We start from the raw sequence: 57671 nt of genomic DNA on the forward strand, positions 1-57671 counted from the left end.
ATACTAATTAAAAATTCTTTTTGTGCTGCAATTAATGAAACTGAATCACCTAACGTTGAAAGAAATTCCCCTAGTATGTTTAGCTCTCCAGCTGTTCTTCCTTCAGATATGGCTACAGCTAAAAAGCTAGCAAACAATGTAAGCTGTTCTGGTTCTATATCATCAAAAAAAAGCATATAAATCACCTCTATTGTTTGATAGTTCATTATATGTTATACAATTAGACAAGTGCCAAATTAAGCTGTATTATTAAGAAAACTAAAAAAGTTAGGAAACTTACATAAGAATCCTAACTTTAAAATATACATATTAAATCTTATTGACCTTCATATTGACTATAATATAGCTTAGAATAAAATCCTTTCCTCTGCAGCAATTCTTCATGATTACCTTGTTCTACTATTTGTCCGTTATTTAGTACAAGGATTAAATCAGCTTCCTTAATAGTAGAAAGCCTATGAGCAATAATGAAGCTTGTTCTTCCCTTCATCATCTTATCAAAAGCCTTTTGAATATTAGCTTCTGTTCTTGTATCTACACTGCTTGTTGCTTCATCTAGTATCAGCATGGATGGCAGTGCAAGCATAACTCTTGCTATGGTAAGCAGCTGCTTTTGCCCTTGGGATAGATTACCTCCACCTTCAGTAATCAAAGTATCATATCCCCTATGAAGCCTTTTTATAAAACTATGAGCATTTGCTGCCTTCGCTGCCGCAATTATCTCTTCTTCTGTGGCCTCTGGCTTTCCATAGGAGATATTATCACGTATTGTACCTGAAAAAAGCCAAGTATCCTGAAGCACCATTCCAAAGGATTTTCTAACACTGTCCTTTGTAACTGTTTTTATATCTATATCATCAACAAAGATTTTTCCATTGTCCACCTCATAGAACCTCATAAGTAGATTAACAAGAGTTGTTTTACCAGCACCAGTTGGTCCAACAATGGCTATGCGGCTTCCGCTTTCCACCTTTAGATTAAAGTTTTTTATAAGAGGTCTTTCTTTAGAATAGGAAAAAGAAACATTATTAAAGCTAACCTTTCCATTAGTACTACTCAAAGTAATTAAGTCCTCACTTTCAGGCATTTCTTCCTCTTTATCTAAAATTTTAAATACCCTTTCTGCTGAAGCAATAGCAGCTTGCAGCTGCGTTGCAACACTAGTTATATTGTTTATTGGCTGAGAAAATTGAGTTGAATAAGTTAAAAAGCTAGAAATATTACCTATAGTAAGTCTTCCTGCTATGGCAGATAATCCTCCAGTTATACCAAGTAATATATAGGTTATATTGTTAACAAGCCTTGTAGATGGGTTAACTAGGGATGAATAAAATTGTGCCCATCTTCCACATTTATAAAGCCTTTGATTAATTTCATTGAATTTTTCCTGTGACCTTTCCTCGTAGCCAAAAGCTTTCACTATCTTTTGATTACCTATAATTTCTTCAATATATCCATTTAATTCTCCAATTGTTTTTGATTGCTCCTTAAATAATCTATTAGAGCTTTTCGTAATAAAAGAAGCAATTTTAAAACATACTGGTGTCATCAATACTACTACCATTGTAATAGCAGGGCTTAAAACCGCCATGAAAATAAGAGAACCAACAATAGCTACAATTCCAGATACAAATTGTGTAATTCCTTGATAAAGCCCTTCTGATACAAATTCAAGATCATTTGTAAGCCTTGTCATAATCTCACCATGAGCATTATCATCATAAAACTTTAGAGGCATTCTAGTTAGCTTTTCAAAAGCATCACTTCTAATATCCTCTATTGTTCTATTAGCTATAATACTTGTAAGTACTTGAAGTCCCCACTGAAATACAGCACTTGTAACATACAGAGCCGCAACTACAATTATTATTTTTAATACTGCATTAAAGTCAACTTGCCCTTTTCCTACAATTTTATCAATACCTTTTCCCACTATATATGGACCAATAATTACTAACACATTACCTAAGATAGCTGTAATTATAGAAAAAACAACATGCATTTTATACTTTTTTATATAGCTAAAAAGCCTCTTTAAGGTTTTATTCTTATCCATTATTCCACCTCGCCATTAAACTGTGAATTATATATTTCCCTATACACTTCACACTTTTCCAGCAGTTCATCATTGTTTCCTATGGACACAATTTCACCATCATCCATAACAATTATCTTATCAGCGTTTTTAATTGTAGCTATTCTTTGTGTAACTACAACAACAGTCATATTACTTGTACTTTCCTTTAGCTGCTTTCTAAGTGCTGCATCCGTTGCATAGTCTAGAGCACTTGAACTGTCATCTAAAATAAGTACCTTAGGTTTTTTCACTAGCGCTCTTGCTATGGTAAGTCTCTGCTTTTGGCCACCTGATAAATTAATTCCACCTTGAGAAATCAGCGTATTATATCCATCAGGCAGCCTTTTTATAAAATCATTTGACTGTGCAGTTTTAGCTGCTTCAACTATTTCTTCTATACTTGCACTTTCATTGCCCCACCTTATGTTTTCAATAACAGTACCAGTAAATAAAACAGCCTTTTGGGCTACAAGTCCTATGTTTTTTCTTAGTTCCTTCTGAGACTGCTCTCTTACATCTATGCCATTTATTAATACTGCACCTTCTGAAACATCATAAAAACGACAAATTAAATTAATTAATGTAGTTTTCCCAGAGCCTGTAGAGCCAATGATTCCAACAGTCTCTCCCTGATTTATTTTAAAGGAAATATTTCTTAAGGCATATTCAGAAGCTTCCTTATAAGAAAAGCTCACATTTTTAAATTCTATTAATGCTTCCCTTTTAATCCCATTAATAACCGCATTTTTATCTGATCTGTCTACTACAGAAGGTTCAGCAGCTAAGACTTCATTAACACGATTAGCAGAAGCTGCAGCCTTGGTAAAGGTAATTACTAAATTTGCTAACACAATTAGTGCTGATAAAATAATATTTATGTAATTTATATAAGCAATTATTTCTCCTTGAGTCATGCTTCCTGAATATACCTGTACTCCGCCAAACCATAATACTGCTGCAACGCCTAAATTTATTATTACAATTGTCACTGGGTTTAATAGTGCAGATATCCTACCCACTGCAATCGCAGTTTCTGCATATTCTCTATTTACTTTATTGAATCTTTTTCTTTCATTATCAATCCTAGCAAAGGCTCTAACCACTCTCACCCCAGATAAATTTTCCCTTACCACAGTAGAAACTCCATCAAGCCTTTTTTGAACATTTTTATATAGCGGAATAGTCTTTGACATTATCATATATAGAGTTCCTGCAAAAACAGGCATAATAACAAATAAAATTATAGACAGCTTTAAATTTATTGCCATTGCCATAATAAGTCCGCCTATACACAAAAATGGAACTCTAATTACAAGTCTTATAAGCATAGCTACTGCGAACTGAAGCTGATTTACATCACTAGTAATTCTATTAACCAAAGAAGTAGTTCCAAACATATCTATTTCATTAAAAGAAAATTCACCTATCTTTTCAAATATCCTATTTCTAAGGTCTGTTCCAAAACCTTGGGACACAATTGATGCATAGTACTGGCATACATATGCTGAACCTGCACCTATAATTGCAGTTAATATCATAAGTGCTCCTATTTTAAAAACATATCCTGAATTACCAGCCTTTACACCATAGTCAATAAGTCTAGCCATGAAGAATGGAATAAGTAATTCTAAGATTGCTTCTAGCAGTTTAAATGCCGGGCCAAGTATTACCTGCTTTTTATATGGTTTTAAAAATTTTATCAGCTTAAACACAAGCACTTCCTCCAATTCTATTTTGTATCTATAAATAATTTCCCTTGTTATCTGTATCTAAATACGTTATTATAATATCACAAATTATGACATACAAAAAATATTTAATATATATGCATTCCATACAATTTTTATATGATAGGAGGTTTAATAATTGGATATTAAGCAACTTAAATACTTTCTAACTATTGCAGAGGAGGAACAGATAACCTCAGCTGCTAAAAAGCTGAATATGTCTCAGCCGCCACTGAGCTATCAACTTAAAACTCTGGAGGATGAACTAGGTGTAAGGCTAGTAGATAGGGGGAGTAAGAAAATTCACCTCACTGACGCAGGACAAGTCTTGAGGAACCGTGCTGAGCAAATTGTTGAACTTACTGAGGTTACATATAAAGAATTAAGAGATTTAAGCAAGGGCATGCAGGGAACATTATCTATAGGCACAGTTTCCTCTTCAGGCCCTACACTATTTGATAAAAGATTAAAGATATTTCATGACGTATATCCTTTAGTTAATTTTGAAATATATGAGGGCAACACCTATAAAATAATTGAGTATCTCCATAATGGATTAATACAAATAGGAATTGTAAGGACTCCATTTAATATGGAAGGCTTTGATTACATTCTAGCTGATCCAGAACCTATGGTAGCAGTAATGAGTCAAACTCTTGACTGGGACAATAAAAATGAAAAAATTTCACTTTTGGAACTAAAAGATAAGCCATTAATTGTTTACAGGAGATTTGAAGCTCTGATAAAAGAGAGATGTGAAAGCGCTGGCTTTGAACCAAAGTTTTTCTGCAAAAATGATGATGCCAGAACTACTTTGCTATGGGCTGCATCTGGACTTGGAATCGGAATTGTACCATATTCTGCAATTAATCTTGTTCCAAATAACAATCTAAAACTTAAGATAATAGAAGATTCTTTTCTTCAATCACAAATTGCAGCAATTTGGATAAAAGATAAATATATATCTACTAGTGCCAAACACTTTTTAGATATTTTTAGAGGTTAGATTATAATGATATTTTAAAATGGTTAAATAAAACAATAAGTTACAAAACTGATGATATATAAAAACTCGGGTTCACACCCGAGTTTTATATATTTTATTAATTTTATGCTGCATTTTCTTCTTGAGACCAAACTGGCTCTGGTCCTCTCAGATAAGATATTACAGCAGCGATTATACTGAATATAAAGGATATAGTAAAAGCCATTCTTAATCCTGAAACAAATTGTCCAATGGCAATACCTTCTGAACCTACTTGAGTGCCTATAAATAAGGCCTGCATTGCATCTGGTGATATACTAGAAGATATTATTGCCATAGATATAGCTATACTTAATACATTTCCAGCATTAGTTGCCATTGTTCTAACGCCTGCAGCTACTCCTCTTTTATTGGCAGGAACCATACCCATTATGGCACTTGTATTTGGTGAGAAGAACATTCCAGAGCCTATTCCCATAATAAGCATCCATATAACAAGTTCTGCTACTGATGTTGTGGATGTTATAAACATCATACCAAGCAACCCTATTGCTGATACTAGTAGTCCTACGGAACTTAAAATTCTTGCACCATATTTGTCTGATAAATATCCGCTAATTGGAGAAATTATCATCATTGATATAGCCATAGGGGCTAATAGCATACCAGCAACTATTGGGTCAATTCCCTTAATTCCTTGAAAGAAAAATATAAGCAGGAAGGTAACTGCCCCTCTAGCCACACCATTCAAAAGATTACTTGCATAGGCAAAAGCTAATACCCTTGTTTTTAAAAGCCTTAAATCAAGCATAGGCTCCTCTGTTTTATTTTCTATTCTAACAAACCACCATAAAAGTGCTATAGAAACTGCAATAAGACCTATTACAGCAAAGTTGAACCACCCAATAAATCCGCCAAAGGATAATGCTACTAAAAGTGCTAGCATACCAGTTGAAAATGTTAATGTACCTTTTATATCAAATTTTTGTTTTTCTGATAGTACGCTTGTCTCCTTAAGCTGAAATGCAGCCCAAAGAGTTCCTATAATGCCTATTGGAATATTTATATAAAATATACTTCTCCAGCCTACATTTATCAAAAAACCACCTAATATTGGTCCTATAACTGAAGCTATACTTATAATCATGCTATTAATCCCTAAAGCCTTTCCAAGTTCTTTTTTAGGAAATGCATCTGCCACTATTGCAGTACTATTAGCCACCATTAAAGAGCCCCCAACTGCTTGGATTAATCTATATATTAAAAGCTGTACTCCTGTTTGAGATATTGCGCATAGCAAGGATGCAACAGTAAATAGCGCAAAGCCACTTACGTAAAGCTTCTTTCTACCTACCATATCGGCCATTCTTCCTATAGATGGAACTAATATAGTCATAGCAAGCATATATCCCATGATTGTCCAAGTAACAACGTTCATACTTGCATTTAAGTCTTTCATTATAACCGGAAGTGCTATCATTAATGTGCTTCCACTTAATACAGAAAATAGTGCACCTATAGTTGTACAGGAAAGTGCTATCCATTTATAATTATCTTTCTTCATTTCATGTCCTCCATTAGTATATTATTTGCTGCGATCTAATTCTTCCAACCTTTCAAGAAGTTCTTCATATTTATTCATAGCTCTATTTAGAATTTTCTGTTTCCCCTCAACAAGCTTGATTTGCTCTTTAATTATTTCCTTAGATTTGTTTACTAGTTCCACATCCTGCTTCTCCCCCCTAAATATACTCTTTAAATCCATTTCAAGCTCAAAAATATCCCTTACTTCATTTAGAGAGAAGCCTAAAGTGTCTCTTAGTTCTCTAATCCTTACAATTTTTTCTACATCTTCTTCTGTATACATTCTGTAAGAGGACTCAGTCCTAACTGGCTTTATTAGTTTAATATCCTCATAATATCTTATAGCCCTTTTAGTGAGGCCAGTTCTTGTAGCAACTTCTTCAATTCTATAATATTTACTCTCCATAATATCACCCGCCGTTAAATATTTTACTCTTCTATAACCTTAACGCCAAGGTTATAGTTTTTTTAATTCTCTTCTTACCTTTTTATATTTGTACCGTTTATCTTTTATTGCTTGATAGCTAAGGTTATTCTATATACTTATTAAAAAAAGGAATTTTGCCTTTGGGCAAAATTCCTTTTTAACCTCTTACCTCTTACCTCTTACCTCTTACCTCTTACCTCTTACCTCTTACCTCTTACCTCTTACCTCATTAAAATCCTCCAGCTCCTCCGCCACCGCCGCTGTCAAAACCTCCACTGCTGTCACTGGAGCTAAAGCTTCCGCTGTATTCTGTATTTTTAAGTGATGTTTCAAAGGAATTATAAAAGCTATCATCATCACTACTCATTACATAATACATAGCCCAAAAGCTTGAATCTGTTACCTCAATATCATTTTCTTCCTTTGGAGTTATTTTATCAAGCAGATCACTTCTTAACCCCATTGAAACTGCATATATAAGATATATTTCCCCTTGCATAGGTTCCTTTTGGAGCTCCTCAATTTCATACTTGTTCAATTTTTTAATTCTTCTCTTCATGTTATTCCACAGCGCTAACTGTAATTCACTCTCTAGTGTTCTAGTATTAATTAAAAAAACAGCTGCAAAAGTTAATGAAGAAGCAATAATACTTATAAAGCCGTACATATTTCCCAAAGAAATCAAAAATATAGCCGCTGCTATTAGTATAATCTCAAATATAATTACAAAGCTTTTCAGATTGCCGGCCTTTTTATCCCGGAGATTAAGTTTATCTGCTTCAAGCTTTACTTCGCCTCTCCAAAGTGCAAATTGCCTTCTGAGATCATTAGGCTTGTTCTTACTGTAATTTTTTATGGTGTCTAAGCTTACAGAATTTCCATCTCCTATTTCATCTATAAGCAGATGCATTAAATATGCTTCATGTTTATATGTATTATCATCTTTTTTCCTTATCCTTTTAATTTTATATTCATCAGTTTTACCCTCAATGCTTAAATACCCTCGTCTTGAAAGTTCCATAACGGCAGCCATTAAATCATTTGGCATTAATCTCTCTTTTGCATTATAAGCTAATATAGCTGGATTATAATTTGCAATATCTTTTGCTGCCAATAAATCCTCTATATTGGAATATTTTTTTCTACTAACAAAAATGTAGCCAATAATTAATAAGCTTACAACACTCATAAGAAGAGCAATAATTTTTGTATCCTCTATAAGCTTTTGTCTTTCTCTTTCCTTTTCTATTTTTTCATTAGCATATCTATTTTCTTCTGCCATTATGCTTTCAAATTTGTTTTCATTACTACTTACTTTAGCCTGTGGGATTAGTTCTTTAGGAAATAAGGTTCTAACCTCCACATATCTTCCTTTTGGTACGTTTAAAGCTGAGAAATTTATAATTCTATCGTCCTTTATTTTCCATGCTCCATCTAAAGGTCCATGCGCAAAAACCTTCATCTCTTCCTTTTTTGATCCATTAGGAAGTACTACATTAATTTGCAGATTGTCTATTTTCGTTTCATTACTGCTGCCTATGAACTTCCAATATAGCTCCCCAATATCATTATATTTTTTTACTGCTCCAGGAATTTTATAAGTTATTCTAAAGTTTTTTATCTCATCTTTTGATGGAGAATATATTTTTAATTTTACACTGTTAGACTTATTTTCTATGCTATATACTCCTTTGTCTCCATTGCTAGCTGATTTCACTTCCTTATAAGCCGCTTCACTTCCTTTAAGCTCTGAAACAGTTATATTTGAAATGCCTTCTGCTTTATCAAAAGAAATGTCCTTATATACACCATTATACTTACCTGAAATATCAAAACTGAGATCTTCAACGGCACTCATTGAGCCATCCTGATTAATTTCAGCTTTAATAATATCGCTTTTTAGCTTTATTTCCTCTGCTTGAACTTTACTGCTTAATAGCACTGTAAAAACAATAGCTATAAAAATTCCAATCCCCCATTTGTTTAATCTCAATATAATCCCCCCTTAAAGCTTGTATATTTTATCATGCATATATAAAATTTTACCATAAATTAATACAACATTTCTATATAATGTCATAATCATATACTTTTTAATCATGAAATGATTTTATGTACAAAAATTGCACAAATGAATAAGCAGCTAAAATTGAATTTTAGCTGCTTATTCATAATTATCTAAATTTATAAAGCAGGTTTTAAAAATCCTTTACCTCTTATCTCTTCAGCTTCTGAAATAGAAATTAACGCATTGCTGTCTATTTTTTCAACTAAACCTTTTATATGATTTAATTCTTTTGTAGTCAACAAGCTATAAATTATCTTTTTCTTTTCGCCTGAATATGACCCTTCTCCATAAAGATAAGTAGTTCCTCTGCCTGTTTCTTTCATTATCATATTTGACATTTCTTTTTCCTTTTCAGTAACAATCATGATAATCTTTTTTTGCTCAAACCCTGATATAACTTTATCTATCACTATTGATTTTACAAACATTAAAACCACAGTATAAAGAGTTAGTTCAAGATTTGTGAAAAATACTCCTAATAGTACAATAGCTCCATTTAATATGAAATACAAAGTGGACATCTTTGCTCCATTTTTATTTCTGATTATCACTGCTATTATATCAGTACCTCCTTGCGAAGCTCTATTTCTAAATATTAATCCCATTCCAAATCCGCTAATCACAGCACCAAATAAAGTAGAAATAAACAAATCCTTTACTACGAAAATGCTAGATATATTTTTTGTCAATACTAGAAATATGGACATTGTTACCATACCTATCATACTAAAAAATACAAAATCCTTGTCTACCTTTTTAAGTCCCAATATGAATATAGGTATATTCAATATAAAAACCCAATATCCTGATGGTACATTGGTTATATATTGCGTTAGTAGTGAAATCCCAGCTATTCCTCCGCTTAAAAGCCTATGAGGAGCTATAAAAATATTTATTGCTATCGCATATAGAAGACTCCCCAAGCTTACTAAAGCTATTCTTTTAAAAAAGTCCTTTTTTTCTTTTACCATTTAACATGCCTTCTCTCTATTAATTTTATATAGTGAGCATTGGCAGCAGTTTTCTTAAATTAGAAGAAAAGTATACATTAAATTAAAACAAAAAAGGCCTTTATGAAAAGCCTTTTACAGTATCTTAAATATCTTAATAAAATAAACATAAAGCTTTTACACTTATGCATTCTTACATATTCAATGTACACTAAATTACAGATACCACAATTTCTTTCCCTCCGAAAGCTTGCTGCAAAATCCTAGGCAGGTCTCCTGACTCTAGCTTTATCCTCCTCTTTCCTTCCCAACTTTTCAGCCAGTGGTTAACAAGATTTGTAGGCTATCACAGTAGCGGGGGCTGTTGTGGCTTTTACCACATTCCCTTTTAATTTCATATTAATAGAAAACCTAAAATTTATTATTCACTTATATCTTTATATTAATTGTATTTTAAAAGCACACATAATTCAAATTTCATATCCTGCTATTTTCACAGTTATAATGCTTTTACACTTAAAATGCTTCCTATTTTGACGGATATCCTTCATTTTTGTATGTTCTTTGTTATTTTATGACTAAAATCATTCATAAAGTTCTGAAAATCTGCTTCTCATCTCTGTCAGTTCTTTAAGTATTTTTCTTCAAATTCAGAAGCAGGTAAGGGTTTATCAAAAATATAGCCTTGTATTTCATCACATCCAAGTTCTATTAACTTGTCTAACTGTTCATGCTTCTCTACACCTTCTGCTATAGTTCTAAGCCCCATAGCCTTTGTCATCATTATTATAGCCTTAATAATCTGCTCATCGCTATAATCATCGCATATTCCATCAATCAACTGCTTTGCAATCTTTATTCGATCTATATCAAAACGTTTAATATAACTAAGTGAGGAATACCCAGTTCCAAAGTCATCTATTGATATTAGCACACCTAAACTTGCAAGTGCATTAAATAATTCTTCCATTGCTATCTCACTTTTCATGGCACTGCTTTCTGTAATCTCTACGTCTAGCCAGCATGGGCTAACCTTTTTATTCTTAATTGTATTTTCAAGGTTTTCCATAAAGTTAATACTATCAACTTGCTTTGGCGAAATGTTTATTCCAATTCTAAGCTGTCTTTTATATTTAGTATTCCAATGATAAATCTGATCTAACGCTTTATTTATAACCCAGTACCCTATATCCACAATAGCTCCACACTCTTCAGCAATAGGTATAAATTCACCTGGCGATATAAATCCCTTACGAGGGTTTTTCCACCTAAGCAGCGCTTCTGCACCTACTATTTCTTCACTAGGAATGCTAAACTGAGGTTGAAAGTAAAGCTCAAATTCCTTATCATAATCTGCCTTTCTTAGTAATAACTCTATTTCATGATTTCGCTGGATCTTCTCACTTATTAGAGAGTTAAAAAAAGCATAATGCTTGCTGTTTTCTGACTTTGCATAATACATTGCAATATCTGCATTTTTCATTAGCATGTTTCTATCTACTGCATCCTTTGGATATATTGAAATTCCTATACTAAGCATTACCTTAAACTGATATGGCTCAATAATAATAGGTTTATTGCATAACTTTATTATGTCCTCAGCCAATTTAAAAATTAGATATTTTTCAAATTGACCATCCATAGCAATGACAAATTCGTCTCCACCTAAACGAGCCAAAAGCATAGAATTATTTTTTAAACTTTTAAGCCTATTAGCTATTTCAATTAATACTTTATCTCCCATATCATGTCCAAAGGAATCATTTATAGCTTTAAACCTATCCAAATCCATATATAATAATACTACCGTATGATTTCCCTTAGCATTTTTAATCATTTTTTCTAGCTCGTCCATAAAATATCTACGATTATTGAGGCCAGTTATAGAATCTTCCCTTGAAATTCTCTCTAACTCACTATTAAGATCTATAAGTTCCTCAGTTCTTATCTTAATCTTTCCTTCAAGTGAATCGTTTAGCGATTTTTCTCTCTTTAGTAAAGACTCATTAACTGCAGTGTTTTGTACATATCCACTTAACATTTGATGAAGTACTATAATAGAAAAAAACAATAGTGTAACATTCAATTTAAAGGAACCAACTAACAATAATAATAGTGGTGCTAATAACAAGAGCCTTATCTTTGAGCTCTTGCCTATATTTTCAGGTAATGAGAACTCAATATCCTTAGGATGTTTAGTTGGCTTGTATAACTCAAGTACGCTTGCAAAAGCAAACAACATTAGTGCGAAAATAAAAATTACATCTATTAAAGAGTTTGGCTTATAGGTATTATTTAACATCTGATAAGAATTTACTAAATCTGCACCTGTGTACAAAAATACAGAGATTATAATTAACTTTAAAGTATCTGAGATTTTTCTTCTTCTAACTGATATAAACATTATAAAAATATTACTTACTGCAATGAAGTCTGTTAATATGTATAAAAAGATTGCTAAGTTCTCCGCATCAAATAATAAGGCTGTGCTAAAATTATCTTTAAAAATAATTACCCATAACAAACTGATACCAATAGTCATAGTTGCGATAAAGTCCAATCCCAATTGAATAATATTCCACTTTCGAAAATAAGTTAAAAAATAAGCTAAAACAGCTGCTGCTATAAAAATATTTGGTATCAAATAGAGATAGGAAAACATAGTTATTTCTGTAGGGTCGAGTTTCAATACAATTGCATAATAAGCCCATACAAAATCACCTATGCCATAACTTAGGCAAGCCAAAGATAAAAGCAGCCAGCTAACATGAGTTTCATATGTATTTTTATAAGCATAATAAATATAATAAGCTGAAATAAATAGCAGAATAGGGGATATTATATTGCTCAAAGTATCCATACCTAGCATACATGTTACATAATAGGCTAGCAGCCCTAAGGCTAAAATTGAACTCCTTACGATAAATTTTCTCTTTTCCATAGCAATCCCCCTCCTTTAGCCATCCAAAAATATTATCTATTAGTTATATATCGACTAAATATGTATTTTTTTTAGACCTTTATTATATTTATTTTAAGATACTAAAGCATTAAAGTAATTATTTGGGAACTTTTTCATGTTTTTTTTAAATAAATAATATAGACTATAAGAAAAAAATTCTCATAGCCTATTTTTTTATTAATATACTTTATAAAGCTCTAGATTCTTTTTCTATGTTCTGAATGTATGAGAGCATTTCTTTTGATGAAGCGAGAAGCTGCTCTATTGAGGATGAAATGCATAATATATTAGAATGACTCTTTGTGTTTTTATTACATAGCGTATCCATAGTTTCCTTAATTGCTGAAGCATATTCTTTAGAGCACTGCACCAAATAAGTAATATTATCTACACGATTTACAATGTCCTTCTGCATTTCAAGCATATTATCAAAATTAATTACTGTTTTTTCTGTCTTTTCTAGTCCTGAGGCAACAATTTTATATGTATCAGAAATTGAATATACTGCATGATTTACATTATCAGTAATACTATCTAAAAGCTTTCTTATATCTTCTGCAGCTGAGCCTGCTTGTTCTGATAGTTTTCTAACTTCCTGAGCTACAACCGCAAAACCTTTTCCAGCCTCTCCTGCCCTTGCAGCCTCAATACTTGCATTAAGCGCTAAAAGGTTAGTCTGCTGTGCAATACCAGTTATTGTATCAACTACATTTAATATTTCCTTTGCTTTATTCCATAGCTCATAAACTACTTCTTTTGACTTTTCTGTTGAAACTTCAATTTTACGCATTTCATTTAATGAATCTAGAATTTCACCCTTGCTTTTTTCCGACATAGTAGATATATCCTTTACATAAACCATTATATTTTCTGACTCCTGTACCGTAACAGCGACCTCATCTACTATTTTATTCACATTTTTATTTGTATTGAAAGCATACTCAACAATATTCCTAGAATCCACTTCTATATCTTGTATTGAACTAGAAATTTGTTTTACAGCCAAATTGGATTCATCAGTAATTTGTAAAAGCTGACTAACTGAAGTAGTAAGGTTTTTTGCTGCAATTTCATTTTCTGAAAACCGGTTTTCTAGATCTCCAAAAATCTTTGCATTAGACAAAAGCATATTATGGGTTCTTTTAGTTAAAGAAATAAAAATAGGAATTAGAATAGCAAACTGAATAATAAAGCTAACCATATGAAGAGGTATCCATTGATATTCTGCTTGCATTAAAACATGATTATGGGATGCAATAAATTCTCCAATAAGAATAGACGGTATTAATGCAAAAAAAGTAGTTTTTAGCAGCTTTGCATCAAAATATAGACATGCTATTGCAATGGGTATAAACCAGAAAAATGCACCAGTCATATATATCATTCCAAAAATAGTCGTCTGTATTATTATAACTGTAAATACTTCAACATACTTAAAATAACTCATGTTAAGTTTTAAAGCCTTATAGATCAATGGAATAGCACAAACCGGTATTCCTACAGCACAAAGAGCAATAACAAAATTCCATGGAACAGCTAGAATCTTTAACAAATTAAGAATTATACATACAGGAAACAGAATAAAAAGTGCACTATTGATTTTAATAATTATGCCATTTACCTCTTTTTCATTTTTTTCAATAATCTCTGATTTGTTCATGCTTTGCTCCATCCCCTTAATTATTCCATTTGTAATATAGGTATATGATAGTCGAACTATCATATACCTATATTATACCATGTAAATGTTTTCAGTCAATATCTTCTTAACTTTTATAACTTACCTTTTAAAAATAAACTTTCATTTCACACAATTTCACACAGTTATTTAAAATTTATACCACAAACAACTTTTATAATAAAAGTATATTAAGAATCGAGGTGATAACGTTGAAAAGAAAATTTATTTTAGGAATAGTAAGCTCACTAACTTTAATTGCCTTGCTATTAACTGGCTGTGCTAACAAGCAAAAGGTATCTAGTGCTTTGAAGGCTGAAAACACTACATATCAAAGCTCTAATACTTCAGCTAATAATACTGTATCAACAAATAAAGACAGCAAAAGCATTACAGATGATGACTTATTAAAATCTACTGGTGATGACTCCTCCACCCAATTAGATTCTGTTGATAGTCAATCTGTACAGCTAAGTTCAGACGAAATAAATGCTCTACTAAATGAAAACACTGATTTAAAAAATATATCTTCAAGCTTTAGTGTTAAATAAAAAATTAGGAGACTGAACAGTAAGTAATCTTCAGCACCCCTAAGAAATACAGTATGTGTAACAATTAATAATTATTTCGAAACTCAAATAAATACAAGGAGGATTATAAAATGAAAAAATTATTATCTGCTTTACTAACAATTTCTCTAATTTCAAGCATGTCCACAATTGCTTATGCTGAGGGCAATGATACAACTACTCCCGCTCAAACTGTCAAAGCCTCACAAAATGAAACTCTTACACCTGAGCAAAAACAAGCTAGGGACGCCTTTTTAAAGGTATACTATGACTACATGAATCAGCTTGTTGCACTTAGGCAACAAACACAAGAAGCACAAACTGCTAATAATAACTCAGCTAAACAAATAAAGGATAAGCTTAAAGCAAAAACTGCTTTGAGTTCAGACACCGTATCTAAGTTAAAGGATTTAGCAGCTCAAAGAAAGTCATTAGTGGAACAAGCTAAGCAGCTTCATCAGCAGAGACTTTCACTAAGAACTCAGTATAAAGATGCTGTTAAAGCTAAAGATGTAGATAAAATGAAGAGCATTGAACAGCAAATATTAGATCTTAATAATCAAATTAGCCAGCTTAAAGCTAAGGATGATGCAATCAAGGCTCAGATAGAACCACTAAAAGAACAGCTAAAAAATATAAAAAACGCTAACAGTCAGCTAAAAGATAATGTTAAAAATCAGCTAGAGCAAGCTAAAACAATACATGAAACAATTAAAACTCAAGAACAGGAAAAAGCACAGCTTTGGAATACTTTTAAAGAAAATATAAAGAATAAAGATTATACTGCTGCTGAAACAACATTTAAATCCATAATTGATAAAAAGTCTGCTATTCTTGCCAATATTAAACAAAGGGGTACAATACTCAACCAAATATTAGCCTCTTTAAACTAAAACCTTAATAGCTTATCTGCATATTTAATAATAATGCATGACTTTAGAATTAAATTCTAAAGTTGTGCATTTATTTCATTACTAAATGCTAAATTATAACTTAATAATTCAATAGCTTATTGTTATAATTATATTGTAAATTCTATTTGGGGGTGTTTTGCCTATATGAGTTATGAAATATATTTAGTAGAAGATGAGGAAAATCTCAATGATATATTGAAGTCTTACCTTGAAAATGAGGGATTTCAGGTTACTTCCTTCTTAAATGGTGAATCGGCTAGAAAGTACATATTCACTCCACCTGATTTATGGGTATTAGATATTATGCTGCCTGACATAGATGGATTTCAACTTCTAAAGGAAATAAAGGATAAAGATAAGGATATTCCTGTAATCTTCATATCTGCAAGAGATAAAGACATAGATAGAATTATTGGACTTGAAATGGGCAGTGATGACTACATTTCTAAACCCTTCATGCCAAGAGAGCTTGTTATTAGAGTTCAAAAGCTTCTAAAAAGAGTTTATGGCACTGAAAAAAGTAAGAATGTAATAGCAATAGACGAATACTCTATCGACATGGAAAAAAGAATTGTTAAAGACCAACTTGAGGAAGTTATGATGACCTCTAGAGAATTTGATTTACTTGCTTTGCTCATAAACAAAAAAGGTGGAGCAATTTCAAGAGAGCAGATATTATATGATCTGTGGGGAGATGACTATTTTGGCAGTGATAGAGTGGTTGATGATTTAGTAAGAAGACTTAGAAAAAAGCTGCCAAAGTTAAAGCTTGAAACTATATATGGTCATGGATACAGACTATTAAATTAGAAAGGATACATTTATGAAAAAATTAAAAAATTGGCCCCTTTCAATGCAAATATGGCTTGTATTCACCTCGGTAATCGTAATTATATTTATTTTACTATCCACGTACTTTTCTTTCACTATAAGAAAATTTTTTACTGATGAAATGTATAACACCATTGAGATAGCTCAGGAGAATACAATACAAAAGGCTCTAGGAGAAACAGGCTTAAAAGAAGAAGTTATAACCGGAGCTGCAAGTAATGATATTCGTGACGTTAAGCATATTAGGCTTAATTTTTCCAATGATGAAGCTAATCTAACAAAGATAGAAAAGTTCGTTCCTAATAAGGCAAATGCAGAACTCTTTCTTAAAAAGCTGAAAAATCAAGCTGAAGCCCAAACTGTAACTACTAAAAGGTATGTTCAAATAACCGGTTCTGGAAGAGTGCTTTATGTAATAAGGGTAAATAATGATAAGAAAAAAGGTAATTTTATAGTTTCTTATATGTGGGATACATATAGGAATTCTCTTTCAAGAAATTTGCTAAGAAAACTATTTACAACAATGATTATTGCTCTAATAATAAGTCTTATTGCTGCAAAATATTTAGCACAAAAACTAGTAGTACCACTAAGACAATTAGAGAATAAGGTAAAGAAGATTGGTATAAAGCAATGGCATGAGAGTATTGATATAGATAGGGATGATGAAATCGGAGAACTTTCAAAGTCAATTGAAGAGATGCGAAAAGAACTAGTTAAACAGGATGAATATGAGCAGACAATGCTTCAGCAGGTCTCTCATGATTTAAAAACTCCTCTAATGGTAATCAGAAGCTATGTAAGGGCTGTTGAAGACCGTATTTATCCAAAGGGTAATTTAGAAAACACTATGAAAGTTATAGATACTGAAGCAGAAAGTATGCAAAAGAGAATAAAAAATCTTCTCTACCTTACAAAAATCAGATACATGTCAAAGCATATTAGTGATTTTGGCAAGATAAATATAAACCCTTTAGTTGATAAAGTTGTTAATAGCTTTATATATAATGAGAAAAAAATAGACTTTGAGCTTAACATAAGCGATATTAAAATATTAGGCGATGAAGAACAGTGGGCCGTTGTTTTTGAAAATATTATAGATAATCAATTAAGGTATGCAAAGCATATAATTAAAATAAACGTTTATGAAGACAGCACATACCAGTATATAACTATTTACAATGATGGAGAACACATCCATCCTGAAAAGCTCCAGACTATTTTTGATACCTTTAACAAGGATAAAGGCGGTAACTTTGGCCTTGGTCTTGATATAGTAAGAAGAATTGTGAGCATGTACAATGGTACAATAAAGGCCAAAAATGATGAAATTGGTGTATCCTTTATTATTACTTTGAAAAAAGATAATTAATGTATAAAAACTAATTGACATAGTATAATTTATATCATATTATGATAAAATAAAGCTAATATTTTATTTGACAATGATGAGAAGAGTAAATAGATGTGTTTTTTTACAGAGAGCTCTGGCAGCTGAAAAAGAGCAAAAAATTATCTATTGAAACAAGCCTCTGAGTCTTACACCGATCCTTTTTAGGGGAGGCTGTGACAGGAGCTCCTGTTATAGAGCTAGGATATAAGCATTATAATGATGCCGTATCTGAAGAGGTCAATATGGAAACATATTGATGAAATGGGGTGGCACCACGTGATTAATACTCTCGTCCCCAAGGCTGAAATAGTCTTGGGGGTGAGAGTTTTTTATTTTATATAAAATAAAGTAGTAAAATTTAATAGATGATTAAGAAAATTCATGAGCCATAATAGCTAATAATTGTTGCGAACTCATAACGAAAATAGGAGGGTAATATGGATAATTTAGATTTAAATCTCACAGAAGAAAGTAATATAAATTTTCTACAAAAGGTAGTTGAAGAGGACATAGAAAATAATAACTACTCTAGAGACATTTGCACAAGGTTTCCACCTGAACCAAATGGATACCTTCACATTGGAAGCGCTTATGCTATAAATATAAGCCACTGCATTGCAAAAAAATATAATGGTAAATTTAATTTACGTTTTGATGATACCAATCCTCTAAAAGAAGATATAGAATATGTAAATTCAATTATTGAGGATATGAAGTGGGCTGGCTTTGATCCTGGTGATAGAATTTTTTATGGCTCCGACTATTCAAGACAAATATATAATTATGCGGTTGAGCTTATAAAAAAGGGCAAAGCTTATGTTTGTGACCTCTCCTCTGATGAGATAAGGGAATACAGAGGCACATTAACGGAAGGTGGTATAGATAGTCCTTACAGAAATAGAACTATAGAAGAAAATCTCGATTTATTTGAAAGAATGAGAAGTGGTGAATTTCCTAATGGTGCTAAGGTGCTTAGGGCAAAAATCGATATGTCATCCCCTAATATAAACATGAGAGATCCTGTTATATATAGAATACTCCATACTAGCCATTATAAGACTGGCAATGAATGGTGCATATATCCTATGTATGACTTCGCTCATCCTCTTCAAGATTACATTGAAGGAGTTACCCACTCACTTTGCTCTATAGAATTTAAAAATCACAGACCTCTATATGAATGGGTTTTAAATGAATTAGATATCAAGGAACCACCAAAGCAAAGAGAGTTTGGAAGACTTAATTTAACTGGAGTAGTAACAAGTAAAAGGTACTTGAGAGAATTGGTATTTGGTAATTATGTTGACGGCTGGGATGACCCAAGACTTGTTACTTTAAAAGGGCTGAGAAGAAGAGGTTTTACCCCTGAAAGTATAGTTAACTTTCTTGAGGAAATAGGAGTTGCTAAAAGCGAAACTACTGTTGATATCTCTATGCTGGAGCACAGCTTGAGGGATGATTTAAAGCTTAAAGTTCCTTGCGTTATGTCAGTTTTAAACCCTCTTAAGGTTGTGATTACTAACTATCCAGAAAATGAAAGTGAATTGCTTGAAATCGAAAATAACCCTCAAAACCCAGAGCTTGGAAAAAGAAAAGTTAAGTTCTCAAGAACACTTTATATAGAAAAAGAGGACTTTATGGAAGAGCCAATAAAAGGCTTCCACAGATTATCTCCAGGTAAAGAAGTCCGTTTAAAAGGAGCATATTTTGTAAAATGTAATGAAGTAATTAAGGATGCTTGCACAGGTGAAATTATAGAACTACACTGTAGCTACGATCCAGAGACCAAAAGTGGTTCAGGCTTTGAAGGACGTAAAGTTAAAGGAACAATACATTGGGTAGATGCTGAAACAGCAATTAATGCAGAAGTTCACCTTTACGATAAGCTATTAGAAGATGAATCTCTATTAAAAGATGAATCAAAAACTTGGGAAGATAAGCTTAATCCAAAATCTTTAGTTGTTCTTAAAAATTGCTATGTTGAACCTTGTTTAAAGGATGCTCCTATAGAAAGTAAGTACCAATTTATTAGAACTGGATACTTCTGCGTTGATAGTAAATATACTACAGCAGATAAATTGGTATTTAATAGAATTGTTTCTCTAAAGGATTCTTGGAAAAAGAATAATGGTTAACCACCGTTATATTTGAAGTGTTAATAATCTCTAGCAGCATTTTTATTACACACTTTAACTATAACCTGCTATACAAAAAGTCCGCCATATCAGTAATAAATCTCTGATATAGCGGGCTTTATTATTCATAAAAATATAAGACTATTCATTAGTTTTTTACTTTTTAATACTATAAAAATTAAATATCAATATTTTTAAGTGTAATCGTCCTGGCGTCATATTCTAATAATCCATCCCTTCTCATTTTATTTAGCTCTCTACTTAAGGATGATCTTTGTATTCCTAATCTTTCAGCCAGATCTTTTTTAGATGTATTAAGTTTAATTACATTGCTATTTTGTATATGGTATTCGTATTTAATAAAATCTATAATGCATTGTCTTATGGTTTTCATTGATATAGTCTTTATTTTATCAGTTAAAATGATAGTTTTATCTGAAATAGCAGTCATTAACTCAATCATAAAGTTTCTATTACTGCAAAGTTCAAGTATTAATTCTTTTTCCATATGAAGCATAGTAACTTTAGACGCTGCTACCACTGTCATAGGATAATAATTTCTTCTAGCAAAAATAAGGTTTACTCCTATAATATCCTTACTTGTAAAAGTGTTTATTTTCAATATATTTCCGTTTTCATCTATGTTCTGCACAGATGCTTGTCCATTCAAAATAATGTCCATGGTACTGCATAATTCATTTTGAAGATGTATAATTTGTTCTTTTCCATATTCTTTAATTTCATATTTTGAGGAACTAAACACTTTTCTAAGCTCATCTTTAGTAAAGCTGCTAAAGATATTTAGACTAGATATGGCGTTTATGTACTCATCAATATTTATTTTAATCGCCTCCAAAAAGTTACCATGGTAACTTTTTTAAATTCTAATATAAAGTATACTATAGGAAATTGGAATATGAAAGGAGCTTTATTATGGTAGAAAAAGTTTATAACTATTCAACCCATGACACAAAAAACATTGAAAAACTTATTGATGATGAACATGTATTGATAAATCATATGGTTTTACCAAAGGGTGAAGGACTTCCTGAACACTATTCAAATTCAAATGTTTATATGTTTGTCATTAGATGGAATCTCACATTAAGACTTGATGAACAAGATCCACATAAATATGCTAAGGGTAATATCATTAATATACCTTACAACACAAAAATGAATGTTAATAATTTTGATGAAGACGTACTGGAACTTTTTGTAGTAAAATCCCCAAATCCTAAAAATTATCAGGAGTAAAATCCATGAAAAGAACTTTACAAATAATAGTACAAACTGTTTTTCTTATTCTATTCATCTTGTTATTTATTAATACTAAGATTCAAATGTGGATGCTTATACTGCTACTGGGGATTTTATCTTCATTTCTATTAGGTCGCATATATTGTGGCTGGATCTGCCCCATCAATACAGTTATTAAGGTAGTTACAAGTATTAAGAAAAAACTCCATATTAAAAGTTTTAAAATACCAAAGTTTCTCTCTAAACCTTGGGTGCGCTACCTAGTTATGGGATTGTTTATTGCAGTTTTTATTTTTATAAGAATTACCGGCAGGAATTTGCCTGTTTTAATCCACTTGTTTGCTATGGGCATATTATTAACGTTATTTTTCCCAGAAGAGCTGTGGCACCGCTATTTATGTCCTTATGGTACAATAATGAGCTTTCCAGCATCAAAAGCTAGACACTCCATGAAAATTAATGCAGATAAGTGCAATAATTGTGGTGCTTGTAGACGTGTATGCCCAGCTAAAGCTGTAAATAAGAATATAAAAGGCCATGAAATTCTAAAGGCTCATTGCCTTGTTTGCATGGAATGTTCTACAAACTGCAGACAAAAGGCTATTACTTATAAATAGTGCACTAAAATTAGTGCACTATTTTAAAATTACTACAAGCTTTTACTCCAATGTGAAGGATAAATCTGACTTTTTATCTAATGAAGTTTTGATATTCTTTCTAAAGGCAATAAAATAGAAACTGCTTTTCCTTTTATATCCTTTTCAGAAATAAAAGGCTCCTTCCAAGAACGACTGTCTAAAGAATGCACTCTGTTATCACCTAAAAACAAATATTTTCCCTGTGGTATCTTGAAGGTTCCAGTCCTGCTGTCTGGATACATTATATAAGGCTCTTCTATTCTATTGCCGTTTATAAACACTGAGCCACCTTCTTTTATTTCAACTAAATCATTTGGAAGTCCAATAACTCTTTTGACCATTGTTTCTTCAAATTCATGAGAATAAAAAACCAATATTTCTCCTCTTTTTATCTTTTCGAAATTATACATTCTTGTAGTTATAATTTTATCTTTAGGTTTTATTGTAGGATACATAGATCCACTTGGTACAGAAATTAAGAAGAATAAAAATTTATTAATTGCTATGGCAATAACTATGGCAAAAATTATTGTGAGCAGCCATTCCTTTACAAAACTTCTAACAGTGTTCACAGCTCCACCTCTCTAGTTTTTTATTGACATGGTATAAAAACTTGCCCTCCTGGTATTTGAACCAATAGAGGGTAAATATATTTATTTCCTACTTTGTATGACTCTTATGATGCACAACAGCTAATACCACAGTTGTAGTGAAAAATACGCCTGCTAAACTCCATGGAATAATGGGTAGAGCTTCTGCTTTATCATTACTAGTCTCATACTTAGCAGCTTCATGAGTAGCTTCAGTACCATGTGCAGCTTCCTCTTCTTCACCTTCAGCAAAGTGGAAGTACTTAACATAAGCTTCAATGTATTCCCTCCCTGCTTCAACATTGTTTACATCAAAATTCTTTAAAGACATTACCTTATCAAATCTTTCTTTAAGTTCAGGCATTTTGTCTTTTTCAACATATTTTTCTAAAGGTGATAAGTTTCCAACTTCGATACTCTTATCTGCAGCCAGTACCTTCTCATCAATAGGAGTTCCTGATGGCTTTACACCTGTAAATGGTGCTCCCTCTCCAGCTCTATGGATTCTCACTAGATTTTCAAAAAGATAATTGTCAGCTAACTCCTCTGCCTCCGGACTTAGTTTTCTAACCTTCATACTTAGGTCAAATATTTTAGAGACTTCTTTTTCATTTTCAGGGGTAACCCACTTTAATACATAATTAACATTGTTTGATTCTATAGCTTTTTTAGCATCTCCCACAGTTGGACCATCCATTGTGTCACAATGGGCACTTGCCATTGTAGGTATCGCTGCAACAATTGCCAAAGCCATCACAAGTGACCTTAAGGATTTTGATTTTTTGAATTTTATCATTTAAAATTCCTCCTAAAATATATTTTTTTCTCAATGTGAGTTTAATTTCTCCTTGAGTATGTTTATATTTTAGAAAGTATTTTTGTACTACATAGGGACTATTTGTGAACTTTTCTGTCCATCTCCACTTTTTAAACTAAAGCTAAAAGTTGAGCCCTTTCCTAATTCACTTTCTACCCAAACTCTGCCGCCAAGCAGCTCAATAATCTCCTTCACCAATGATAAACCCAGTCCGGCCCCTTCTTTTGATAACTGTCTTGCTTCATCAACTTTGTAAAATCTTCCCCATACTTTGTTTACTTCTTCTGAAGGAATTCCTATACCCGTATCGCTAACATGTATATAGACTTGATTTTCATTTTGCTCTGCTTTTACCACTATTCTTCCTCCTTCACTAGTAAATCGTACTGCATTTGTAATGTAATTAATAATTACCTGCTCTATCAAATCCTCATCTCCTAAAACTAAAGGCAGCTTTGACGAAGTATCTATTTCTAATTGCATATCCTGATCCTCAATTATTGGCTTAAGCTTTGTAACAGTTCCGCTTATAATTTTAGAAATATCTAGAGACTTTAAATTAACCTTAATTTGTCCAGCTTCAATCCTTGACAAATCTAAAAGACTATTTACCAATCTATGCAGCCTAAGTGTTTCTTTTAATATAATCCTAAGATACTTTTTTTCTTCTTCCTTGTCATTTATTACACCGTCAAGAATAGCTTCAAGGTATCCTCTTACTGAAGTTAAAGGTGTACGAAGTTCATGTGAAGCGTTTGCTACAAATTGTCTCTGCAGCTTTTCTAGTTTAATCATTTTGTTTCTTTCGTCCGCCAAGTCCATCATTGTTTTATCTAGCTTTTCCATCATATAGTTAAAAGTCTCGGCTAAGTTGCCAATTTCATCAGAAGTGTACACCTTAGCTTTTCGGGAAAAATTGCCTTTAGATATCTCTAATGAAATTGCAGTTATTTCTTTTATTGGTTTTGCTATGGATACTGATAAAAAATAGCTCACAAAAGCAGCAATAAAAATGGCAATAATCCCAGCAAAAATCACAATTTTAAAAGCTTGCATAATACTATTAATAATATCTGATAGTGGATTACATTCAAAAATCGCACCTTCCACCCTATCTCCAACGTATATTGGCAATGCCACTGAAAGTACAGGCTCATTAAAATATTTTATTATACCTTTGTTATAAACCACTTCTCCCTTAAGAGCTCTTTCTACTTGTTCAACATTAGGACATAGCTTGTCACTCTGTGATAATTCTTGAGAACCGCTTATGATAATGCTGTTTTTATCTATTGTCCACATATGGCTAATGTTAACTTTATTGAAATTATACGTGAGTTCATTTACTTTCTCTAAATCCTTATTTTCAATATAAACGCTTAATACATTAGACATTTCCTTACCTTGGGTAAGAAGCTGCTTTTCTTTTTCCCCAAAATAATACTGACTAAAAAATATATAGAAAAATAGACTTACTATAATCACACTAAGCAGTGTAACAAAAACATAGGTTCCTAAAAGCCTGCTAAAAAGATTTTTCTTCATTTTTTACCACCTGAAATTTATACCCGACCCCCCACACTGTGTGAAGATATGTGTATAATTCCCCCTTCTCTATTTTTCTACGAAGTCTTTTAATATGTGTATCCACAGTGCGTGAATCACCTAAATAATCATAGCCCCATATCTTATCTAGCAACCTTTCCCTTGTAAAAACAACTCCTGGATTACTAGCTAAAAGCCATATCAGTTCTACCTCTTTAGGTGTAGTTATAATTTTTTCACCCTTTGATATAATCTCATATTTTGAAAAGTCAATTATTAACTGAGGAAAATTTAGTATATCACACTCCTGCTTCTCTGTTTTAGCTCTTCTTAAAATTGCTTTTACTCTAGCAGTAATTTCTCCTGGAGAAAAAGGTTTGGTCACATAATCATCTCCACCTAGATTAAGTCCTAGTATTTTATCCGATTCTCCTCCTTTAGCTGAAAGCATTATTATAGGCGTATCCATATCTTTTCTTAATTCTTGTGCCACCTGCCAGCCGTCTTTGAAGGGCAGCATAATATCTAAAATAATTAAATCGGGGTTAAGTTCCTTAGCAATTTCTATAGCTTTCAATCCATCTGCAGCTGTTTCAACTTTAAATCCTTCTGATTCCAAATAAATTTTAAGAAGTCCAGAAACATTTTCTTCATCATCTACAACTAAAATAGTCCTTTGTGATAATTTTTCTTTCATTATATATCTCCTCACACTCATACAGCAGTGAATTTCTCCTGCTTACTATAATTTATTCAGCAAAAAATATTCACTCCTCAATGTTGAATACATCATTTAGGAGTGACTCTAACCACATTAAATATTAACAATATCTTGCAAAGCTTCTTTGTTTAAAATAATTATCTTTCGTTGACCCTGTTGCCTAATGAAGCCCTTTTCTTGAAAGTTAGTTAACTTTCTGCTCAGAGTTTCCTGACTCATGCCAATATGAGCTGCAAGATCCTTCTTACTTATGGATAAATCAACTACATTATCTTCATTCATAAGCTTAATCAGTATATCAGCAACCCGCTGTTCTACATCCCTAAGTCCAAGAGATTCAATTAAACTTTCTGTTTTCTCAAGTCTCATACTTAGTTCTTTTAGGATTTTTATAGCAATACCAGGTCTCTCTTCGATTAATTCCTTTATTTTTTTACTATCAATAGTGCATACAGTGGTTGCTTCTACGGCCTCAGCATTGTTTTTCAAAGGCGAATTAGTGAATATTGATAGCTCACCCATAAAATCTCCCGCTTGTAGAATTCTTATTATTTGCTCCTTACCTTCTTCAGATAATTTAGATATCTTAACTTTTCCAGCATTAATTACAAATAGCTTTTCAGCAATTTCACCTTCCAAGTATATATTTTCACCCTTTTTATATTTTTTATGGGTCGCTGTCATTGAAACCTCTACCATTTCTGCCACTGTTAAACTGCTGAATATAGGAACCTTTTCTAAGCAGCTTTTCTGCTTACCATCATAATTATGCGAATGTTCATGGCATTGCATAGGCTTTATCACTCCTTATACTTTAATAACCTTATGGCATTTATTATAACTGCTAATACACTTAGTTCGTGTATAAACATTCCCGATGATAAAAATACTACTTTAAATAGTACTCCAACTAAAAGCATTGCTACAATTGCTATAGCAAAATAGATGTTTTGCTTCATGTTTTTTACTGTGGCTCTACTTAATCCTATAGCATAGGATAATTTCTTTACTTCGTCAGACATTAAAACTACATCCGCTGTTTCCATTGCTACATCCGAACCTGCCCCCCCTACTGCAATTCCAAGATCTGCAGTAGCTAAAGCTGGTGCATCATTAACTCCGTCTCCAACCATTGCTGCTGTGCCTACATCATTTTGTAAATTTTTTAAAATAGATACCTTATCCTCTGGAAGCAGTTCTGCATAATAATCATCTAAATTAAGTCTTTTTGCAATAGCAGCTGCTGCACGTTTATTATCGCCTGTCAGCATAACTACTTTTTTAACTCCCTGTGCCTTTAGTTTCTTTATTAGCTGCATGGCATCTTCTCTTATAGTATCTGCAATGGATATAACTCCTATGAGACTCTTAGAATTTGAAACTAACACTGCAGTTTGTCCCTCATTCTCTTCACTTCTAATATAAGCTTCAATATCCTTAGAAACTATTATATTATTCTCAGACATAAGTTTTCTATTACCTATAAAAATGATTTTATTATCTAGCTTTGCTTTAACTCCCTGACCTATAATAATTTCTGCTTCCTCAGGTCGGATAATATTAGTTTCATTAACCGAACTTGCCTTTTTTACTATAGCTTTTGAGAGGGGATGTTCAGAATACATCTCTGCACTGGCTGCAAGGCTAAGCAGTTCTTCTTCACTAGTATCAATGACCCTAATATTAGTTACTTCAGGTCTTCCAACTGTAAGAGTTCCGGTCTTGTCAAATGCTATTACCTTAACGGTTCCAAGTTTTTCTATTATTTCTCCACCCTTTATTAGTATACCTTTCTTAGCTCCATTGCCAATGCCTGCCACTATAGATACTGGTGTGGATATAACTAATGCTCCAGGACATGCAATTACAAGCAGAGTAAGTGCTAGTTCAATATCTCTTGTAATTATAAATATAACTACTGCTAAAACCATTATTGCTGGGGTGTAATATTTAGAGAATACCTCAAGAAACTTTTGCGTCTTTGCTTTTTTATCCTGAGCTTCTTCAACCATGTGAAGAATTCTAGAAAATGTAGTATCTTCTCCAACTCTATCAGCTCTTACCTTTATATATCCTGATTCTATAATGGTGCCTGAAAATACTGTATCTTTTACCTCTTTGTTGACTGGCATAGATTCCCCTGTAATAGCTGCTTGATTTATATAAGCCTTTCCTTCTATTATGGTACCATCTACAGGAATTTTTTCTCCTGGCTTTACAATTACTATATCTCCCTTTATTACTTCATCTGCCGACAGTTTAACTTCATTTCCTTCTCGTAAAACTCTAGCAGTATCAGGAGCTAAATCTAAAAGTGCCTTTATTGCAGATCTGGTCTTTTCAAGAGTTTTAGCTTCAAGATAATTTCCAAGCATAAATAAAAAGGTTACAGCGGCAGCTTCAAAATATTCTCCTATAAACATAGCCCCAATTACCGCTAAAGTAACTAATGCATCAATTCCTAATATTTTATATTTTAAAGCCCTTACTGCATTTAGTGCTATAGGATAACCTGAAATAAAAGCTGAAATCAAAAGTAGTATATCAGCTATATTTACAAGAAAGTTTAGCCTTTTAAATGCTAAAGCTACAACTATTATGGCTCCTGAAACAGCAACTCTTTGTCCTTTACTAATTTTCATTTTCTTCCTCCATAATATAACTGTATCCAAGTGCATACCTAAATTAAAGTATAAACTTGGATACAGCAGTCTTAGTATTATTTTTCGCCTAGTACATCAAAGCCTAACTTTTCAATAGCAGTTCTTATTTCACTTCCATCAATAATACTTTCATCAAAGTTTACTTTAACCTTGCTTGCATTAAATAGTACTTCAACATCTTTAATACCTTTAAACTTTTTAACTGTGCCCTCAATTTTATGTGCACAGCTTGGACATGTTAATGTTTCTAATTGATAAGTTTTATTCATAATTGATTTCCTCCTTTAAATATGTATCTTATGAGTTTATTATAGTTAGGATTAGAAAACAAAACATTGACCCAGGTCAAATTTCTAAATGTTATTTAAAAAAAGATGACTACTGTTCTAAATACAGAAATCATCTTCCTAACATTAAATCATTATTAATTAATCTTTTTAAATCAAGTATTAAAAATTCTTGAAACTCTTTCATTTCTCCAAGCCCTGTATGTTTTACTTGGACCTTAATTCCTTCTCTCTGCAAAATACTTTTCAGGGAGGAAGGAGATGCAGCTTCTAGATCTTTTTTTGCATGAAAACCAGCTGCAATTAGAAAAGGTATCAGCAGTACTTCTTTTACCTCATCTCTTTTTAAACACTGCAAAACATAATTAATAGAAGGTTCACCTTCTATTGCCCCAACATAAATATTACTTAATCCACAGCTTTTGAATCCATGCCATAATTCCCAATAACACATATTAGCTAAACTTTTTGTTCCATGAACAACAGCTACTATATTTTTATTTACTTCCAAGGAACCTTTTATACTTTCAATAAAATCTATTGTTCTTCTTTCGTCATTGGGTATTAATATTGGACTACCTAATAGTATTCTATTGAGCTTTGACTTCCTTTTAAACTCTTCTATATGTTCCTTTAGTAAACCGTACTCAGTGCCATCTAGTAAATATAATGGTTGAATAACTACTTCCTCAAAGCCTAAATTTTCTATAACCTTTAACATTTCAATAGGTGTAATTACTGTAATATTGTGCTTACTCTTCAATCTTAAAATTATCTTTTCGGACGAAAAAGCTCTAAACACTTCATATTCTTTAAAGGTTGCTTTAGCTTTTTCCTCAATTTTACCTATTGAAGCCTCAAAGGCTGATATATCTGAGGTTCCATTACTTACAATTAATATAGCCTTTTTCACAGCATACCCCCTCTTGTTTATTCAGTAAAAATATATTAAACCTTAATATTCAAAGCTTCTAAATGCCTCAAGAAACTTTTCAATATCTTCATAACTGTGCTTTACAGAAAGAAACATAGCTTCATATTGGGAAGGCGGGAGATTAAAGCCACTGTTTAGCATATGAGTAAAAAACCTTTTAAAAAGCTTAGTATCACAGCTCATAACATCATCATAACAGCTGACTTTATCTCTATCAGAAAAGAACATGGTCATCATGCCGCCGCATCGGTTCACTACTAAAGGTATAGACTTTTCCTTTGCAATAGTCTCTAATCCTTGCTTAAGTTTAGTTCCCAATGCTTCAATATGTTCATAGAGCTTTGGATTATCATGAAGTTTTGTTAAAGCAGCAAGCCCAGCTGCCATAACTACAGGATTTCCCGACATTGTTCCAGCTTGATATACAGGGCCTAGTGGTGAAAGCTTTTCCATAATCTCCTTCTTCCCTCCATAAGCACCACATGGAAGTCCTCCACCCATTATCTTTGCATAGGTTATTAAATCAGGTTTAACTTTAAACAAGCTTTGAGCCCCCATATAGCTGACTCTAAATCCGCTCATCACTTCATCAAAGATTAATAGAGTTCCGTACTTATCACATAACCTTCTTAATTCCTCCATAAATACATCTTCAGCCTTTATAACTCCCATGTTACCAGCTACAGGTTCAATAATTACAGCTGCTAATTCCTCACCATATTCATTAAAAACTTCCCTAATATTTTCTACATTATTGTACTGACCAACCAAGGTGTTTTTTATATTTTCTTGAGGTATTCCAGCACTTCCGGGAATACCTTCAGTTAAAACGCCTGAGCCTGCACTAACTAAAAATCCTTCATAGTGACCATGATAACATCCTGCAAACTTTAATAATTTATCTTTTTTTGTATATCCTCTGGCAAGCCTTACTGCACTCATGGTAGCTTCTGTGCCTGAGTTAACCATTCTTACCATTTCAAAATTGTCAAGAGTTGTGCACATATATTTTGCAAGCTTAAGTTCAAGTTCTGTTGGTGCCCCAAAAGCTATAGAAATTTCACAGGTGTCCTTTATAGCTTTAACAACGTCCTCATCGCAATGTCCTAAAATCATTGGCCCCCATGCGCCTACAAAATCAATATACCTGTTACCTTCCTCATCATAAATATAGGCACCAATTCCCTTTTTCATTATAGGAGGTGTAATTTCTACATCCTTATATGATCTTACTGGTGAGTTTACACCTCCAGGCATATATTTTTTTGACTCTTCGAAAATCTCAATATTTTTCATATTAACCTCCATTTGCTATTGTCAGCTATGGCACTATTCACCTCTTAACCATCTTGAAGCTTCTAAGGCATAATAGGTTATTATTATATCTGCTCCTGCTCTTTTCATTGAAAGAAGCATTTCTAGTGCTACAGCTCTTTCATCAATAAATCCAAGCCTTGAAGCAGCTTTAACCATTGCAAATTCTCCACTAACGCTGTATGCTGCCACTGGATAATCATACCTATCCTTCGTCCATCTAACCACATCTAAATAGGATAAAGCAGGCTTAACCATAATAATATCAGCGCCCTCTTCTATATCGGACTGTATCTCTCTCATAGCCTCATTAATATTTGCTGGGTCCATCTGATAGCCTTTTCTATCCCCAAATTGAGGTGCTGAATTAGCAGCCTCCCTAAATGGACCATAAAAGGCCGAACTATATTTTGCGCTATAAGCCATAATTGATACGTCTTCATATCCATTTTCATCTAGTACTTTTCGAATATACGCAACTCTGCCATCCATCATGTCTGAAGGAGCTACCATATCAGCCCCAGCCTTTACATGTGAAAGTGCTACTTTGCCTAGCACTTCTAAAGTTTTATCATTATGAACTTCGTGACCATGTAAAATTCCACAGTGCCCGTGATTAGTATATTCACACATGCAAACATCAGTTATAACCCATAAATTTGGATATAACTCTTTTGTTTTTCTCACTGCCTTTTGTATTACTCCATTTTCATCAAAAGCCGATGAGCCGCACTCATCTTTATGTTCAGGAAGCCCAAAAAATATTACACCATTAATTCCACATTCTACAGCTTCCTCCAAAGTTTCGTTCAGTCTGTCTACCGAAACGTGATAATTTCCCGGGATTGTTGGTATTTCCTTCTTAATGTTTTCACCCTCCACCACAAACATAGGGAAAATAAAATCCTTTGCAGAAAGGCTATTCTCTCTAACTAATTCTCTTATTGCTAGACTTTTTCTTAATCTTCTATGTCTTTTAAATTCCATTTTTATTCCTCCATATCCGTAGTACCTCTGATATTATCCCTTCTTCACTATGTTCCTTACATTCCACTGCTGAGATACCGTTTTTCTCTAATTCTTTAAAGGTTATAGGACCTATTGCTATACAAAGCTTTTTCTTTATCCCCTGAAGGCCAACCATTTTTATCATGTTTCTTACTATAGAAGGACTTGTAAAAGTAACTATATCTACCTCATTAAAAGCATTTATATTCTTTAACTCCCCACAAATAGGTTCATAAATCTCCACTCTATCCACTGATACTCCTAGCCTAGAAAGCACTTCTGATAAATATGGGCTTGCTTCTTTGGAGCATGGAATAATAACCTTATCATCAGCTTTTATTACATTCTTCATTATTTCATATAGATTTTCTTTAAGGAATTCCTTAGCTATAAAGGAAGGAATTATTCCCCTATCCTTTAAAGCTTCAGCCGTTGCATTACCTATTACAGCAAATGCAGCCTTTATACCTCTTACATCTACTTCTCTCGTTTTTAAATAGTTAAAAAATATATTAACTGCATTAACTGAAGTAAATATAACATAATTGTAATCATATAATTTACTTTCATAGTCTTCAAGGTTATACGCTGTATTCTTTATCTTTATAGCATTGATTTCTGCAACTTCAGCGCCTAAAGCTTTAAAACTTGTTTTTAAGCTTACAGCTTGTTCCTTAGATCTAGTTACACAAATATTTAAGCCAAACAGCGGCTTTTTTTCAAACCAGTTAAGCTTGTCATTTAGTATTACTACATCACCTACTACAATTATGCAAGGTGATTTTAACACCGCTTCCTTTACCTTTTCACATATGTTTTCAAGAGTTCCAACTACCTTTCTTTGTCTAGAGGTTGTTCCCCTCATAATGACTCCGCAAGGTGTATTTATATCCTTTCCATTTAAAACTAAAGCTGTGCATATATGATCTATATTCTCCAGTCCCATAAGAAAAATTAGAGTACCTTCTGATTTTGCGGTACTTTCCCAATTTATTTTTAAAGAAGAACCACTCATTCCAGTAATTACATGAAAACTCTGTGAAATGCCTCTGTGAGTTGCAGGTATACCAGCATAGCTCATAACTGATATAGCTGAAGTAACTCCTGGAATCACCTCAAAATCGATATCTTCCTCAATTAATGAAAGTACTTCTTCTCCACCTCTTCCAAAAACGTAAGGATCTCCTCCTTTAATTCTCCCTACAATATGGCCACTCTTTGCCAGTTTTACTAGCATGTTATTAATTTCCTGTTGAGTTTTATAATGACAGCCAGGCTCTTTACCGCAATAATAAATTTCACAACCTTCTCTTAAATAATTTAATATATTGCCTCCTACTAATCTATCGTATAAAACAGCAGTACATTTTTCTAAAGATTTTACAGCTTTTAAAGTTAATAGTTCTTCATCCCCTGGCCCTGCACCTATTATATATACCTTACTCATTTTTTCCTCCAAAGCCTTAGTCATAGCTTATTAAACTTCTACTTCACTAGCTTCTCTGCCAAAACTTCTCCAAGCTTAATTCTATCTTCCCTATTTCCAAAAATGTCTTTTTTAACGATTTTATCTTCCAATTGATACATACCAATAAGATATATATCCTGTCCTCGAAGTTCAGCATATGCTCCAATAGGTGAATGACATCCTCCATTAAGAGCTCTCATAAAACTGCGCTCAGCTTCTACACAGTGTCTTACCTCCATATTGTCAAGCCTTTTTAAAATCTGGCCTTCTTCATTATCCTTTAATATTTCTATACCTAAAGCACCCTGACCAACAGCAGGCACAAAGTCCTTGGGCTCAAAATAATTTGTAATAATGCTTTCCATATCCATTCTTTTAAGCCCAGCTGCTGCTAAAATTATTCCATCCAAATTTTCTTTTTCTATTTTATCAATTCTCGTTTGTACATTTCCTCTTATAGGAACTATTTCTAAATCAGGTCTTAAAAGCTTTAACTCTACACTTCTCCTTAAACTGCTCGTTCCAACCCTAGCTTTCTTAGGTAAATCAAAAAAACTAACTCCGTTCATGGAAACAAAGGCATCTCTTGCATCTTCCCTTGCTGGCATAGCTGCAAGTTCAAAGCAGTGTTCTAGAAAAAATGGTACATCCTTCATACTATGTACAGCTCCATGAGCTTCTCTTCTCATTAGTGCAATTTCTATCTCTTTTACAAAAAGCCCCTTGCCGCCTATTTTGTCTAAAGTTACATCTAATCTCTTATCCCCTTCAGTTACTACAAAAAGTTTTTCACTTTCTAGTCCAAGCTTATCTTTTATCATATCAGTAACAATCTCAGTCTGTACCTGAGCTAGCTTACTTTTCCTAGTTGCAATAATTAAACTCAAAAAATCTCCCCCTAAACAATTAATCTCTCTTTATAAGCTTCACGTCATAAGCTTGAAAATCTTCTCTACTATTTTCAGGCATTGTTCCTCGCTCCCTTCAAGCTTAGCCTCTTTTAAAACCTCTATAGCTCTATTTACATAAAAGTCTGAAGTACTTTTAATTAATACTTCAGCCAACTCCCTATGATCCTTGGTTTCACTTTTATTTATAAATGTATCTATCCTGTCTTTACTAACTTTTTCACTAACTCTTTTCATTTCCTTTATATAGGGCAATATATCTCTAAGCTTACTCCATTCTTCATATTCAGCTAAATGTTTCTTTATAATTTCTCTACAGCCTTCCATCCTCTCTTTTCTTAGCTTTTTATTTTCATCATCAATTTTACTTATAGTATCAATATCTAAAAGTTGTACCTTTGAATATTCTTCTACAGCAGCCTCTACATCTCTAGGCACTGCCAAATCAAAAATCAAAAGCTTTTTATCCTCACATATATCTTCCTTTTTTATAATATAATGAGGAGCAGATGTACAGGAAATGATACAGTCAACTTTGTGTATAAATCTATTTTTGTCCTTAAAATCCATAATTTTCACCCTGTTATCTACTAAATCAGTTATCTTTTTAGTATTCCTTACTACCACATAAACCTTTGAAACTCCATGAGATAAAAGATATTTAACTGCAAGATACCCTATATCACCATACCCAATAACCATAAAACTTTTGCATTGCCTTTTCATAGCATAGTTTACAACTATAGATGCTGAGGAAACTGGTATATCATATATTTTAGCCTTTGTTCTAAACTCCTTGCCGCAGGTTATTGCATTTTGAAAAAGTCTTTGCAGTGCTCCGGAAACAGCACCTTCTTCTAATGAGTAATTATATGCTTCTTTAACCTGACCTAGTATTTGTTCTTCACCTAAAATACTTGAGTGAAAGCCACAAACTACCTCCATAAGATGTCTAGCTGCATCACTTTCATTTAAATGAAATATATATTTTATTAAAGCCTCATCCCATTTTAGTACACTAAATATTCTATTAATGCTGTTAGTGCTGTCCTCTTGAGAATTAAAATATATTTCAGTTCTGTTACAGGTACTTATAATTACTGCCTCCTGGCAAAATTCCAGCATTCCTTTTATAGCTTCTCCACGCTGGCTTTTAGCTACAGTCAGCTGACCTCTTATAGACAAGTCCAGCCCCTTTTTTAATCCTATCATCTGAATCATACTATCACTCCATAAATGCTCTTTCAAAAATTATTTATTTTCATGATTACTGCAAATCAATTTAAATATTTTTTGAAAATACATTGCTTATTATATATCTTAATATAGGAATATGCCTTTGCCTAATAAAGGCAAAGGCTAATATTAACAAATAGATATATTCATATTATCATAAGCTTAATAGCGTACCCCACTCCAGTAAATATTATCCTTTAGAACTGCTTTAGGACCTAATTTCACGTCTTTAAGCGCCCATTTTTTATATTCTTGAAAACCTGTTCTATCAATAATATAACCTATATGCTCTTTTCCTCCTGGAGCTTCTTTATCTATATATTCTGCTACAAAGTCATAAGTATTTAATATTATTTTCAATATACTTGCTTCATCTACCCAAACTATAAAATCTTCGGCAAGTCTAGGGTTTTTCTTTCCTGATCTTCCCATGATAGCAAGTCTATAATACTTTTCTTCGCTTCTTGACCATGCTCCAGTCGGGCATTTTCCGACACACTCGCCACAACCAATACACTTATCATGATCTCTTACAACCTTAAAGTTTTCAAATCTTAAGGCACCTGTAGCTCTACTCTTACAATTATTCACACAGGCTTGACATCCTATACATCTATAAGCATCATATTGAGGCTCAGTCATACCTATAATTCCAAAGTCGTGCATTCTCACCTTTAAGCAATCATTAGGGCAGCCTGTCAAGGCAACTTTAAAATGCAAGTCATTAGGAAAGATAGCTTCTTCAATTTTCTTTGCAAAGGCAGAAGTATCATAGTTTGCAAAGGGACATACTCTATTTCCTATACATGCGGCTATGTTTCTTGTTCCTGCTGCTGTATACCCCTCTCCTGGGACTTCCTGGTTAATTCCGAGCCCTTCAATTATTGGTTGAAGAAGCTTATTTACCTCTGGAATATCCTTCATATCTATTCCAGGAACCTCGAAGCCTTGTCTTGTTGTTATATGAATAGTGCCATCTCCATATTTATCTGCTATCTCTTGTATTAAAGAAAGAAACTTAGCATCCATATGCCCGCCAGGCACTCTAATTCTTGAAGCTGTTATGCCTCTTTTTTTAGTAACTCTAAAAGCATTCTTTTTAAGATATTTCGTATTTATATCCATAACTGCTTCTCCTCCCTTCTAATCTATTAATGTTTTTCCCTTTACATAATTAAATACAGGTCCGTCTAAACATATATATGTGTCATCAATCTTACAGTGTCCGCACTTACCAACTCCACAGCACATCTTTCTTTCCTGGGAAATCCATATATTTTCTTCCTTTACTCCTCTTTTTAAGAACTCCTGCACTGTAAACTTCATCATCATTGGCGGGCCCACCACAATAACCTGCACATTATTTATATCTTCAAAAGGTAATTCAGGTATAAATTTTGTTACAAGGCCTACTTCCCCTTCATAGCCTTCTGGTGCTTTATCAACAGTAACTATTAACTTCATATTATCTTTCCAGCTCTTCATGTCATCCTTAAAAAGCATATCCTCTGGAGATTTAAATCCAGAAATTAAAGTAAACTCCTTAGCATCCTTTGGATTTTTAGAAAAGTAATCTACAATTCCTTTAACCGGTGAAAGTCCAGTACCACCAGCAACTACCACAACTTCTTTATCCTTATAGTTTTCTATATCAAAGCCATTTCCGTAAGGTCCTCTCATAAAAAACTTCTGTCCTACATAATAGTTAAAAAGCTCATTTGTAACAACACCAACTTTTCTGATAGTTAGTTCAACATAGCCTTCTCCTATTCCACTTACTGAAATTGGAGCCTCACCATACTTTGGTATAGATACCTCAAAAAACTGTCCAGGCTTCACAGCCCCATCAAAAGCCATTCTAAAAGTATATTCTATTTCTGTATGCTTTTTTACATCCAATATCTTTGACTGAAACGGCATATATATGTTGTTCATTATTTCACCTCTTCCATACCCTTTTCTAATTTATTAACACAGTTAGAAAAGGAGATATACTCTGGGCAAATATCATCACATCTTCCACATCCAACACACATATGATATCCCCATCTTTTCTTATAATCATATACTTTATGCAGCACCTTAAATCTCATCCTTTGACCTTTTTCCAGTCTAAAACTGTGACCCCCAGCCATATTTGTAAAACCATCCACATGACAAGAAGCCCAAACCCTTCGTCTTTCCCCTGTCTTTTCATTGTCCTTATAAAAAATGTCCTGCATAGTAAAGCAGGTGCAGGTTGGACATACAAAATTACATCTTCCACAGGCTATACATCTAGCTGAATATTCCTTCCACATTGTAGAATTCATAACTTCTAAATCAAGATTTTCTGGTATATTAACCTTTGTTTCATTTTCTAAAACAAAGTCTGGAGTCACTTCAGCTTCTTCTCTTGATAGATCTTCAAGATACTTCTCTAAAATCTCATCCTTAACATCAAAATACACTATTTCATCATCAACTTTAATATAGGCATCATAAGCTTCGGTTTTATTTGTTCCCATACTTACACAAAAGCAGCTGTCAAAACTTTTTTCACAACCTATCAAAATGAACTTGGCTTTTTCTCTAAGCACCTTATAATATGGGTCTTCAAAACCATTTCTTAAATAAATATCATCAAGTCTTATCAATGAGTGAATATCGCAGCTTCTTAAAAATATTATTGCACCCTTTTCTTCTGATTTTGCTTCTATCCATTGATCTTCTGTAAAATAAAATAATGTTTGAGTTATTGGAAGAAGTACTTCCTTATAGGAAAAGGCCGATTTAACTTCAAACTCAATTTCGCTAACTTCATTAATTTCTGCATATCTAACCACGTCTGTGTCTGAAAAAGTGCCCTTACCTTTCAGCACCTTAGGTGCATAAACTTTATAATCCTTTGATACAGCTGATAAAAATTTGTTGTAATCTTCTACTGTTAATTTAAATCCCATAAATACACCTCATATATTATTCTTTCATTGTGCTGCCATGGAGACTTTGTTAATTTCTTCACTAAAAATTGCAGCTGCCTCCCTTAATATCATAAGTATAATTTAAAAATAATTAAAAAACCGTGATATTTATCACGGTTTTTAATTATTTTTATATGTCTTTAAAGTACTTAGCTAGCTTTTCTTTATCTGGAATTATTATAATCTTATCTCTAACACTTATTAACTGCAATTCCTCTAATTTTTTCATAGCCCTAGATATAGTTTCTCTGGGACTTCCAAGCATGTCTGCAAGATATGTAACGGAAATTTTAAGCTTTATAGCAGTTCCATCCTCTACTTCAACACCATAATCTTTTGACAGCTTCCAAAACTTAGCTGCAAGCTTTTTTTCTATCTTTAAAGCAGTTGTATTTTTCATTTGTCTATAGAGTCTTCTAACCTTTATAGCAAGAGAATTCAACATATTTGTGGTTAAATTAAAATCACTTTTCATAAGTTCAACTAATTTGCATTTATTTATGAGCAATAACTTACCATCTTCAAAGGTTTCGCAAAATATTGAGGCAGGTAAATTATCTAAAATAACCTCGTTTAATATTTTATCTCTTCCTAATATAAAAATAATTTTTTTATGAGCACCTTCACCAATTTTATATAGAGAGTACTTTCCTGATAATACAATAAATATAGTATCAACCACTTGTTTGTCTAAAAAAATAATTTCTCCCTTTTTAAAGTTTTTTACTGTGGCTGCTTCAGATAATTCCTTTAAAATTCTTTCTTCTACACCATCAAACAAGTGAAGTTCCTTTAGATTATCAACTGTAATTTTATCCATTATGGTTCCTCTCAAATTTATATTAATAAATTAAAAGTATGATTTTCTCAACAATGGCATATAAAAAAATTAAAACAGCATATAAAGAAATAAATCTTCCCTTTATGCTGTTTAATATTTATTTATACTTTTGCTCCAATTGTTCTAATAATTGAATATACTTATTCTGAACACCAGCTTTATTCATTTCATCTTCGAACTCACTGCACTCTATATTTACTCTATTTAAGGTTTCACTATTAAGCTCCCTTTTTGCAAAAGAATACACAACACTGTCCTCTTTATCTATGTGTCTATTCAATAAATGGGTATAGGATATTGCATTTGCTATTACATCTAGCTTAGCTTCTTCATCACCTGCTTTAACCTTAGCAAGTGCTTCATCAAGTTCTCTAATATATGCTCTTCCAAGATCATGCTCCACAAGCATTCCATACTTAACTAACTTTTCAGCTGCGCCTCCAATTTCATCCACCATTCTATTAAATAGAAACTTTTCTTCCTTTCCATGGTGATGCTTATCAGCATAATTTCTAATAAAATCAATCATATTTTCAAAGTCCGTATAATCAATTTCATTTCCCTTCATTAAACCTAAGCAAGCTTTTCTCACTACCGCTAACATTCTTTTTATGTTTTTATGTTCATCAACCATTAAATTAATTCCATCCATAAACTCACACCCTTTTTATTGTATTTATACCATCTTCTGTTCTAGTATAACTATACCCTGCACCACTTCCATTTAAGAATCCATTTATCCATGAAGTTCTAAAATTATTATAATTATTGATATCACCTGATACTGCATCCCAGTATTCTTTGTGAAGATCCTGAGTAGTCTCCCAAATAATCTCATTTTCATTATTTTCAATTACTTTATTTACCCTGTCACAAGGCATTCCCTCAAGCATATAGTTGAAAATTAAATTGAAAAAGTCTTCTGGAGAACCTTCATTGATTTGGAGCTTATTCATTATATCTAAACCATTTTTATAAAAAATATCAGCTATCTTATCTTCTTTAACAGCATTATTCTTTAACAGCTCTGTTATAACATAAGCTAATCTGCTTTCTACACTTATTATTTTTTGCTGAAGCCAGCCATGAATATTACTATGGTCTATTTCATTTTCTAATAAGCCTGTAACTGGTGCCCCGTATTTTGAATAGCTTTCACTTATCAAAGCCTCACAATTATAGCCTTCTCTTTGAGTCAACTCTACTATATTAGTTATTAACCTTTCATGTAATTTAATCTTATCAAATAACCAATAATGAATTTTGCCTAAAAATGCACTCATATCCTATATCTCCTTATTTTACTTTCTCATTCAATGCTTTAATTATTTTATCTACATCTATTCCGTGAACTTGACATGCTTCTTCAATTGTTTCTGCTTGTGCAGATGGGCATCCTACACATCCCATACCAAAACTAAATAGAACATCTATAACCTCTGGATAATTTCTTACAACTTCGCCTATAGTCATTTCTTTTAAAATTTTCATTATTTGTTCCCTCCATTTTTTATTAAATCTAAACTTTAAATATAGGTTAACCTTTTTTCATTTCTTTATTTCATACTACCACAGGATATTTTAAATTTCGGTAGCAAATGTTACAAGGAATAATAATTATCCTATAAATAAAAAACACTATCTTAATAAATCTATAAGACAGTGTTACATACACATTTTTACATTCTAGTTCCAGGTCATTTTCTCAAGTGCAATATGGCTGCGATACCAATTGTCCTTTTGTAGGAGCACTTCTGGTGCACCAACATTTTTTATTCTTCCTTTTTCTAAGATAACCACTCTATCGCTGGCAATCATAGATGATAGTCTGTGAGATATAGATAATATTGTATGGGCATCACTTGCCTTTTTAAGTACAGACACTATCTTATCCTCTGTAATAGAATCAAGATTTGCAGTAATCTCATCTAGTAATAGTATGGGAGGGTTAGTTACAATAGCCCTAGCTATTGCCAAAAGCTGTTTTTGTCCTTGTGAAAAAAGTGTATCACTAGTTACTTTTGTATCCATTCCATTTTCCAGGGACCATATATAATCTGTCATACCTACAAACTCTATAGCTTCCTCAACTTGCTTTCTTGTAATGTTTTTATCTTGAAGACTTATTTGATCTGCAACATTTCCTTTGATAATATGAAAGCTTTGGTTCACGTATCCAAATATCTTTCGTTTTTCTGAGTTTGGTATATCATAGACATCAACCCCATTGATTGTGATATTACCCTTTGATGGCTTTAAAAGTCCCATAATAAGCTTAAATAAGGTGGACTTTCCTACACCTGTTCTGCCAACAAAAGTAACCTTCTCATTTGATACTAAATTAAGATTAATATTTTGTAACACATCATTATCATCCTCATAATGAAAGGAGATATCATTAAAGGATAATCTCACTTCTCCCTTTACAGGTATAATATCTTCCACTTTCAAAGCATTTTTCTTAAAGTTATCCTCAGCTTCACTATAAAAATCATCTACTCTGTGAATACCTGAAATTGCTTCTTGAATGTCTTGAAGTTCCATTCCAAGGTTTTCTATAGGTGTAAATAAGTTAGATATTAATTCAATTGATGCTGCAACCATTCCTAGAGATATACCTAAATAGTTCAGATGTTTTGATGATAGCACTACAATGAAAGCTATGACCACAGCACGAGTAAGTTGAATAATTGGTGAAAATACAGAATCATAAAAATTAACCTTTTCAACTGTTTTATAGTTATCAAGCAAATACTTAGTATAATTCTTTTCCATGAAGTTTTCTTTGCTGTAAGCTTTAATCATCTTTACATTTTTTATGCTTTCTGAAATATGATTATTTACCTTACTTATAAGTATCCTGTTTTCAATCTGTGCTTTAAGCATTCTCTTTTGAAAAAGTCTTGTAATACCATAAATAGCTGGCAGCAGTATTAAAGTAACAGCTCCAAGCTTAGAACTAAACATCCAAATTGAAACTACTATTCCTATTACCTTGAAGCAGTCAACCACCATTCCTATAATGCCGCTTGTAAATAGTGTATTAATTGCATCAACATCATTTGTAAAACGAGAAACAACTATCCCTGAGCTATTAGAGGAAAAGAAGCTAGCATTTATTCTTTGGAGCTTTTCCATCATCTGTACTCGTATTTCTTTAGTAATTTTTTGCCCAAGTACAGTAAGTATAGCTTCTTTAACAAAGTCAAACACTCCTATAAATAGAAGCACTCCAATATAGGCTATAGCTAAAAAAAGCAGTTTATCATAGCTTCTTGCAACTAGATTATGGTCTACAATGTATTTTAAAATTTGAGGAGGGATTAAGCTAGTTACTACAACACCAATAATAGCGATAAGTAACAGTATGCTCATTAAAGCGTTGCTTTTTAAAACATTAGTCATGGACTTTTTTATCAAACTATTCTTCATCATTTGTCCCCCCTTCTGCATACTGTAAATTAAATATAGTTTCATAAACTTCGGATCTTTTCATCAGTTCCTCATGAGTTCCATACTCAACTGTTTTATCATTTTTTAGCAGTAGAATTTTATCTATTTTACTGAAAATCGATAAACGATGAGAAACTAAAATAATTAAGCTATCATTATAATTATTCTTCAAGTTTTCAATTATTTTTTCCTCAGTTTTCATATCAACAGCTGAAAATGGGTCATCTAATATTATAATTTTGTTTTTATTAAGCAGCGCCCTTGCAAGCGCTACTCTAGCCTGCTGTCCTCCACTTAATTTGATTCCGCTATTTCCAACTAAAGTATCTTGTTCTTCAGGCATTGCCGCTAAATCTGTGTCAAAGCATACCTCCTTTAATACAGAGGTAACATCTGCTTCACATCCCAATGTAATATTGTTATAAATGGTGTCTGAAAGAAGCTGTGGATTATGTCCTAAGTATGAAATCATTTGGCTGCGCTCATATTCTGTATAATCCTTAAGCTCCTTGCCGTCTATTTTTATGCTTCCCGAATAAGGATATAACCCAAGTAAAGATAAAACCAGTGTAGATTTACCAGAAGCAATAGAACCTGTTATCCCTATAATTTCACCTTTCTTGCCTTCAAAGCTTATGTTTTCAATAATATTATCCTTACCTTCTTCATAGGCAAAACTAAGGTTTTTAACTGATAATACTGTATTACTTTCATTTATTTCAGTGTTAGTATCCTTACTCTCATATTCCTTAAGATAAGGTTTAATTCTCTTCCAAGAAACCTGAGATTTTTGAACAGAATTAAATAGCTTGGCTGCTTTACTCGCCTTTACTGCCATTGCAGTAAACATAGTAATGTAAGTGGAAAATACTCCTACAGTCCAACTTCCACTAATTACTTTAGTACCACCCAAATAAATTACAGTTATTACGCCAAGCATTGCTATAACGTTATAGATAGGCTGCATAGAGTTTTCCAGTATATTAGCTTTTATTGCCTTGTTTTGCAGGTCTTCCAGTTCATTATTGTACCTTTCTCTGTTTTGTAACTCCATTCCATTTACACGGTACAGCATAAAATTGTCAATTATATCATAAGTAAAGTCAGTAACTTCGCTAGTCTTTTTACGATAGTCTTTAGAATACTTATAAATAACACTTTTTAATTTTTCAGCTATCAGCATAGCAACAGGGATAAAAACAATAGAAATCAAAGTTATTTTCACATCATAAACAAGCATGGAAACTAAGTAAGATGCCATTAAAACACCGGTATCAAAAACTTCAGTAGTGAATTTTCGCATTCCCTCTACACATAGATCTACATCGGAAATAGCTCTTGTCATTAAATTTCCGGCATTTTCATTATCAAGCTCAGCTGTGCTCTTATGCATTATGCTATTGTATATCATAAGCCTCATAGCAGCACTAGTGCTATTAGCAAAACGCCTTATATAAAAGCGCTTAAAGTAGCGTAAAAGCTGAATTATTCCAATAAGTACAACATAGGTAACTGCAAGTATTAAAACAGAAGATAAATTGCTCTCATGGGCAATAGAATCTATAAGTTTTCCTTGGTATATAGGTCCTAAAATAGTTGAAATATTAAAGGTTAATCCAAATATAACAATAAAAGCTACAACCAGCTTTTCTTTTTTCCAGTAGTTTATAATTTTATCCGGCTCTCTCATAGGCTCAATTTTCAAAACAGTGTCCCCCCATTACTTACTGCTATCGTCAACTTCAAAAACTTTATTACTAAATTGATTTAATAATTCTGAGCATTCATCAATTCTCCTAAGTATTTCAAGTTTAAGTTCACATTCAAAGTAATCCTTCTTCTCTATCTTTTTTAACCATACACTTAACTTCTTTATCTCATGTTCATTTTCTTCTATTTCGGCAAAAGTATAGTTCTCCCTTTTAGTCTCTTTATCAATTTCAGCTACAAAATCATCACACTTTTCAATTAGTTCCTTATAATCTAGTTCTCGTTCTTTATTAAATTGCTCAATTAGCTTTTTATTTTTATTTTCATCTTCTATTAAAGTAATGCAGCTTATGCTTTGTCCACCACTGTTATTAATTTGTTCTTCAAGCTTATTAAACTCCTCCTCAGCCTCCTCGGTATCGGGTAAAATCCATATAGATTGAAAAACATTCAGAGCACCAATAGACTTTAGTTTTCTCCATACAGCCATTCTATTTTTCTGCGGTTCTCTTGGAATTTGATATATCAAGGTTCTCCAATTCAAAACCTCACTTCCTTTCAAATGTAATACCGGTTACATGTAATACTGGTTACAACTTAAATATATTCCTACTTTCTTCTACTGTCAATATTTATCATCAAATAATAAAATCCAACCAAAATGCAATGCAGCACATTAGTTGGACCTTAAGTTATTTTAGCTATATATTTTTGATAGTCTTTCAGATTCCTCAGGTGAAAGTGGAACTGATGTTATAGAGTTTTTCATTGTCTCCATTATTTCACCTAAAGTAATATTTAGTGCTCTTTCAAAAGCATTTAAATCTTTTCCTGCTTCTTCTTTTGCAAGTTCCTCAGCATATTTAAGATTAACTTTTCCCCAAACTTTTGCTAATTCCTTCTTATTTGGAATTGGTGCGTCTAGCTTTCTATTTAAAGCTGCAAACTGATGGAAAAGTGTTGAAAGCCACAATGCAGCTGACCTGCTAATAAGGTACTCATTATGTTCAGCCCCAATAACTGCAGGTATTAAAAGCTTTGGATAGAGTAATTGTAAGTATGCAAGATTTCCTGTTATAAATGCTAAATTCCATGTTTCATATAAGCTCACCCATTTTCTAGATAAGTGGAAAAGCATTACTTTGTTTTCATCTTCCGAAAGTGAAACAGTATCTGGAGCAATTTGAGAAAGTACTGCACCTACAAGAGCATTATCATTGAATCCCGCCTTGTTATCTGTTACAGCAGCCTCAAGGATATTTAGCTTAAGTCCATCCTGTTGGGCTTTTATTTCAGAATCTGTAATTACTTTTCTTTTACGAACCATTGCACGGCTTCTATATACCATATCCATACCAATTATTTTTGTAGGCTCAAACATACTTCCACGGTATAGTTTTTTTAAATCCTCAAGAGCATCTATAAAATTTGATCCTATTCCATACTTTGAACGTTGTTTTAATAAATACTCCTGGATTTCAATAACAAAATCTACATTACTTACAATTTCCTTGGTCAATTCATTTAGTATATATGAATGATGTACAGACCTTATAATTATGTCCTTACTTTTTTCATCTTTAACTTCTGGAATAAGGTTAGCATCAATAGCTTCTTTTAAAAATTCGTATATAGCTGGCTGCTTTGTAACAATAGCATTACGAGTTTCCTCAAACATAGTTCTAAATGAAACAGGCTTTTCTAAGCTTTCCTTTACTAGAGCCCTTGCAGGCTCGAAATCGTACAATAGCATGTCATCTTTCAATACCTCTGCTATGGTTTTAGGATTAGATAACATGTCAATATTTATTCCTGTTAGCTCCATAAACTTGTCAATATAAAGATAAGAATCTTTTTCAGCCATTTTTATCTCCCCTTAAATTTATTTTATAAAATTACTTCCAAATCACTCATTGGATATGCCTTACAAGAGTGAATATATCCGTATTTTTCATCAACATAACGTAATAGTACACCGCGAGGCATAAATACCTTACCTGATACTAGCTTAACACGGCATAAACTACATTCTCCTGAGCGGCAGCATACGTTAACTCTAACTCCTGCTCTTTCAAGAGAAGTTAATAAGGATTCTCCTGATAGTACTTTAATCTTTCTTCCATCAGAAAGATTAACTGTAAACTCTTCTTTTCCAGTTAAATTTTCAGGCCATCCTGGTTCATTTTGGATGTCCTGCCTTGAACCAAACATTTCCTGATGGATTCTTTTATTTTCAACACCTAACTTTGAAAGCTCACTTTTGCAAAAATCATACATAACTTGTGGTCCGCAAATGTAGAAGGTTGCTGAATCCAAGTTTTTAATCTGCTTTTTGATACACTCACCGGTAATAAAACCTGTTTCCCCTTTATAATCTTCAGTAGGTTCTGAAACTATAAGTGTAAATTTAAAATTATCATGTCTAGCACTTAAATCTCTTAGCTCTTCTAAGAAAATAGCAGACTTCTCTGTTCTTGCACCATATATTAAGTGAATATTTCTATCAAGTCCCACATTTAAAACTTCTTTAGTCATACTCATAAAAGGTGTAATACCGCTTCCTCCAGCTAAGAAAACTAAATCTTTTCCGTGAAATACTGGATTATAGTGAAATTCTCCAGCAGGAGCACTAGCTTCAAAGCTATCTCCAACTTTAGCCTTATCTAAAAAATAATCCGACACAAAACCTCTTTTAATCCTAGCAATTGTTATATCATAATATGCTCTTTGTCTAGGTGATGATGATAAGCTGTAAGGTCTGCTTGTACGTACACCATCTATTTCTGCAAATATATTAATATATTGCCCTGCTTCAAAAGGAGGAAGGTAGCCATTTTTTGATACAAAACGGAAGGTTTTTGCTTCATCAGTTCTGCCTATTATTTCTGATAAAACAAGTTCTACTTTTTTAGGATGAAGCCTGTCAATTAATTTTTGAGTTCTTCCTCTATCAATGCTATAATCCTTACCATTCTTTTTAAGTACTGCTATTTCTTCAGATACTTTCTCAATATTTTCGATTTGTGATATGAATCTTCTCATAATTAAACGACCTCCTTCCAGTATTTCTTAAGAATTTCATTTGCCTTTTTATATCCTTGAATATAATTTGGGCTAAATCCACACAATCCAACAAATCCACCTGCAAATTCTAAGTTAGACATAAGTGATTGATTTGGATAGAAAAATCCTGTAGATGCTAAATCTTGCTCATACCCATAAACACATCCTTCTGGAGTATTTAGATATCTCATATGAGTTAATGGTGTAGCAACTGAAATTTCTTCAATATGTGATCTAAAGCCAGGATAATTTTCTTCAATACGTTCAATTATATCATTTGCACACTCATACTTTGTTTCATGATATTTTTCTGGGGATAGTTCAACCCATGGCTTACCATACTTTATACATCCTGCAGTAATAATACTTGTACCTTTAGGTGACACTGTTGGATCGTCTATTGTATAGCAGGTGAAAACTACTGGATCATCGCTAATTTCCAAAACACTTGCCTTTGCAAAATCCTTGTTAACATCTGCAGATTTATAGAATATGTTCATAGATTCTTTTATACCCACTTCTTCAGGTGGACAGTCAAGTCCTATAAAGCATGTAACTGCAGATATACTTGGTTTAAAATTACTTAAATAATTAACTGCCTCTTCAGGCACATCCTCAGAATCCATTAAATCAAAATATGTTGCAGTTGGACTAATGTTAGAAACTATGACATCAGCTGTTAGTTCTTCATTATTTTCTGTAATAACTCCTACTGCTTTACCGTCTTTTACAATAATCTTCTTTACTCCGCAATTAAATATTACTTCTCCATTGTTATTTCTAATTACTTCAGCAAGTGCCTGAGAGATAACCTGTGATCCACCTTTTAAATACTTTGGCTTAAAGTGCATATAAACTGATATATTGCCAGCTAATATAATAAAAGGGAATATTGCAGGTGGTGTTCCCATAAATGACCAATATGCATTAAGACATAATTGAAGCTCTTTGTCTGTAAAAAATTCATCTAAAACTTCCTGAGCATTTTTCAATGCGTATTTAAAGTATGTAGGAAATTTTTCTTTTGTTATTTGCTCTTCTGGCATATTTGGAATTTGATTTGCTTCATTAAATAGTGTGAAGACCAAATTATAAAAACTCTTTATTTCTTCTGTATATTGTGGAAACCTTTTAGATAAATATGCTATTGCTTGTCCAAAATCTGTAGGCATTGTCACATCTATTTTTCCAGGAAGAACAACTCTATATAAATTATCCAATGTGAACATATCCAGTTGATCCATTATTCCTAATTCCTCGAAGATCATTCTTGTTGGACCTGGATTTTCTTTTGTTCCAACTGAGCTCAATTGGTGCAGTGCAACTTCAAACTCAAATCTTCCGCGTCTAAAGCTTGTACCACAACCACCAGGAATATTGTGTCTTTCAAGTAAGCATACCTTCTTGCCCTTTTTAGCAAGTGTTGCCCCGGTAGATAACCCACCATTTCCGCCACCTATAACGATTACGTCATAATGCATATTTTATTCCTCCTCAAATTACGATACTTTTATAAATATCCATTAAATATTTTCTTTTTTAATATCTTGATAGGATTTAAGGTCTTTATAAAGATCTTCTTTAAATGGATTTCTCTTAGTTTTAATAATTGTATAAACTTCAAAAACTGCTACTGCAATATTAGAAGCAAGTGCAATAACACTTACGAACATATATGCTTTTGGATTATGTGTAGATGCAACCGCAAATTTACCTTCTGTAAAGACTTGTGGGACAGACATAACAACCATCATCCAAATAGCCAGTGTCTGTGCACGATGCTGCAGCCAAGCACCTTTCTTTATGAAGAATGCAGGTATTGTGCAAGATAGAAGTAGTGCTAATCCGCCATATAAAGCACGATCTGTAACACAATTATATAGGTATGCAAAGTTCCATAAGTCATAAGCTATAATCCAAAACCACATCATATCTGGCCAGATCATATCCTTTTGTTTATCAGTACTTACAAAGATTCCAAACCATCCGCAAATAGTTAATATATTTAGAATACCTGCAATACCATTTAAAATATTCCAAGTACCACCCATATAGGTCATACCGTTAATTACTTCATTCATTCCGCGAACTTCAAATTCACGAACAACAGCTTCAAGAATATTAATACTTAAAATAGCTGTAGGTAATATGTAATACCACTTCTTTCCTTGTATTTTCTTTGAAAAACGTAAGCCCATAAAAATTAGACAGCCAGCAAGTGCTGAATAAGTCTTTGCCCATTGAAACCAGTTAGCTGTAGATTGACCTGAATTTGGTCCAGAAGTTTTCGGCCAAACAAAGATAGTCAAAATGATTGGTAATACTACAAACATTACGATACCAGTTTTCTTGTTATAACGTCCAATCTCGTTAAAAAGCATTAACCCCCCTAACACTGCAAAAAACATTAACCAAGAGTACCATGGAATTGGTTGAAATAGAAACATAAATATTCCTCCTTAAATAATTTTAAAAACGTAACAAATGTTATATTTTCTGAAAACATAACATTTGTTACGTTTTCTTAATTTTATAATAATTGCTTGTTATAATATTGTCAATAGAATTTTATATAATTTTTCCAAAAATAAAAGTGATTTCTTATATGGTTTCTTTTACTTACTTTTTTCTGTATAAGAATTGTGGTAAAATGTTATGTAATACAAATGCTTTAAACACATTCGAGGTTAATATGAGAGAAAATGGTAAAAATAAGAGAAAACAAAAGATAATAAATGCTGCAATTGAGGTAATTCAAGAGAAGAACGTAGAAGAAGCTACTGTGCGAGAAATTGCAGAAAAGGCTGGATTAACTACAGGTTCTATATACCATCATTATAAAAATAAGGATGAATTGCTTTACGATGTAATAAATCAATCTATTCATTTTGTTCATAAACTTTCAGTAATGAGTGAGTCAAAAATAAAGGATAAGAATCAGGTTTTATCTGAAGTAAAAAGTGAGGTAGCACTTCGTCTGTCAAAAACTGATGAGCAAAAGCTTCATATCTTATTACTAAGTGATGTAATTTCAAGAAATGATGAAATGAATGAGAAGTACAAACAAAATTATGAAAGCATAATAAATAAAGTTGCAGATATGTTTTTTTATGCCTTTGGTATAGAAAATACAGAACTTAAAAAAAGTTTATCTGCAATATTTATAGCAGCATTAGATGGAATTGCAATTCAAACAGCTTTAGGTGTTTTACCTGAAACTCAAGATAAATTTACTGAAATATTTAACAATTTCTTTTCCCAGAGTGTTCCAATGTTTTTGGAAAAAGGCATGGACTTAGAAAAGGAATAAGAACTGCATCAGCTGATGCAGTTCTTATTTTTTATATTTTGATTTTATCTCTAAGTGCTTTTTCTCGCCAAGTTTATAAAGTTCCTCTTCCTCTTTAGTGGAAACCACTAATTCAGGTACTTTTGCAGGCTTATTATCCACCATATGCACCATAGTAAAAAAAGCTGTTAACGCCGTATCAGGTTCCGAATAATTATCTAATTCGTGAACTCCAATGCTTACCATTACCTGCATTGAAGATTTACCTACATAACAAAGCTGGGCCACACAGGTTACAATATCACCTATATGTATAGCTTTATGAAATACAATCTCATCAACTCTTGCAGTTACAACGTCACCTTTTGCATGCTTAGCAGCTGCTATACCTGCGGTATTATCCATAATTTTCATTAGTTCTCCGCCATGTACATTCCCATGTGGATTACTATGAGAAGGCTCCATTATTAGGCATGTTTCAGCTCTGGAAAAAGAAATGTTATTTGTCATAAATATTGCTCCTTTACTACATAAAGTTTTACGAATACTTCTATTTTATCACATTTAAATTTTTAATTTCTTCTATATTTTTAAGTAATATTACTAAGCATATAATTGCGATAATATTAAAGAATGGAAAGATAATTACTTCAGCTGCACCCATACTAACACTATTTAAAGCCTGGTTTATAATCATAGCGGATATAGATGATAGCATAGTTATTCCCTTTATAATTATTACTGAGGATAGTAGATAACCAAAGGGTTTTCTTTTAATAAGCAGAATTCCTGATAAAAAAGCAGCAGGAACCACTATGCCTAGATCCATTCCTTGGATTACCAATGTTGTGTATTGCTCTAATCCAACTGGAACCTTTCCTTGAAAAATTGATGGAGCAAGCTTACCAAGCCATAACATTCCTATAGTAAAAGCAATAAAAATTTGAAAACCGCCTAAAAACTTTACAGGGAGTTTCTTATGAAAATATGATTTTATGTTTTCCATATCAAAGGACATCATGCAAAGTATAAATGCATATAAGCTTAATGACATAAGTAAAACATAAATTATAAAAAGTCTGTTGTACATCCACAAAAATGTATATGACATATAGGTATAAAGGAAATACCCTAAAGTTCCTGTTAATAATATTCTTCCTCTAAATGACCCTTTGCATGCAAAATATAAAGATACTGCCAATAGCGGTATTCCCATAACAATAGTTACAAAATCCGAAGCTTTGCCTTGTGCTGCAATTGCTACTGAGTCATTTTTATATATCCCAGAACCATATATTTTTACTACTTCATTATTTATGGTTTTAAATTCATGTACTCCTACTCCACCTATTGAAAATAGTCCAGCCATGCATGAGATTAAGGAAAATAAAACAATACATATTACAAGAATGCTAACAATCTTCCTGTATTTCATAAAAACCCCTCCAATTAATCAATATCTGCTTTTTCCAATTGATCCAAATTGAATTGTATTTTTTCAAGTACTTTTCTTACTTTTGAAATTTCCTCCTTATCAATATCTTTAAATATATTTTGGATAAATTTTATACCTTTTGATTCTGCATTAGACCAAAGTGAAAGGCTCTCTTCAGTTAATCTCAGTCGAGTTGCTCTTGCATCCTTTTTATCTTTCTCTAAAGCCAGCAATCCTTTTTGCTCCAATTTAAGTGCAAGCTGCTTCACATTTTGGTGTGAACTACCCATCTCTCTTGCTGCTTCCTTAATTGTAGGTGGATAATCAAATAAGCTGTCAAGAACTGCTGACAGCAACCACTGCTTAGATGTTACATCATATTCTTTTAGTTCCTTTTCCAATAAGGTATCCATCTTATTAGCAACTACAAAAAGAGTTCCAAAAATAAATGTATAATCCTCCATATTATCAAACTTATCCAATTAGTAATACCTCCGTCTCCTGTGTTATAAATGCTCTCATTAAACCCTGTAAGTATTATTAACTAATATCTTATACACTACTTTCTTCTATTATTTTTTTAAAGTCTTTAGTTTACAACTAATAAAACAGAATAGGTAATATATTATCTATATAGATAATATATTACCTATTCTAAAAAATGTCAATTAAAATATATATTCTATAGCGGGGGGACGTTTCCATTCATATGCTTCAACTGCTACATCCAAACTTGTAATAGGGCACCAGCATATAGAGCCTTCAATCACATCTCTTATTGGATTTTCCTTTTCATCACACTTTTTATAATTATGACAAAATTAATTAGTTTTATAAATTGCATTTAGCGTATATCTTGATAGGCGTTTTCTTACTTTATGGTCCAGGATATTATCTTAAAGTTATTACAGTAAATATTTTTTCACTCCATTTTCTGTAAGTTCAGCTATTAATTCTATAAGTCTTTCTGCCGGAAGCACTTTATTCTTCCTAAACCAATAACTCATAATCCCAATCATTGAAGAAAGAACATATTCTAAAACAAAATCAAATTCTACTGGATCTATATTATTATTATAAAAAGTTTGTCTAAGTGTAGGTTTTGTTGCATTTTTGAGTTTACTTGCAAATGAAGGATCTCCATTATCCCCAAGTAAAACAGAATAGTATTTACTATTATGCTCATATAATTTCATAAACATATTAAGAGGCATGCCTATATTTTCATTTTGAAAATTAACTGGCGGTAATTCATCAATTCCTGGAATCAGTGATTGTTCTATTTGTTCAAGCACATCATAAACATCGGTAAAATACTCATAAAAAGTTCCTCTATTATAACCTGCCTTATTAGTAATTTCCTTTACAGTTATATTCTCAATTCTTTTTTCACAGTATAATGACCAAAAAGCATCTATTAAATTTTGCCTTGTCTGCGCTGTTACCTCTGGCTGTTTTTTCATTTCAACCTTCTCCTTTCAATATGAAAACCTGACACTCAAAATCCAACACTTAGACTTGTATTGTTGGTTGATGATAAATTACATCATCAGTATACTATAAACATACAACAAGTTGTTGGATAATACAAGAGGAGGAATAAAACATGATTACAATTCTATGTTCAGGTTCCAGAGGAGATTTTCAACCATATATAGCTCTTGCACAGGAGCTTAAAAAATTAGGAAAAGATGTACGTATCACAGGTATGAGAGATTTTGAAAGTTTTATTAAAAGTTATGGCATAGATTTTTACCCAATACAGGCTGATTTTAAAACACTTAATGTTGATGAAAAAATGCTTAAACAAGCACAAACCGCTGACAATCCATTTAAGATGTTATTAGCTTTTAACAAAATGAAAAAGTATGGCATTTCTATAGCCAATGAATTTTATTCAGCCTGCGTAGGCAATGAATTAGTCATATACCACCCAGGATGCACCCTAGGTTATTTTGCCGCAGAAAGATTAGGGATACCTTCTATTTTAGCTTCTCCATTCCCTATGCATAAAACAAAAGAGCAGACTTCTGTTATTCAATATGGCAGAGTTAAAGCTACTCCACTTAAAAATATTATAAGCTATAGCATGTTACAAGGTATGTTATGGTTAGCCTCCAAGGATTCAGTAAAAGGTCTTTGGAAAAAGGAATTTGGTGGTGTTCCAAAAAACTTTGGCAAGCCTTATGAAAGGCATAAGGATGAAAAACATCCTGCTGTAGTTTCTTGTAGTAATTTTGTATTTAAAAGACCAAGTGATTGGAATGAAAATATTCATCAATATGGATATTGGTTTGTAGAAGAACAAACAGAGTATACTCCTTCAAAGGAATTATCTGACTTTTTAAATTCTGGAGATAAGCCTGTTTATATTGGTTTTGGAAGTGTTTTTCACGCTGATCAAAAAGAAACCTTATCCAAACTAATTATAGATGCCCTTAACAAAAGCGGTAACCGTGGTATTATCTGTGGAATGGGTAAATTTGATAATCTTCCTAGAAATATAATAGCAATTGACAGCATCCCTCATTCTTGGCTCTTTGAGAGAGTTGCTGCGGTATGTCATCACGGAGGATCCGGTACAACTTCTGCTGGATTTAAAGCTGGGGTTCCTAGTATTGTAATACCTTTTGCCAATGATCAACATGCTTGGGCTCATAGAGTTTATGATTTAGGTGTAGGTTCAAAACCTATTCCAATAAAGGAACTTACCTCTGGCAAACTTTCCGATGCAATTAACTATGTTCTTCAGGATAAAATTATAGAAAATGCAAAGATTTTAGGAAAAAATATTGCTACTGAAAACGGGGCTAGAGACTGCGCAAAAGTAATTGTAGACAGTCTTAGGAGGTAACTATGAAAAAATTAGAAAAGTGGCAAAAATCTTTCTTCACCATCTATATTGGGCAGGCATTTTCTCTATTGAGTTCAAGTGCAGTGCAATTTTCAATAATATGGTGGATAACAGTACAAACTGGTTCTGCAGTGGCTCTTACTATTGCAAGTGTTGTGGGCTTACTGCCCCAGGCAATCATAGGTCCTTTTGCTGGAGTTTTCATAGACAGGTATAATCGTAAACCTATAATGATATTAGCTGATAGTGCTGTTGCCCTTTCTAGTCTTGTACTAGGAATATCCTTCTTTTTCGGCACTCCTTCATTAATATTTATTTATGTTATATTGTTTACTAGAGCCTTGGGGGAAACTTTCCACAAACCTGCTATGCAGGCAGCAATCCCTCAATTAGTTCCAGAGAATGAACTTACTAAAGCAGGTGGTGTTGGACAAATGATTCAATCTGCCTGTTCCATGGTAGGTCCAATGCTTGGTGCTTTCTTAATGAGCATTACAACTCTGCAGTATGCGATGTTTGTAGATATTATAGGTGCTTCATTCGCTGTTTTAACTCTTTCTTCAGTTAAACTAGTTAAGCACAAAGTAAGTTCTCAAAGTAAGTTAACCGTTATTGAAGATATGAAACTTGGTTTGAAGGCTATAAAAGCAAATAAAGCTTTAGTAAGAGTATCCATACCCGTACTTCTCTCAACCATTGTTTTTGTACCTCTTGGTACTCTTCTACCCTTAATGGTTAAGGTTTACTTTAACGGTACTGCTTGGTCTAATGGCATTGTACAAACCCTATTCTCCAGTGGCATGCTTATATCTGCAATGATAATAAGTGTTACAGGCGGGCTTAAAAAACAATTTCTAATGATATCAATAGGTATACTTTCATTAGGTATATGTTCATTAATTGAGGGCTTGCTTCCTTCTAATGCATTTTTAATATTCTGCATAGTTGTTTTTATAATGGGAACAACAGGTATGTTGACCAACATCCCTTTTACCGCCTATGTTCAAAGAACAATACCTCAAGAGAATTTAGGAAAAGTGCTTTCTCTTATAACTAGTGTTATGAGCTTTGCTGCCCCTGTAGGCATGTTTATTGCAGGTCCTATATCTGATATTATCGGAATAAGTAACTGGATGATTCTTGCAGGAACACTTATGCTTATAGTCGGAACTTTGTGCTATCTTTTAACCAGACGCTTTGACAAGTTAGCTATAGGTTAGGTGATAGTTATGAAAAATATATTAAAAAAATTCATGTATGTATTTTTACTTATTCTATCTCCTCTTGCCACACTTGTTGTTGCTGGCGTAATTTATGTTTTTATTTACATGAAAATAGGTATATCGCCGTTAGCTGCACTTAATTCTTTTAAAGCCTTAATATACGGCTTTATGCCCTATTTCCCATATTTAACAGCAATACCCGCTGTTTTACTTTTAATCCTGATAGTCTCAAAAAATTTAGTCAAAATAAAAAAATAAGTTTTCAAAAAAAGCTCTCGAGAATTATAACTCGAGAGCTTAAGCTTATTGCTTTAAACTTATATATTTAATACTTTTCCACAATTAGATTACTCATTTGTTTCATAATCAAAAATATCAAACTCATTTTCATAGCAATCCCTCTTTATGGCAGCAGCCTAAATACCTGTTCTACCGCATCCATCATATTTTCTCTGGCTTGCTCAGGACGCATGGCCTCTTCTAAGGTTGTAACCCCTCGCACAATTGGAAAAAAAGCATCAATTCCTGCTTTGTTACATTCTTTAGCTTCACTCGTAACACTTCCTGCAAAAGCAATTACTTTTTTATTATATTTCTTTGCTAACTTTGCTAGACCAACAGGTACCTTACCCATAGCTGTCTGAAAGTCCATACGACCTTCACCAGTAATAACATAGTCAGCATCCATAATTTCATTTTCAAGATTAATTGTATTTAGTACAAGCTCAATGCCAGGTATTAAGTGAGCATCAAGATACTCTATAAATGCAAAACCTAGCCCTCCTGCTGCTCCAGCTCCTTTTTCTTCATCACACTTTTTTGTTGTGAATTCATTAGAAACTCTGGCGTAGTTTTTCATACCTTCATCTAAAATTGCCTTCATCTCATCACTTACACCCTTTTGAGGTCCAAAAACATAAGTAGCTCCATTAATACCACACAATGGATTATTCACATCACAAGCAACCTCAAAATGGCAATTTTCTAATTCTTTCAGTACATGCTTATTCGAAATATATGCAACTTTTTCTAAAGCTTTTCCACCCTGCCCTATATTCCTACCGTCCTTATCCATAAATTCATAGCCTAGGGCAGTAAGCATGCCAATTCCACCGTCATTTGTAGCACTTCCCCCAAGTCCTATGACAAAA

Annotated in this window: 54 protein-coding genes, 1 riboswitch and 1 other annotated feature (2 of these 56 only partly in view); of the genes, 12 read left to right on the forward strand and 42 right to left on the reverse strand. The window is 32.6% G+C overall.

The genetic code is table 11. The features are described from left to right. The 3 genes from bsdE14_RS04725 to bsdE14_RS04735 form a co-directional block, all read right to left on the reverse strand. Positions 1-176 carry the 5' portion of a DUF6774 domain-containing protein gene (locus tag bsdE14_RS04725; protein WP_264848810.1) on the reverse strand. Its footprint begins 37 nt before the window's first position, so 176 of the gene's 213 nt are visible here — the first part of the coding sequence; the start codon lies at positions 174-176; its stop codon lies beyond the left edge, outside the window. A gap of 140 nt (positions 177-316) precedes the next feature. Continuing rightward, positions 317-2056, reverse strand: a complete 1740-nt coding sequence (locus bsdE14_RS04730) for an ABC transporter ATP-binding protein (RefSeq protein ID WP_264848811.1) — start codon at positions 2054-2056, stop codon at positions 317-319. Further along, positions 2056-3789, reverse strand: coding sequence for an ABC transporter ATP-binding protein (locus bsdE14_RS04735; RefSeq protein ID WP_264848812.1), 1734 nt, complete (start codon positions 3787-3789; stop codon positions 2056-2058). Before bsdE14_RS04735 ends, bsdE14_RS04730 begins: the two co-directional genes overlap by 1 nt. Positions 3790-3943: 154 nt before the next feature. Between bsdE14_RS04735 and bsdE14_RS04740 the strand changes: the two genes are divergently transcribed. Then, entirely contained in the window at positions 3944-4810 is an 867-nt protein-coding gene (locus tag bsdE14_RS04740) for a LysR family transcriptional regulator (protein WP_264848813.1), read from the forward strand. 103 nt (positions 4811-4913) lie between these two features. Here the strand turns inward: bsdE14_RS04740 and bsdE14_RS04745 are convergent, their stop codons facing one another. From bsdE14_RS04745 to bsdE14_RS04770, 6 genes are all read right to left on the reverse strand, one after another. Continuing rightward, positions 4914-6353, reverse strand: a complete 1440-nt coding sequence (locus bsdE14_RS04745; protein WP_264848814.1) for an MFS transporter — start codon at positions 6351-6353, stop codon at positions 4914-4916. 21 nt (positions 6354-6374) lie between these two features. Beyond that, complete coding sequence (locus bsdE14_RS04750; protein ID WP_264848815.1) at positions 6375-6779, reverse strand: MerR family transcriptional regulator; 405 nt, start codon at positions 6777-6779, stop codon at positions 6375-6377. A gap of 250 nt (positions 6780-7029) precedes the next feature. Beyond that, positions 7030-8793, reverse strand: coding sequence for a DUF2207 domain-containing protein (locus bsdE14_RS04755; RefSeq protein ID WP_264848816.1), 1764 nt, complete (start codon positions 8791-8793; stop codon positions 7030-7032). A 191-nt stretch (positions 8794-8984) separates the two neighbouring features. After that, positions 8985-9839, reverse strand: a complete 855-nt coding sequence (locus bsdE14_RS04760) for a YitT family protein (RefSeq protein WP_264848817.1) — start codon at positions 9837-9839, stop codon at positions 8985-8987. Positions 9840-10067: 228 nt separating this feature from the next. Further along, positions 10068-10248, reverse strand: a riboswitch (cobalamin riboswitch). A 192-nt stretch (positions 10249-10440) separates the two neighbouring features. Next, positions 10441-12759 carry a putative bifunctional diguanylate cyclase/phosphodiesterase gene (locus tag bsdE14_RS04765; protein ID WP_264848818.1) on the reverse strand — a complete coding sequence of 773 codons (2319 nt, stop codon included), beginning with the start codon at positions 12757-12759 and terminating at the stop codon, positions 10441-10443. Positions 12760-12967: 208 nt separating this feature from the next. Continuing rightward, positions 12968-14503, reverse strand: coding sequence for a methyl-accepting chemotaxis protein (locus bsdE14_RS04770; protein ID WP_264848819.1), 1536 nt, complete (start codon positions 14501-14503; stop codon positions 12968-12970). Positions 14504-14670: 167 nt separating this feature from the next. Here bsdE14_RS04770 and bsdE14_RS04775 point away from each other — a divergent pair, with 167 nt between their 5' ends. The 5 genes from bsdE14_RS04775 to bsdE14_RS04795 all read left to right on the forward strand — a co-directional run bounded on the left by bsdE14_RS04775 (position 14671) and on the right by bsdE14_RS04795 (position 20300). Next, positions 14671-15009 carry a hypothetical protein gene (locus bsdE14_RS04775; RefSeq protein ID WP_264848820.1) on the forward strand — a complete coding sequence of 113 codons (339 nt, stop codon included), beginning with the start codon at positions 14671-14673 and terminating at the stop codon, positions 15007-15009. A 110-nt stretch (positions 15010-15119) separates the two neighbouring features. Continuing rightward, the gene (locus bsdE14_RS04780; RefSeq protein ID WP_264848821.1) at positions 15120-15920 is read left to right on the forward strand and encodes a GumC domain-containing protein; all 801 of its coding nucleotides are present in this window, start codon (positions 15120-15122) and stop codon (positions 15918-15920) included. Positions 15921-16085: 165 nt separating this feature from the next. Then, positions 16086-16751, forward strand: a complete 666-nt coding sequence (locus tag bsdE14_RS04785; RefSeq protein ID WP_264848822.1) for a response regulator transcription factor — start codon at positions 16086-16088, stop codon at positions 16749-16751. Positions 16752-16764: 13 nt separating this feature from the next. Continuing rightward, positions 16765-18144, forward strand: coding sequence for a sensor histidine kinase (locus tag bsdE14_RS04790; RefSeq protein WP_264848823.1), 1380 nt, complete (start codon positions 16765-16767; stop codon positions 18142-18144). A gap of 64 nt (positions 18145-18208) precedes the next feature. After that, positions 18209-18465: a binding site (T-box leader), on the forward strand. Positions 18466-18602: 137 nt separating this feature from the next. Further along, entirely contained in the window at positions 18603-20300 is a 1698-nt protein-coding gene (locus tag bsdE14_RS04795; RefSeq protein WP_264848824.1) for a glutamine--tRNA ligase/YqeY domain fusion protein, read from the forward strand. Between the two features lie 178 nt (positions 20301-20478). On the opposite strand, the gene bsdE14_RS04800 is transcribed toward bsdE14_RS04795, so the two are convergent. After that, on the reverse strand, positions 20479-21156 hold the full coding sequence (locus bsdE14_RS04800) for a Crp/Fnr family transcriptional regulator (RefSeq protein WP_264848825.1): 678 nt from the start codon (positions 21154-21156) through the stop codon (positions 20479-20481). A 77-nt stretch (positions 21157-21233) separates the two neighbouring features. Between bsdE14_RS04800 and bsdE14_RS04805 the strand changes: the two genes are divergently transcribed. After that, entirely contained in the window at positions 21234-21557 is a 324-nt protein-coding gene (locus bsdE14_RS04805) for a cupin domain-containing protein (protein ID WP_264848826.1), read from the forward strand. A 5-nt stretch (positions 21558-21562) separates the two neighbouring features. After that, complete coding sequence (locus bsdE14_RS04810; RefSeq protein WP_264848827.1) at positions 21563-22177, forward strand: 4Fe-4S binding protein; 615 nt, start codon at positions 21563-21565, stop codon at positions 22175-22177. Positions 22178-22254: 77 nt separating this feature from the next. Here the strand turns inward: bsdE14_RS04810 and lepB are convergent, their stop codons facing one another. The 27 genes from lepB to bsdE14_RS04945 all read right to left on the reverse strand — a co-directional run bounded on the left by lepB (position 22255) and on the right by bsdE14_RS04945 (position 50166). Beyond that, on the reverse strand, positions 22255-22770 hold the full coding sequence (gene lepB / locus bsdE14_RS04815) for a signal peptidase I (protein ID WP_264848828.1): 516 nt from the start codon (positions 22768-22770) through the stop codon (positions 22255-22257). Between the two features lie 88 nt (positions 22771-22858). Further along, positions 22859-23584: a DUF6448 family protein gene (locus tag bsdE14_RS04820; RefSeq protein ID WP_264848829.1), complete on the reverse strand. Its 726-nt coding sequence runs from the start codon at positions 23582-23584 to the stop codon at positions 22859-22861. 87 nt (positions 23585-23671) lie between these two features. Further along, positions 23672-25150 (reverse strand): sensor histidine kinase, encoded by a 1479-nt coding sequence (locus bsdE14_RS04825; RefSeq protein ID WP_264848830.1) that lies wholly within the window; start codon positions 25148-25150, stop codon positions 23672-23674. Beyond that, a complete protein-coding gene (locus tag bsdE14_RS04830) occupies positions 25131-25847 on the reverse strand; it encodes a response regulator transcription factor (RefSeq protein ID WP_264848831.1) in 717 nt (238 codons plus the stop codon). Before bsdE14_RS04830 ends, bsdE14_RS04825 begins: the two co-directional genes overlap by 20 nt. Before the next feature lie 117 nt (positions 25848-25964). Continuing rightward, on the reverse strand, positions 25965-26663 hold the full coding sequence (locus bsdE14_RS04835; RefSeq protein ID WP_264848832.1) for a Crp/Fnr family transcriptional regulator: 699 nt from the start codon (positions 26661-26663) through the stop codon (positions 25965-25967). A gap of 8 nt (positions 26664-26671) precedes the next feature. Continuing rightward, complete coding sequence (locus bsdE14_RS04840) at positions 26672-28513, reverse strand: heavy metal translocating P-type ATPase (protein ID WP_264848833.1); 1842 nt, start codon at positions 28511-28513, stop codon at positions 26672-26674. 77 nt (positions 28514-28590) lie between these two features. Further along, positions 28591-28803 (reverse strand): heavy-metal-associated domain-containing protein, encoded by a 213-nt coding sequence (locus bsdE14_RS04845; RefSeq protein WP_264848834.1) that lies wholly within the window; start codon positions 28801-28803, stop codon positions 28591-28593. Positions 28804-28933: 130 nt separating this feature from the next. Continuing rightward, positions 28934-29734, reverse strand: coding sequence for a sirohydrochlorin cobaltochelatase (locus bsdE14_RS04850; RefSeq protein WP_264848835.1), 801 nt, complete (start codon positions 29732-29734; stop codon positions 28934-28936). Between the two features lie 42 nt (positions 29735-29776). Then, complete coding sequence (gene hemL / locus bsdE14_RS04855; protein WP_264848836.1) at positions 29777-31051, reverse strand: glutamate-1-semialdehyde 2,1-aminomutase; 1275 nt, start codon at positions 31049-31051, stop codon at positions 29777-29779. Positions 31052-31084: 33 nt separating this feature from the next. Next, positions 31085-32056, reverse strand: coding sequence for a porphobilinogen synthase (gene hemB / locus bsdE14_RS04860; RefSeq protein WP_264848837.1), 972 nt, complete (start codon positions 32054-32056; stop codon positions 31085-31087). Next, on the reverse strand, positions 32046-33524 hold the full coding sequence (gene cobA, locus bsdE14_RS04865; RefSeq protein WP_264848838.1) for a uroporphyrinogen-III C-methyltransferase: 1479 nt from the start codon (positions 33522-33524) through the stop codon (positions 32046-32048). The genes hemB and cobA overlap by 11 nt, the downstream gene beginning before the upstream one ends. Before the next feature lie 38 nt (positions 33525-33562). Next, a complete protein-coding gene (gene hemC / locus bsdE14_RS04870) occupies positions 33563-34432 on the reverse strand; it encodes a hydroxymethylbilane synthase (protein ID WP_264848839.1) in 870 nt (289 codons plus the stop codon). 39 nt (positions 34433-34471) lie between these two features. Further along, positions 34472-35674, reverse strand: a complete 1203-nt coding sequence (gene hemA / locus bsdE14_RS04875; RefSeq protein ID WP_264848840.1) for a glutamyl-tRNA reductase — start codon at positions 35672-35674, stop codon at positions 34472-34474. A 177-nt stretch (positions 35675-35851) separates the two neighbouring features. Beyond that, positions 35852-36814 carry a sulfite reductase subunit C gene (gene asrC / locus bsdE14_RS04880; RefSeq protein ID WP_264848841.1) on the reverse strand — a complete coding sequence of 321 codons (963 nt, stop codon included), beginning with the start codon at positions 36812-36814 and terminating at the stop codon, positions 35852-35854. Between the two features lie 18 nt (positions 36815-36832). Beyond that, positions 36833-37624 carry an anaerobic sulfite reductase subunit AsrB gene (gene asrB / locus bsdE14_RS04885; RefSeq protein ID WP_264848842.1) on the reverse strand — a complete coding sequence of 264 codons (792 nt, stop codon included), beginning with the start codon at positions 37622-37624 and terminating at the stop codon, positions 36833-36835. Beyond that, positions 37624-38631 (reverse strand): anaerobic sulfite reductase subunit AsrA, encoded by a 1008-nt coding sequence (asrA, locus tag bsdE14_RS04890; RefSeq protein WP_264848843.1) that lies wholly within the window; start codon positions 38629-38631, stop codon positions 37624-37626. Before asrA ends, asrB begins: the two co-directional genes overlap by 1 nt. Positions 38632-38782: 151 nt before the next feature. Further along, positions 38783-39472 carry a Crp/Fnr family transcriptional regulator gene (locus tag bsdE14_RS04895; protein ID WP_264848844.1) on the reverse strand — a complete coding sequence of 230 codons (690 nt, stop codon included), beginning with the start codon at positions 39470-39472 and terminating at the stop codon, positions 38783-38785. 118 nt (positions 39473-39590) lie between these two features. After that, entirely contained in the window at positions 39591-40145 is a 555-nt protein-coding gene (locus tag bsdE14_RS04900) for a hemerythrin domain-containing protein (protein WP_264848845.1), read from the reverse strand. Positions 40146-40149: 4 nt separating this feature from the next. Further along, positions 40150-40776 (reverse strand): hypothetical protein, encoded by a 627-nt coding sequence (locus bsdE14_RS04905; RefSeq protein WP_264848846.1) that lies wholly within the window; start codon positions 40774-40776, stop codon positions 40150-40152. Positions 40777-40789: 13 nt separating this feature from the next. Further along, positions 40790-40984, reverse strand: coding sequence for a DUF1858 domain-containing protein (locus bsdE14_RS04910; RefSeq protein ID WP_264848847.1), 195 nt, complete (start codon positions 40982-40984; stop codon positions 40790-40792). Positions 40985-41179: 195 nt separating this feature from the next. Next, entirely contained in the window at positions 41180-42928 is a 1749-nt protein-coding gene (locus tag bsdE14_RS04915) for an ABC transporter ATP-binding protein (RefSeq protein WP_264848848.1), read from the reverse strand. Then, complete coding sequence (locus tag bsdE14_RS04920) at positions 42915-44651, reverse strand: ABC transporter ATP-binding protein (protein ID WP_264848849.1); 1737 nt, start codon at positions 44649-44651, stop codon at positions 42915-42917. The genes bsdE14_RS04915 and bsdE14_RS04920 overlap by 14 nt, the downstream gene beginning before the upstream one ends. A 15-nt stretch (positions 44652-44666) precedes the next feature. After that, entirely contained in the window at positions 44667-45200 is a 534-nt protein-coding gene (locus bsdE14_RS04925; RefSeq protein WP_264848850.1) for a Chromate resistance protein ChrB, read from the reverse strand. 153 nt (positions 45201-45353) lie between these two features. After that, positions 45354-46520 carry a hypothetical protein gene (locus bsdE14_RS04930; protein WP_264848851.1) on the reverse strand — a complete coding sequence of 389 codons (1167 nt, stop codon included), beginning with the start codon at positions 46518-46520 and terminating at the stop codon, positions 45354-45356. 23 nt (positions 46521-46543) lie between these two features. Further along, positions 46544-47698 carry an FAD-binding oxidoreductase gene (locus tag bsdE14_RS04935; RefSeq protein ID WP_264848852.1) on the reverse strand — a complete coding sequence of 385 codons (1155 nt, stop codon included), beginning with the start codon at positions 47696-47698 and terminating at the stop codon, positions 46544-46546. Positions 47699-47700: 2 nt separating this feature from the next. Next, positions 47701-49200 (reverse strand): phytoene desaturase family protein, encoded by a 1500-nt coding sequence (locus bsdE14_RS04940; RefSeq protein WP_264848853.1) that lies wholly within the window; start codon positions 49198-49200, stop codon positions 47701-47703. A gap of 42 nt (positions 49201-49242) precedes the next feature. Next, positions 49243-50166 carry a DUF5692 family protein gene (locus bsdE14_RS04945; protein ID WP_264848854.1) on the reverse strand — a complete coding sequence of 308 codons (924 nt, stop codon included), beginning with the start codon at positions 50164-50166 and terminating at the stop codon, positions 49243-49245. A gap of 245 nt (positions 50167-50411) precedes the next feature. Between bsdE14_RS04945 and bsdE14_RS04950 the strand changes: the two genes are divergently transcribed. After that, the gene (locus tag bsdE14_RS04950; RefSeq protein ID WP_264848855.1) at positions 50412-51029 is read left to right on the forward strand and encodes a TetR/AcrR family transcriptional regulator; all 618 of its coding nucleotides are present in this window, start codon (positions 50412-50414) and stop codon (positions 51027-51029) included. Between the two features lie 24 nt (positions 51030-51053). Here the strand turns inward: bsdE14_RS04950 and bsdE14_RS04955 are convergent, their stop codons facing one another. The 4 genes from bsdE14_RS04955 to bsdE14_RS04970 form a co-directional block, all read right to left on the reverse strand. Next, positions 51054-51518 (reverse strand): acyl-CoA thioesterase, encoded by a 465-nt coding sequence (locus bsdE14_RS04955; RefSeq protein ID WP_264848856.1) that lies wholly within the window; start codon positions 51516-51518, stop codon positions 51054-51056. 40 nt (positions 51519-51558) lie between these two features. Next, positions 51559-52443: a hypothetical protein gene (locus tag bsdE14_RS04960; RefSeq protein ID WP_264848857.1), complete on the reverse strand. Its 885-nt coding sequence runs from the start codon at positions 52441-52443 to the stop codon at positions 51559-51561. A 14-nt stretch (positions 52444-52457) separates the two neighbouring features. Further along, a complete protein-coding gene (locus bsdE14_RS04965) occupies positions 52458-52925 on the reverse strand; it encodes a MarR family winged helix-turn-helix transcriptional regulator (RefSeq protein ID WP_264848858.1) in 468 nt (155 codons plus the stop codon). Between the two features lie 423 nt (positions 52926-53348). Beyond that, the gene (locus bsdE14_RS04970) at positions 53349-53906 is read right to left on the reverse strand and encodes a TetR/AcrR family transcriptional regulator (protein WP_264848859.1); all 558 of its coding nucleotides are present in this window, start codon (positions 53904-53906) and stop codon (positions 53349-53351) included. A 143-nt stretch (positions 53907-54049) separates the two neighbouring features. On the opposite strand from bsdE14_RS04970, the gene bsdE14_RS04975 reads away from it, so the two are divergent. Genes bsdE14_RS04975 through bsdE14_RS04985 form a run of 3 tightly spaced genes read left to right on the forward strand, consistent with a single transcriptional unit; the run spans position 54050 to position 56778 of the window. Further along, complete coding sequence (locus bsdE14_RS04975; protein WP_264848860.1) at positions 54050-55297, forward strand: glycosyltransferase; 1248 nt, start codon at positions 54050-54052, stop codon at positions 55295-55297. Positions 55298-55299: 2 nt separating this feature from the next. After that, complete coding sequence (locus tag bsdE14_RS04980; RefSeq protein ID WP_264848861.1) at positions 55300-56517, forward strand: MFS transporter; 1218 nt, start codon at positions 55300-55302, stop codon at positions 56515-56517. Between the two features lie 9 nt (positions 56518-56526). Next, positions 56527-56778, forward strand: coding sequence for a hypothetical protein (locus tag bsdE14_RS04985; RefSeq protein WP_264848862.1), 252 nt, complete (start codon positions 56527-56529; stop codon positions 56776-56778). 145 nt (positions 56779-56923) lie between these two features. Here bsdE14_RS04985 and bsdE14_RS04990 read toward each other — a convergent pair whose 3' ends face one another. Continuing rightward, positions 56924-57671 carry the 3' portion of a glycerate kinase family protein gene (locus bsdE14_RS04990; protein ID WP_264848863.1) on the reverse strand. It continues 383 nt past the right edge of the window, so only the last 748 of its 1131 coding nucleotides appear in the window; its start codon lies off the right edge, out of view; it ends in the stop codon at positions 56924-56926.

The sequence above is a fragment of the Clostridium omnivorum genome, assembly GCF_026012015.1.
Taxonomy (GTDB): Bacteria; Bacillota; Clostridia; order Clostridiales; family Clostridiaceae; genus Clostridium_AX; species Clostridium_AX omnivorum.

What these genes read in the sequence shown, in the direction of transcription:
- bsdE14_RS04975 (WP_264848860.1), top strand. Translation starts at nt 54,050, where the DNA reads ATGATTACAATTCTATGTTCAGGTTCCAGAGGAGATTTTCAACCATAT.
- bsdE14_RS04820 (WP_264848829.1), bottom strand. Translation starts at nt 23,584, where the DNA reads ATGATAAAATTCAAAAAATCAAAATCCTTAAGGTCACTTGTGATGGCT.
- bsdE14_RS04985 (WP_264848862.1), top strand. Translation starts at nt 56,527, where the DNA reads ATGAAAAATATATTAAAAAAATTCATGTATGTATTTTTACTTATTCTA.
- bsdE14_RS04810 (WP_264848827.1), top strand. Translation starts at nt 21,563, where the DNA reads ATGAAAAGAACTTTACAAATAATAGTACAAACTGTTTTTCTTATTCTA.
- bsdE14_RS04750 (WP_264848815.1), bottom strand. Translation starts at nt 6,779, where the DNA reads ATGGAGAGTAAATATTATAGAATTGAAGAAGTTGCTACAAGAACTGGC.
- bsdE14_RS04910 (WP_264848847.1), bottom strand. Translation starts at nt 40,984, where the DNA reads ATGAAAATTTTAAAAGAAATGACTATAGGCGAAGTTGTAAGAAATTAT.
- bsdE14_RS04825 (WP_264848830.1), bottom strand. Translation starts at nt 25,150, where the DNA reads ATGAAGAAAAATCTTTTTAGCAGGCTTTTAGGAACCTATGTTTTTGTT.
- bsdE14_RS04955 (WP_264848856.1), bottom strand. Translation starts at nt 51,518, where the DNA reads ATGACAAATAACATTTCTTTTTCCAGAGCTGAAACATGCCTAATAATG.
- bsdE14_RS04960 (WP_264848857.1), bottom strand. Translation starts at nt 52,443, where the DNA reads ATGAAATACAGGAAGATTGTTAGCATTCTTGTAATATGTATTGTTTTA.
- bsdE14_RS04780 (WP_264848821.1), top strand. Translation starts at nt 15,120, where the DNA reads ATGAAAAAATTATTATCTGCTTTACTAACAATTTCTCTAATTTCAAGC.
- hemB (WP_264848837.1), bottom strand. Translation starts at nt 32,056, where the DNA reads ATGGAATTTAAAAGACATAGAAGATTAAGAAAAAGTCTAGCAATAAGA.
- bsdE14_RS04845 (WP_264848834.1), bottom strand. Translation starts at nt 28,803, where the DNA reads ATGAATAAAACTTATCAATTAGAAACATTAACATGTCCAAGCTGTGCA.
- bsdE14_RS04935 (WP_264848852.1), bottom strand. Translation starts at nt 47,698, where the DNA reads ATGAGAAGATTCATATCACAAATCGAAAATATTGAGAAAGTATCTGAA.
- cobA (WP_264848838.1), bottom strand. Translation starts at nt 33,524, where the DNA reads ATGAGTAAGGTATATATAATAGGTGCAGGGCCAGGGGATGAAGAACTA.
- bsdE14_RS04940 (WP_264848853.1), bottom strand. Translation starts at nt 49,200, where the DNA reads ATGCATTATGACGTAATCGTTATAGGTGGCGGAAATGGTGGGTTATCT.
- bsdE14_RS04785 (WP_264848822.1), top strand. Translation starts at nt 16,086, where the DNA reads ATGAGTTATGAAATATATTTAGTAGAAGATGAGGAAAATCTCAATGAT.
- bsdE14_RS04915 (WP_264848848.1), bottom strand. Translation starts at nt 42,928, where the DNA reads ATGATGAAGAATAGTTTGATAAAAAAGTCCATGACTAATGTTTTAAAA.
- asrA (WP_264848843.1), bottom strand. Translation starts at nt 38,631, where the DNA reads ATGGGATTTAAATTAACAGTAGAAGATTACAACAAATTTTTATCAGCT.
- bsdE14_RS04795 (WP_264848824.1), top strand. Translation starts at nt 18,603, where the DNA reads ATGGATAATTTAGATTTAAATCTCACAGAAGAAAGTAATATAAATTTT.
- bsdE14_RS04895 (WP_264848844.1), bottom strand. Translation starts at nt 39,472, where the DNA reads ATGGATAAAATTACAGTTGATAATCTAAAGGAACTTCACTTGTTTGAT.
- bsdE14_RS04980 (WP_264848861.1), top strand. Translation starts at nt 55,300, where the DNA reads ATGAAAAAATTAGAAAAGTGGCAAAAATCTTTCTTCACCATCTATATT.
- bsdE14_RS04760 (WP_264848817.1), bottom strand. Translation starts at nt 9,839, where the DNA reads ATGGTAAAAGAAAAAAAGGACTTTTTTAAAAGAATAGCTTTAGTAAGC.
- bsdE14_RS04970 (WP_264848859.1), bottom strand. Translation starts at nt 53,906, where the DNA reads ATGAAAAAACAGCCAGAGGTAACAGCGCAGACAAGGCAAAATTTAATA.
- bsdE14_RS04945 (WP_264848854.1), bottom strand. Translation starts at nt 50,166, where the DNA reads ATGTTTCTATTTCAACCAATTCCATGGTACTCTTGGTTAATGTTTTTT.
- hemL (WP_264848836.1), bottom strand. Translation starts at nt 31,051, where the DNA reads ATGAAAAATATTGAGATTTTCGAAGAGTCAAAAAAATATATGCCTGGA.
- bsdE14_RS04830 (WP_264848831.1), bottom strand. Translation starts at nt 25,847, where the DNA reads ATGAAAGAAAAATTATCACAAAGGACTATTTTAGTTGTAGATGATGAA.
- bsdE14_RS04765 (WP_264848818.1), bottom strand. Translation starts at nt 12,759, where the DNA reads ATGGAAAAGAGAAAATTTATCGTAAGGAGTTCAATTTTAGCCTTAGGG.
- bsdE14_RS04950 (WP_264848855.1), top strand. Translation starts at nt 50,412, where the DNA reads ATGAGAGAAAATGGTAAAAATAAGAGAAAACAAAAGATAATAAATGCT.
- bsdE14_RS04745 (WP_264848814.1), bottom strand. Translation starts at nt 6,353, where the DNA reads ATGAAGAAAGATAATTATAAATGGATAGCACTTTCCTGTACAACTATA.
- bsdE14_RS04930 (WP_264848851.1), bottom strand. Translation starts at nt 46,520, where the DNA reads ATGGCTGAAAAAGATTCTTATCTTTATATTGACAAGTTTATGGAGCTA.
- hemA (WP_264848840.1), bottom strand. Translation starts at nt 35,674, where the DNA reads ATGATTCAGATGATAGGATTAAAAAAGGGGCTGGACTTGTCTATAAGA.
- asrB (WP_264848842.1), bottom strand. Translation starts at nt 37,624, where the DNA reads ATGAACAACATATATATGCCGTTTCAGTCAAAGATATTGGATGTAAAA.
- bsdE14_RS04770 (WP_264848819.1), bottom strand. Translation starts at nt 14,503, where the DNA reads ATGATAGTTCGACTATCATATACCTATATTACAAATGGAATAATTAAG.
- bsdE14_RS04835 (WP_264848832.1), bottom strand. Translation starts at nt 26,663, where the DNA reads ATGCAATGCCATGAACATTCGCATAATTATGATGGTAAGCAGAAAAGC.
- bsdE14_RS04730 (WP_264848811.1), bottom strand. Translation starts at nt 2,056, where the DNA reads ATGGATAAGAATAAAACCTTAAAGAGGCTTTTTAGCTATATAAAAAAG.
- bsdE14_RS04840 (WP_264848833.1), bottom strand. Translation starts at nt 28,513, where the DNA reads ATGAAAATTAGTAAAGGACAAAGAGTTGCTGTTTCAGGAGCCATAATA.
- bsdE14_RS04790 (WP_264848823.1), top strand. Translation starts at nt 16,765, where the DNA reads ATGAAAAAATTAAAAAATTGGCCCCTTTCAATGCAAATATGGCTTGTA.
- asrC (WP_264848841.1), bottom strand. Translation starts at nt 36,814, where the DNA reads ATGGATATAAATACGAAATATCTTAAAAAGAATGCTTTTAGAGTTACT.
- bsdE14_RS04905 (WP_264848846.1), bottom strand. Translation starts at nt 40,776, where the DNA reads ATGAGTGCATTTTTAGGCAAAATTCATTATTGGTTATTTGATAAGATT.
- bsdE14_RS04900 (WP_264848845.1), bottom strand. Translation starts at nt 40,145, where the DNA reads ATGGATGGAATTAATTTAATGGTTGATGAACATAAAAACATAAAAAGA.
- bsdE14_RS04805 (WP_264848826.1), top strand. Translation starts at nt 21,234, where the DNA reads ATGGTAGAAAAAGTTTATAACTATTCAACCCATGACACAAAAAACATT.